The following is a 56,841-nucleotide window of genomic DNA, read 5'->3' as shown; positions in this document are numbered from 1 at the left end:
TAGCGCAGCCCTTCGGCCTCGAGCATCTTGCGGGCCGGCAGCGTGTCGCGGTGCGTGAGGCCGACCGCGCCCTGCGCATCCTTCGGCAGCAGGTCGACGTACACCGGGTAGCGCGGCATCAGTTCCGCGAGGAACGACTTGCGGCCGTGCGAGCTCAGGTAGTCGGCCGCGTTGAAATCGATCTGGTAGAAGTGCGAACCGACTGCGCGCCAGAACGGCGACGTGCCGTCTTCGTCGAAGTGGCCGCGCAGTTCCGCGCAGATGCGTTCCGGAAAGCGCTCGCGGAACTGCGCGATGAACATGAAGCGCGAGCGCGACAGCAGGCCGCCGACGCCGCCCGTGCGATAGCGCGGGCTCAGGAACAGCGAGCACACTTCCGCATAACCCGTCAGGTCGTGCGAGATGTTCAGCGCGGACATCCGCGTCCACACGCCGAGTTCCTGGCTCGCGTGCACGACCGTGCTCACGCGATAGTTGTAGAACGGCTGTTCGAGGCCGACCTGCGATTCGATCCCGCACACGCCCGCGATGTCGCCCGTCTTCGATTCTTCCATCACGAAGAAGTAGCCGGCTTCGCCGGGCGCGGCCTCGCCTGCCAGCGTGCGGCGCGTGCGCTCGATGCGCGCGGCGAGCGCGTCGCGGTCGGGCTTGAACGTGGTCAGGCCCGGCCCGGTTTCCTTCGCGAGCGACACGAGCGCGTCGACGTCGCCCGTTTGTACGACCCGAACGACGATCATGCTGCGTCTCCCTTCAAATCTTCATCGTCGCGGCGGTGCAGCGGCACGCAGCGCACGACATCGCCATCCTTCACATCGAGCGCCGCGCGCACGTCGCCGGCCAGCGGTGCATCGACCGTGTCGCCCGGCAGGTCGGCCAGCACACAGCGGAACGATTCGCCGCTGCCCGTCGACACCATGTACGCGACGTCGCCCTGCTGGTGCGCGGCCTCGCGCACGACGCGCTCCGCGGCGTGCTTCACGCATGCGGTGCGGTCGACCTGCGCGGTCAGCACCGGGCCCGCGTCGAAGATGTCGACGAAGCGGTCGGGTTCGAAGCCTTCCTCGAGATGGATGTCGTACGCGAGCAGTGCCGTCTCGTTCGGCTCGCCGAGCACGCGCTGCGCGGCTTCCGGCAGCAGCGGCACGTAGATCGGATAGGCCGGCATCACTTCCGCGATGAACGTGCGGCTGCGGCCGCCCGACGCGATGTCGACGTCGGTGAAGTCGCGGCCGAAGAACTTGCGGCCCACCGCTTCCCAGAACGGCGATGCGCCGTTGCCGTCGCTGACGCCGAGCAGCAGCGTGAACACTTCGGGCGTGAAGCGGCGGCGGTTCGCGGCGATGTACATCATCCGGGCGCGCGAGATCAGGTGCGCGGCCGCGTCGCCCCGCAGCGACGGATCGACGTAGAAGCCGGCGAGCCGGCTCTTGCCGGTCAGCTCGTGCGACATCGTGAGCGCGTGGATCTTGCGGTTCACGTGCAGTTCGCGCGACGCGTGGATCAGTGCGTCGTTGCGGAACGCGTAGAACGGTTCCGAGTAACCGGCCGCGGCGACGATGCTCGCCGTGCCGAGCAGCTTGCCCGTCGACGAATCCTCGAGCACGAAGAGGTAGAACTCCTCGCCGGCGAAGTCGACGTCCGCGCGAAACGAATCCTCGGAGAGCGCCACGCGCGCTTCGAGCGCCGCGCGGTCGTGCGGCAGCGAGTGCAGGACCGGCTGCGCGGTGCGCGCCATGTGCGCGAGCGCATCGAGATCCGTGAGTTTGCCGGGGCGAACAAATAGCATCGTCGTTCCTGTCTGCGATGGGTGCGCCGATCAGCGCGCGGTGGCTTCCTGTGCTGCGAGCACTTGTTCGACTGCCTTCTCGAAACGCTTGACGCCTTCGTCGAGCAGGTCGAACGGGATCACCAGCGACGGGACGAAGCGCAGCACGTTCGGGCCGGCGATCAGCATGATCAGCCCGTTCTCGGCGGCTGCGTTGACGAAGTCCTTCGCGCGGCCGTCGAACGCGGCGGTGAGTTCCGCGCCGACGAGCAGGCCCTTGCCGCGGATGTCCTTGAAGATGCCGAAGCGCGCGTTGATGCGTTCGAGTGCGCCCTTCAGGCGCACGCTGCGTTCGCGCACGCCTTCGAGCAGTGCCGGGTCGCTGATCAGTTCGACGACCTTGTCGGCGATCGCCGATGCGAGCGGGTTGCCGCCGTACGTCGTGCCGTGCACGCCGACCTTGAAGTGTGCGGCCAGTTCGTTCGTCGTCAGCATTGCGCCGATCGGGAAGCCGTTGCCGAGCGCCTTCGCGGTCGTCAGGATGTCCGGCGTGACGCCCGTGTCCATGTATGCGTAGAACTGGCCCGTGCGGCCGACGCCCGTTTGCACTTCGTCGAAAATCAGCAGTGCGTTGTTGGCGTCGCAGGCTTCGCGCAGCGCCTTCAGGAAGGCCGGATCGGCCGGGATCACGCCGCCCTCGCCCTGCACGGGCTCGACGATCACTGCGCAGGTTTGCGGGCCGATCGCTGCCTTCGCGGCTTCGATGTCGTTGTATGGCAGGTGCGTGATGCCGGCCGGCACGGGGCCGAAGCCTTCCGAGTATTTCGGCTGGCCGCCGACGCTGACCGTGAAGAACGTGCGGCCGTGGAACGACTGCACGAACGAGATGATTTCGGCTTTATCGGCGCCGTGGCGATCGAACGCGACGCGGCGTGCGAGCTTCAGTGCGGCTTCGTTCGCTTCCGCGCCCGAGTTCGCGAAGAATGCGCGGTCGGCGAAGGTCAGCGATTCGAGGCGCTTCGCGAGGCGCAGCACCGGCTCGTTCGTGTAGCCGTTGCCGATGTGCCAGAGCTTGCGGCTTTGTTCGTCCAGGACCTTCAGCAGTTCCGGGTGGCCGTGGCCGAGCGACGTCACGGCGATGCCGCATGCGAAATCGATGTACTCGCGGCCGGCCGTGTCCCACACGCGGGAGCCCTCTGCGCGATCCGGCACGAACGGGGCGGGGGAAAATACCGGCACCATCACTTCGTCGAATGTCTGGCGGGTCACGGTCGAGGTCGTCATGGTCGTTCCTTTCGGTTTCGTAAGAGGGTTCAACAGGATCAAGTTTAGGTAAGGGTGACGCAAGCGTCTTGCGGAATTGCGACGGGTTCTATCGGAAGCCCTTTCTTCTCGCTATTTTGCCTTCCCGGCGGGTGGGGAGGTTCACGGGGCTCGTTTTGGGGGTTCTCGGGTGGTTGGCTCGGGTTTGGCGTGAAGCACCTGCATTGTTATCGGTCTATTAGCGTCGCCCCTGCGCGGGGCGGCGGTTACTTTTCTTTGTCTTGCCAAAGAAAAGTAACCAAAAGAAAGGCGCTCGGATAACGCATGATCTCCCGGTGCCATGGTCATCAGAGTGGCCCTCGCCTAAGTGTCCGCGCCAGTCAGGAGAGCGGAGTGGTTCGAGCAATGGTTCTGACATCACTCACCACCCAACAGAGCGGTATACCGCCCGCCAGCTCCGCCCTCGCTTCGCTCGGCCGACAGGTACACACCCCTCGAGCAGCACAATCGAAATACCCAACACCCCAATCCCGATACACGCGATCCGCACCGCTCCCCGAAGAAAAAAGGGACGCATTCAACGAACACCGAAACTCGCGCCCGCATGGCGCAGTTGAGTAGCACTGATAGCAGGCAACCGGTTGGTCGCACGAATGACGTGAATAGTGAGAATGCCCGGCCAGGCGATGCGTTGCGGGTGGAAGAACATCGAGCGACAGTCTAGCGACGTGAAGCACCTTGCAGCCGCGCGAAGCGAGGATGGAGCTGGCGGGCGGTATACCGCTCCGTTGGGTGGTGTGATGCGTCGGAACCATTGCTCGAACCACTCCGGTTTCCTGACTGGCGCGGACACTTAGGCGGTGGCCACTCCGATGACCATGGCACCGGGAGGTCATGCGTTATCCGAGCGCCTTTCTTTTGGTTACTTTTCTTTGGCAAGACAAAGAAAAGTAACCGCCGCCCCGCGCAGGGGCGACGCTAATAGACCGATACGATCACAGGTGCTTCACGACAAACCGCAAGCAAACCACGAAACCGCGAATCAATCCTTCCCACCCCTCTCAACCAACGCGCCCCCGCGAGGCTCACTCCCAGTCTGCTTTTCGAGCCACGCTCGCCGATCTTCCCGGGGTGTCACCCCGAACCTTTCCCGATAAGCATTGGAAAAGTGCGCAGCGGAAGAAAACCCACAGGCGAGACTAACCTGCACGACAGACTTACTCGTGCGCTGCAACTGCGTCCTGGCCTTGAGCAACCGCAAATTGAGGTAATACTTCGAGGGCATCGCCCCAAGATACTGCCGAAACAACCGCTCCAACTGTCGGCGCGAAACGCCGACCAGTTCGGCGATCTCGTCGGTAGTCAGAGGATCCTCGACATTGGCTTCCATCAACAGCAACGCATCGTTCAACTGAGGATGCCGCTCGCCGGGCGCAGTCACAAAAGGAATCCGCTGGCGTTCCTCGCCACTCCGCAAAGTCCCCGCACCGAGCGCATCGGCGATCCTCTCGGCGAGATCGACACCATGTTCCCGGCCAATCATGGCCAGCATGAAGTCCACGGTAGCCTGCCCACCCGCGCACGTCGCGCGGTCCCGGTCGATCTCGAAGATCTGCTGCGTGACGATCGACCGCTCGAACTGCTCGGCGAACTGCTGATACGTCTCCCAGTTCACGCTCACGCGATAACCGGAAAGCTGCCCGGCCATCGCAAGCCACCACACGCCGTGGTGAATGCCGGTCACGACCGGCGTGCGCTGCCCGACCCGCGCGAGACTCGCGAGAAACAGCCGGTAATCGGCGAACTGCTGGAACCGCTCGGACACGACGATCAGCCAGTCGCACGCGATCGCATCGTTGAACGCCGCATCGGCATGCCACTGCGCACCGCCCGCGAGCGTCACGGGCCGCCCGTCCCACGAACACACCTGCCAGCGATACAGCAACCGCCCGTCGATCTCGTTCGCAAGATTCAGCGCATCGACGATCGGACCCACGCCCGACATCGACACGGGCGGCAATGCAACGATCACCACCTGCGTCGTGCGGGTGGCGCCTGCGGGACGAGACACCGGTACCACGTATGAAACCCGCCCTGTCGCGTTACTTGAGACTGCCCGACAGGAACTGCTTCAGCCGCTCGCTCTGCGGGCGCACCAGCACTTCCTTCGGATCGCCCTCTTCCTCGGTCCGCCCCTGATGCAGGAACATCACGTGGTTCGACACGTTGCGCGCGAAACCCATCTCGTGCGTGACGACGATCATCGTGCGGCCTTCCTCGGCGAGCTTCTGCATCACCTTCAGCACTTCACCGACGAGCTCCGGGTCGAGCGCCGACGTCGGCTCGTCGAACAGCATCACGTCCGGGTGCATCGCGAGCGCACGCGCGATCGCGACACGCTGCTGCTGGCCGCCCGACAGGTGCGACGGATACTGCTTCTCGACGCGCGGCGCGAGGCCGACCTTCTCCAGGTATTCGCGCGCACGCTCCTCGGCTTCCTTCTTCGAAATGCCGAGCACGTGCACGGGCGCTTCCATCACGTTCTCGAGCACGTTCATGTGCGCCCACAGATTGAAATGCTGGAACACCATCGCGAGCTTCGTGCGGATCCGCTGAAGCTGCTTGTGATCGGCGACTTCGAGCGCACCGGCGCGGTCGGCCTTCGTGCGGACGGTCTCGCCGTCGACGACGATCTGCCCCGCATTCGGCCGCTCGAGGAAATTGATGCAGCGCAGGAACGTGCTCTTGCCCGAGCCGCTCGCGCCGATGATGCTGATGACGTCACCGGCCTTCGCGTTCAACGACACGCCCTTGAGCACCTCGTTGTCGCCATAGCGCTTGTGAATGTCGAGCGCCGCAAGCTTGGTGGAAGCGCTCGTTTGAGTGATCTCGGCCAACTGGCTCTCCTCGGAGTGGAATCAATGACGGGCGGCCGCGAGATACGCGAGCCAGTGGCGCTCCGCACGGCGAAATGCCGCGACGAGTGCGAAAGATACCGCAAGATAGATCAGCGCGGCGATTCCGAACGACTGGAACGCCATGTAGGTCGCGGAATTCGCATCGCGCGCGACCTTCAGGATGTCGGGCACGGTCGCGGTGAACGCGACGGTCGTCGCGTGCAGCATCAGGATCACCTCGTTGCTGTACAGCGGCAGCGCACGACGCAGCGCCGACGGCAGGATCACGCGGCGGTACATCGTGAACGGCGTCATCCCGTATGCCCGCGCAGCCTCGACCTCGCCGTGCGGAATCGCGCGGATCGCACCCGCAAAGATCTCGGTCGTGTACGCGCAGGTGTTCAGCGCGAACGCGAGAATCGCGCAGTTGAAGCCGCTGCGGAAGAACGCGTCGAGCAGCGAATGCGAACGCACGAACTCGAGGCTGTACATGCCCGTGTACATCAGCAGCAACTGCACGTAGAGCGGCGTGCCGCGGAACACGTACGTGTAGAACCGCACGGGCATCGACACCCACTTCTTCTTCGACACGCGCGCGACCGCGAGCGGCACCGCGCATACGAAGCCGAGCGAAATCGACGCAACGAGCAGCCACAGCGTCACCGCAAGGCCGGAGAGGCGCTGGCCGTCCCAGTAAAGGAACGCCTTGCCGAATTCCTGAAGGATCTCGATCATAGTTCTGCGTGCCGCACGCCCATGGAATAACGCTTCTCGAGCTGGATCAGCACGAGGTTGGAAACGGTCGTGATCGCGAGGTAGATCAGCGCCGCGACGAGGATGAAGAAGAACATGTTGAACGTGCTCTTGCCGGCGTCCTGCGCTGCCTTCACGACGTCCGCGAGGCCGATGATCGACACCAGCGCGGTCGCCTTCACGAGCACCTGCCAGTTGTTTCCGATCCCGGGCAGCGCAAAGCGCATCATCTGAGGAAACATGATCCGCACGAACACGCGCGCACCGCTCATCCCGTACGCGGCACCGGCCTCGAGCTGGCCGCGCGGCACCGACAGGAACGCGCCGCGAAAGGTCTCGGTGAAGTACGCGCCGTAGATGAAGCCGAGCGTCAGCACGCCGGCCACGAACGGGTCGATGTCGATCTGGTTCCAGCCGACGAGGTCGGTGAACTGGTTCAGCCAGATCTGGATGCTGTAGAACAGCAGCAGCATCAGCACAAGATCGGGCACCGAGCGGATCAGCGTCGTATAACCGGTCGCGATCGCTCGCAGCACCCGGTTGTGCGACAGCTTCGCCACCGCGCCGATCAGCCCCAGCGCCACCGCAGTGGCGAGCGACAGCACCGACAGCTCGATGGTCTGCACGGTGCCGGCCCAGAGGACAGGACCAAAGCCGTAAAGGAACACGCGCGTCTCCAGAGTTGGAATGGATGCCGACGCGAATGCCTGTCCCGCGCCGGGCTGACGCGGATAGTCGCAAGCGAAATTGTTTGTCTCAAATCACCTTGCATGCGATTGCTGCATCGCAGCAACCCGCCCCGCCATTTGCGACCCCGGCCTACTCCGCTGTTTCAAAAGGAAAAAAGCCGCTTCCTGACAGTCGGATGACACGCAGGGAAGCGGACTTTTTGCAATTTTCCGGTCGCTTTTTCGATATAGCGCCGAACGCGGGCCGGCTTACCGCCCCTTCAGGATGTCGGAGCGCGACGTCGTATAGACAAGCCCGTCCGGGCCGAAATGAACGTTGAAGAACGCGTCGGTGTTGACGCCGTCCTCGAGCCAGCGCCAGCTCCAGACCGTCTCGGGCTTCAGCGGATACTGCGCGATGTCGCCCGGCTTGCCGAGCAGGCGCCGCACCTCGTCCTCGTTCATCCCGGGGCGCACCTTCGCGAAATTCTCGGCGGTCAGCACCTGCGTCGCGCCGGTGTAGCGGCCGTTCGCATCGAGATCGACGAACCACGTCTGGTTGCCCATCGGGCCGCGCGGATATTCGAAACGCTTCGAGCCGTCGGTGAACTCGCGCTCGGTCTCGGGCTTGCCCATCGTGCCGCGTACGTCGGCCTCGGTCGATTCGCCGACCTTCAGCCCCTTCAGCAGCAGCGGCGCGGGCTTGATCGCGTTGAAGAAGTCCCTGATACGTTGCACGTCGAGGTTACCTTGCTTGTCGTCGCAGCCAGTCAGCGCCAGCGCGGCGGCCAGCATCGTCACGGGAAGCAGCCGGAAACGGAAAATCATCGGAAGAATTGCGCGTCGAGAAAACACGCGGCAAGCATACCCGCGCGACGCCAAAAGCGCGAGACGGGCGCGCGGCCCGTCTCGTGTTCAATGCGTCGTTTCGGCTTGAGTTTCGGTTTCGGGCATGCGGCTCGCCGGATGCGGCGCGCGCGGCACGGCCGGCGGCGCGCCGATGCGGCGGCGCGTGCGCACGAGTTCGGCGAGCTGCCACGAACCGAGCGCCAGGCAGCCGAACAGCACCTCGCGGCCGCGCTTGACCAGCGCGAGCGACAGCGCCGTCTCGCGGTCGACGCCGAACATCTGCGCGAGCAGCACGACGGTCGCCTCCTGCACGCCGAGGCCGCCCGGCACCATGAACGCGGCATGCCGCACGGCCTGCGTCATCGCCTCGATCGCGATCGCGCCGCCGATCGACACCGGATGGCCGAGCAGCGCGAGCGCCCAGTAGATCTCGAGCGCGCCGAGCACGTAGCCGGCCAGTTGCCAGAAGAATGCGCTGAACAGCAGGCCCGTGCGCGACATCAGCCCGTCGATGTCGGCGTCGAGCCGGCGGCCGTCGACGCCCTGCAGCAGCCGGTGCGAATCGCCGAGCAGGCGGCCCGCGAAACGCTCGATCGCGTGGAAGATGCCGCCGCGCCGCATCAGCACGACGCCGAGCACGGGCAACGGCAGCGTCAGCAGCAGCGCGAGGCCGATCGTGCCGCCGCCCATGTTGTCCGTCGTCGACAGCAGCAGCACGAGGCCGAGCGCCGCGAACGCATACTGGACGACGATCGTCACCAGCACCTCGACGATCACCGACGCCGTCACGCGGCTCGCGTCGGGCACCTGCCAGCGCGCGAGCCGGATGCCGACCAGCTCGCCGCCGATCCCGACCACCGGCAGCAGCCGGTTCACGGCCTCGCGCACGGTCGCGATCCACCACAGGAACGGCAGCGAACTGCGCCGGTCGAGCAGCAGGTGCCATGCATACGCGTCGAGCAGCAGCGGCAGCGCGTGGAACGGCACGAGCCACAGCAGCGCGTAACCGGCGCGCGCGAGCATCTGCGACACGTCGCCGACGCCTTCGTGCAGCCCCAGCGCGAGCAGGATGCCGATGCCGATCGGCCAGCCGAGCCACTTGATCCACTTGGTCATGACGGCTGCGCTCCCGGTGTGCGCGGCGCGTGCGCGCCACGCCGGGCCGCACGCTGGCCGAACACGTCGGCAAAGCCGCCGGTCGCGACGCCCGCCGCGTTCAGCGCGGCGGCAACGCGCGGCGACAGCAGCGCATCCAGTTCGTCCACCGGACGGTAGCCGGCCATCGTCGGCGTGATCGGGCCGTCGCCGGCCTCGGCCGGATGGCAGTAGATCTCGCCGACGCCCGGCGGCAGCGTGGCGAGCGCATCGAGCAGCACAGCCTCGTCCATCGCGCCCGTATGCTCGATCCCGACCACGTAGTCGTTGTGCGCGAGCCCCGCGCGGTCGAGCCGTGCGCGCACGAGCGCGATCCACGGCTTGAGCAGCGCGGACGCGCTCGTCTCGTACGGCAGCCGCACCGCGCGCAGCCCGTAATCGCGGCCGATCTCGATGATCATCGACAGCACGGTCGGATGCAGGTGGAAATGCTTGTGCGCGTTCACGTGGTCGAGCGGCAGGCCGCTCGCCGCGAACGCGTCGAACTGTGCACGGATCTCGCGGCGCAATTGCGCACGCACGTGCGGCAGGAAGAAGAAACGACAGCCGTCCTTCGCCATCGCGTCGCCGAACCGCCCGTCGGGGCCGACGAGCGCGGGAATGTCATGCGCGGGCAGCGTGGCCGGCCCGTCCGCGAGGACGAGATGCAGGCCGACCGCGAGCGACGGCAGCCGCCGCGCGCGTTCGATCGCATCCTGCGCGGCGGGCGCGCCGACCATCAGGCTCGCGGCGTTCAGCACGCCGTCGCGGTGCGCGCGCTCGACCGCCGCGTTGACGCGCGGGTGCAGCCCGAAGTCGTCCGCGGTGAAGATCAGCGCCCGCGCCGCCGGCTGCGTCGCCACGAATCAGGCCTCGTGCGCGCGCAGGAAGCGGAAGAACTCGACGCCTTCGCGCAGGCGGCGCTTCATCATGTCCCAGCTCGTCAGCATCTCGCGGACAATCTCCCAGATCTTCGACGGACGGAAGTAGAACTGGCGATAGAACTGCTCGAGGTGGTGATAGATCTCGTCGCGCGACAGATGCGCGTAGCCGATCGCCGCGAGCTGCACGCCTTCCTTGCTCACCAGGTTGATGGTCTTGTTCTCTTCCATCCAGCCGTTTTCCACGGCCTGCTTGTAGAGCGTCGTGCCCGGATACGGCGCGGCGAGCGAGACCTGGATCGTGTGCGGATTGATTTCCTTCGCGTACTCGATCGTCTTCTTGATGGTTTCCTGCGTCTCGCCCGGCAGGCCGAGAATGAAGGTGCCGTGGATCTTGATGCCGAGCTTCTTGCAGTCCGCGCTGAAGCGGCGCGCGAAATCGGTGCGCACGCCCTTCTTGATGTTCACGAGGATCTGGTCGTCGCCGGATTCGAAACCGACCAGCAGCAGGCGCAGGCCGTTTTCCTTCATGACCTTGAGCGACTTGTACGGCACGTTGGCCTTCGCGTTGCACGACCACGTCATGCCGAGCTTGCCCAGACCGATGGCGATGGCTTCTGCGCGCGGCAGGTCGTCGGTGAAGGTGTCGTCGTCGAACATCAGTTCCTTCACTTCCGGCATGTTGTCGCGGATCCACTTCGCTTCCGCGAGCACGTTCTCGACCGAGCGCGTGCGGTAGCGATGGCCGCTGACCGTCTGCGGCCACAGGCAGAACGTGCAGCGCGACTTGCAGCCGCGGCCCGTGTAGATCGACACGTACGGGTAGTTCAGGTAGCCGATGAAGTAGTTGTCGATCTTCAGGTCGCGCTTGTAGATGGGCGCGACGAACGGCAGTTCGTCCATGTTCTCGAGGATCGGACGCGCTTCGTTGTGCTCGATTGAGCCGTCCTTCGCGCGCCAGCTCAAGCCCTTGATCTCGGCGAGCGGCTTGCCTTCGGCGATTTCCTTGCAGGTGTAGTCGAATTCCTCGCGGCACACGAAGTCGATGGCCTCGCTCGCCGTGAGCGAGTTGTGCGGATCGACCATCACCTTCGCGCCCACCATGCCGACCAGCATCGACGGCTTCATCTTCTTGAGATCCTGCGCGAACATCGCGTCGGTCGGGAACGACGGCGTGCTCGTGTGGATGATCACGAGATCGTAGTCGTTCGCGATCTTCAGCGTCTCCTCGACCGACAGGCCGTCGGCCGGCGCATCGACGACGCGGCTGCCCGGCACGAGCGCGGCCGGCTGCGCGAGCCACGTCGGATACCAGAAGGAACGGATTTCGCGCTTCGCCTGGTAGCGCGAGCCGGCTCCGCCGTCGAAGCCGTCATACGAAGGGGCCTGCAAGAACAGCGTTTTCATGAATGCTCCGGTAGCCTGCATAGTTCGTTTCGATTCAACGATTCAGTCAAAAAACCGCGGGCCGCCCTGCCGGCGCCCGCCTCTCTCTGTCATGTCGCGTCGCGCGGCTTCTGCGCGCAGCGCGTCTCGGCCCTCGGGCCGGGTTCGTCCGGGAGCGGCCCTAGCGGCCGTCTGCCCCTTCCACGGCCGCCGTCGCGCGTTCGCCGCCGACGACCGTCATTCTCGCGCCGCGCCACACGACATGCGTGCCGAACGCGGCCGCGAGCCACTCGAGCGCGAGCAGCGTGTCGCGCACCGCGACGAGGGGCAGGTCGCGCCAGAACGCGCGCCAGCCGTCCTCGCCGCGCGCATGCAGCACGAGCCGCCCGAATGCGCCGACGGCGGCCGCGGAACCTGCCAGCGTACCCGCAAACGTCCCGTCGAGACGCAGCGCGAGCGCCGCGCCGATCGCGAGCCACGGCACGGTAAAGGTGATGAACAGGAACGCGAAACCGGCCGGGTTCAGCGACCGGATCGTACGCAGCCAGCGCGTCTCGCGGTGCCACAGCGGCCCGAACGACGGCTCGATCACGTCGGTCGCGACCTCGACCTCCGACAGCACGGTGCGCCGCCCGAGGCGGCGCGGCAGCTCGGCAAGCCAGAAATCGTCGGCCAGCTCGTCCTTCAGCGCGAGAAAGCCGCCGATCCGGTCGAGCGTGTCGCGCGTCAGCGCGAGGGTCGCACCGAAGCCGAAGCGGCTCGAGCGGCCGAGGTGCGTGATCCGCACCGACGGCGCGAACCAGGCATCGACGAACTGCGCGCCGATTCGCGTCCAGAACCCGCCGACGCTGCGCGCATGATACAGGCACGTGACGACACCGACCGACGCATCGGCGAGCGGCGCCGTCACGCGCTCCAGGTGGTCGGGCTTCACCGCGATATCGCTGTCCGCGATCACGATGCGACCGTATTTCGCGCGCGCCGCGAGATTGATCAGGTTGCTGACCTTCAGGTTCTTGCCGTGCACGCGCGCGTCGATCACGAGCGTGATGTCGCACTCGGGATAGTCGGCGCGCAGCCGCTCGACGACGGCCACCGCCGGGTCGGCCGCCGACGCGACGCCGAACAGCACTTCATGGCGCGGGTGGCGCTGTTCGCAGAAGGTCGCGAGGTTTTCGTACAGGTGCGGCTCCGCGCCGCACAGCGGCTTGAGCACGCTGACCGGCTCGAAGCCGTCGCGCGCGGCCGTGCGCGGCGTGCGCGGCCGCGGCGCAAAGGCGGCGACCAGCGCATAGCCGGCCGCGGCCAGCGTGAACGCGATCAGGAGCCAGTCGAGCAGCGTGGCCGTTGGCGTCATGCGCGACGCCTCCCGGCGACCTGAACGCCACGGCGAACGCTTGCGCGTGATTGAGCGTGATGCGGTATTCGGACAACGACGAATGCGGGCACGACCCGACTCCTTGTTCCAGCAGCGTCTGTGTTTGGGGGAGGCACGACCCGTTTTCGGGTGTTGCCATGCCCGGCTTCGCGTGGCGCATCTCCGCGCGACGCCCGGACGGGATGCGGGAAGATTCGAATAGCTACCATCGGCACAACATGGGCAGGCGCCGGATTTTAGCAGTCCGCGGCACCCCGCGCTCGGCACTACGAGAAACGGACTGGTGCAATTCCGGCAAAGCTGCGCAGTCGGCGAACCATTTGGGCGCAACCGCGTTCACGTTAGCGTAAGGACTTTGCAGGCGTATTGCAGTCTAGAAAATCAAACGTTTCGTGCAAATTTGTAGGTCGATGCGGATTCACATCCAATCGCGGTAAAGATTGGTAATTAGTCAGCGATTGGATTGATTTTTGCAACAACCAACGAATTCGACCCTGCATCCCTGTCACGCGCATGGGTATCGGCGCGCCCCCAGCACGTTCCGGAACCCTTTGGCAAAATCCTTGGCATTTGTTGCGTCAGCGCATCACCGCGCGCCCCCTTTCGAAGGCCACCCGATGACTCCGTTTTCCGTACTCGATCTCGCCCCCATTCCGGCCGGCGCCGACGCCTCGCAGGCGTTCCGCAACACCGTCGATCTCGCGCAGCACGCGGAACGCTGGGGCTATCGACGCTACTGGCTCGCCGAGCATCACAACATGCCCGGCATCGCGAGCGCGGCGACCGCGGTCGTGATCGGCCATGTCGCGGGCGCCACGCAGACGATCCGCGTCGGGTCGGGCGGCATCATGCTGCCGAACCACGCGCCGCTCGTGATCGCGGAGCAGTTCGGCACGCTCGCGTCGCTGTATCCGGGGCGCATCGACCTCGGCCTCGGCCGCGCGCCCGGCACCGACCAGACCACGTCGCGCGCGCTGCGCCGCGACCTGATCGGCAGCGCCGACTCGTTTCCGGACGACGTCGCCGAGCTGCTGCGCTACTTCGCGGAGCCGGTGCCCGGCCAGCGCGTGCGCGCGGTGCCCGGCGCGGGGCTCGAGGTGCCCGTGTGGCTGCTCGGCTCGAGCCTGTTCAGCGCGCAGCTCGCCGCGATGCTCGGGCTGCCGTTCGCGTTCGCGTCGCACTTCGCGCCGGACTACCTGATGCGCGCGCTCGAGATCTACCGCGCGCAGTACCGGCCGTCGGCCGCGTGGCCGAAGCCGCACGCGATGGTCGGCGTCAACGTGTTCGCGGCCGATACCGACGACGAGGCGCGGCGCCTGTTCACGTCGCTGCAGCAGCAGTTCATCAACCTGCGGCGCGGCACGCCGGGCAAGCTGCCGCCGCCCGTCGACGCACTCGAGGCGAACGAGCTCGAACTCGCCAACGTCGCGCATTCGCTGTCGTTCGCGGCGGTCGGCTCGCGCGACACGGTGCGCGACAAGCTGCGCGACCGCATCGCGCAGACGGGGGCGGACGAATTGATCATCACCGCGCAGATCTACGATCACGCCGCGCGGCTGCGCTCGTTCGAACTGGCCGCGCAGATCCGCGACGAACTCGCGAACGAGTCGCGCTGACCGCGCGAGCATGCGCCGCCGGCGGCCGGCCCCGCATCACTGCGGGTGTACGGCCGCCAGCCCGTCGAGCAGCGCCTTGTGGAATGCGTCCGGGTCCTGGATCTGCGGTGCGTGCCCGAGCGCCGGGAATTCGACGAGCTGCGCGCCGGGGATCGCCGCCTGCGTGCGCTTCGCGAGTTCCGGATAGCGGCCGAGCTTCGCGTGCACGTCGGGCGGCGCCACGTCCTTGCCGATCGCGGTCGTGTCCTTGTCGCCGATCATGAGCAGCGTCGGCACGCGGATCGCGCCGAGTTCGTAGACCACCGGCTGCGTGAGGATCATGTCGTAGATCAGCGCGGAGTTCCATGCAACCGCATCGCGACCGGCGCCGCGGTACATCCCGGCGAGCATCTGCACCCAGCGCTCGTACGACGGCGACCATTTGCCCGCGTAGTACGTGCTCTGCTCGTAGCGGCGGATGCCGTCGGCCGTCGTCTTCTGCTCGCGCGCATACCAGTAGTCGACCGACAGCGGCGGCACGCCGAGCGCCTTCCAGTCCTCGAGGCCGATCGGGTTCACGAGCACGAGCTGGTCGGTCGCCTTCGGGTACATCAGCGCATAGCGGATCGCGAGCATCCCGCCCGTCGAGTGGCCGACGATCGTCGCCGACTTCACGCCGATCGACTCCAGCAGCGCGTGCGTGTTGCGCGCGAGCTGCTGGAAGCTGTACTGGTAGCGGTCGGGTTTCGACGACTTGCAGAAGCCGATCTGGTCCGGCGCGATCACGCGATAGCCGGCGCGGCTCAGCACGCCGAGCGTGTCTTCCCAGGTCCCCGCACAGAAGTTCTTCCCGTGCAGGAGCACGACGGTGCGACCGTTCGGGTGCACCGGCTGCACGTCCATGTACGTCATCTCGAGGGTTTCGCGCTGCGACACGAACGCGTAGCGGTGCTCGGGCTCCGGGTAGGGAAAGCCCTCCAGGCGCGGGCCGTACGCCGGCCCGTCGTTGCCGGCGGGCACCGGGGCGGCTTCGGCGGCGGAGGTCGCGCATGCGAAGGCAACGCCCGCGCCGAACAGGGCGGCGCGCGCGACGGACAACATCTTGCAAATCGGAAGCATGGCGGTCACGGTGATTGGAAACGCACGCGGCTGGCCGAACGGCGCCACGCCCCGCGATTCTACGCGGTCGGCTGACGACGGCGCGCAACACTCCGGGGCCGCGCGACTTCCGCGCGCGCGACGAACTCGGGTATCGTGTGACGTGACCCTGAAACGCGTGCAGGCGCTTCCCATGAAAAACGTCCTCAGCATTCAGTCGCACGTCATCTACGGCCATGCCGGCAACAGTGCGGCCGTGTTCCCGATGCAGCGCCTCGGCGTCAACGTCTGGCCGCTCAATACCGTCCAGTTGTCGAATCACATGCAGTACGGCCACTGGGCCGGCAGCGCGATCGATGCCGCGAAGATGGAGCAGCTCGTCGACGGGATCGCCGCGATCGGCGCGCTCAAGCGCTGCGACGCCGTGCTGTCCGGCTTCCTCGGCTCGCCGCCGCAGGCGCGTGCGGCAGTCGAGATCGTGCGCACGGTGAAAACGATGAATCCGGACGCGTGGTACTTCTGCGATCCGGCGATGGGCCAGACGGGCGGCATCCGGCCGGAGCCCGGCGTCGAGGAATTCATGGTCCAGGAGATGCCCGCGCTCGCGGACGGCATGTCGCCGAACCACACCGAGCTGCAGAAGCTCGTCGGGCGGCGCATCGAAACCGTCGCCGAAGCCGTCGACGCGTGCCGCGCGCTGATCCGCCGCGGCCCGCAGATCATCCTCGTCAAGCACCTGCACGACCGCAACAGCCCGGCCGACCGCTTCAACATGCTCGCGGTCACCGAAACCGAAGCGTGGATCGGCCAACGCCCGCTGTACGCATTTCCGCGCCATCCGGTCGGCGTCGGCGACCTGACCAGCGCGGTTTTCGTCGCGCGCCGGCTGCGCGGCGACTCCGTGCGCGCCGCGTTCGAGCACACGCTCGCGGCCGTGCACGCGGTCGTGAAGGCCACCTACGACGCACGCCGCTACGAACTCGAACTCGTCGCCGCGCAGGACGAAATCGCACGCCCGAGCGAATGGTTCGGCGCGTGGGTGACGGACGCCTGACGCGCCCGCACCGCCCCCGCTTCACCGGCGCCCATGCGCGCCGCCCTGCTTTCCTGCTTTCCTGCTTTCCCTGCTGCGCCATGACCGCCGGCGATACGCGTTCCGATGCCGGTCCGATTCACGTGCAAACGTTTCCGGACTTCACATGAATGACACCGATTCCTCGCTATGCTCGCGGCGGCACGAACTGGCGCAGCCGCATCCTGCGACCCGGGCGCGCCTTTTCCGTAGGTCCTGCCAATCGGCTCCCCTCTTTACCGCACGATAACGACCATGACCCGATCGAACCGTCGTGATTTCCTGCGCGTCGCCGCCGGCACTGCCGGCGCCGCCGCGCTGAACCTCTTTCCGCCCGTGATCCGCGATGCGCTTGCGATTCCCGCGAACCGCCGCACCGGCACGATCCGCGACATCGAACACATCGTGATCCTGATGCAGGAGAACCGCTCGTTCGACCATTACTTCGGCACGATGCGCGGTGTCCGCGGCTTCGGCGACCCGCGCGCGCTGCGTCTCGCGAACGGCAAGTCGGTGTTCCACCAGCCGGTCGGCCCGGCCGAACTGCTGCCGTTCCACCCGGGCGCGGACAAGCTCGGCCTGCAGTTCCTGCAGGACCTGCCGCACGGCTGGCAGGACATGCATGCCGCGTGGAACAAGGGCCGCTACGACCAGTGGGTGCCGAACAAGGGCACCACGACGATGGCGTACCTGAAGCGCGACGACATCCCGTTCCACTACCAGCTCGCCGACGCGTTCACGATCTGCGATGCGTACCACTGCGCGATCCCGAGCTCGACCGACCCGAACCGCTACTACATGTGGACGGGCTACGTCGGCAACGACGGCACGGGCGGCGGCCCGGTGCTCGGCAACGAGGAAAGGGGCTACGGCTGGACGACCTATCCGGAAGTGCTCGAACAGGCCGGCGTGTCGTGGAAGATCTACCAGGACGTCGGCACGGGGCTCGACGCGAACGGCTCGTGGGGCTGGACGCAAAACCCGTACATCGGCAACTACGGCGACAACGCGCTGCTCTACTTCAACCAGTACCGCACCGCGCTGCCCGGCACGCCGCTGTACGACAAGGCGCGCACCGGCACCAACATCAGCGCGGGCGGCACGCTGTTCGACGTGCTGCAGCAGGACGTGAAGAACGGCACGCTGCCCCAGGTGTCGTGGATCTGCGCGCCGGAAGCGTATTCCGAGCACCCGAACTGGCCCGCGAACTACGGCGCGTGGTACATCGAGCAGGTGCTGAAGGCGCTCGTGTCGAACCCCGACGTGTGGAGCAAGACCGCACTGTTCATCACGTACGACGAAAACGACGGCTTCTTCGACCACGTGCCGCCGCCGTTCGCGCCGCAGTCGCGCGACAACGGGCTGTCGACGGTCGCGACGACCAACGAGGCGTTCGCCGGCGACGCGTCGCACATGGCCGGCCCCTACGGGCTCGGGCCGCGCGTGCCGATGCTCGTCGTGTCGCCGTGGACCAAGGGCGGCTGGGTCTGCTCGCAGACCTTCGATCACACGTCGCTGCTGCAATTCATCGAGGCGCGGTTCGGTGCGCAGCATGCGGTCACGGCGGCGAACGTGTCGCCGTGGCGCCGCACGGTGTGCGGCAACCTGACGTCCGCGTTCGACTTCTCGACACCCGACGCAAGCTGGCCGCAGCTCCCGGACACGAGCGGCTACGCGCCGCCCGACCGCAACCGTCACCCCGACTACATCCCGGTGCCGCCGGTCGTCCAGCATCTGCCGAAGCAGGAGCACGGCCTGCGTCCGGCGCGCGCGCTGCCGTACGAACTGTTCGTGCACGGGCGGATCGACAACGCGAGCGGCCAGTTCCGGCTGACCTTCGCGAACACCGGCGCCGCGGGCGCGGCGTTCCAGGTCCAGGCGCGCAACCGCGTCGACGGCCCGTGGACCTACACGGTCGACGCAGGCAAGCGGCTCTCCGACACGTGGAGCCCTGCGCCGTCGCTCGGCCTGTACGACCTCGACGTGTACGGCCCGAACGGCTTCTACTGCCACTTCCGCAGCCCCGCCGCGTCGGCGGTCGGCCCCGCGAGCGTCAACCCCGAGGTGATCTACGGCTACGACGTCGCGAACGGCAACATCACGCTGCGCCTGATGAACCGCGGCCACCGGACGGTACGGCTCAAGGTGACGAACGCGTACGGCCACGGCCATGCGCGCGAGTTCGACCTCAAGCCGGGTACGCACGTCGACGACTACTGGGACCTGCGCGGCAGCCACGGCTGGTACGACCTGACCGTCAGCGACGGCAAGCCGCTCGGCTTCCTGCGCCGCTTCGCGGGCCACGTCGAGACGGGCCGCCCGAGCACCAGCGATCCGCTGATCCGCACGACCGCGTCGCACGACGACGTCGAAGCCGCATCGGACGCGCTGTCCGACTGACGGCATCCCACGCGCGGCGCGGCCCCGGCGGGCCGCGCCGCCGCTTCACCCCGCACCGCCCTCCCGCCTCCCCGCCCGTTCCGCTCGCGACGGGAAACTCCCGATACCGGCCGCCACCGCACGCGCGGAAGCTATGCGCAAATCCTCACCGAATGCGCGGCAAATTGCCAAGACCCGTGCATATCGGCGACCTATATATCGAGGCGATCGGGGCTCTTTGCGGAGCCTGACGGGAGAGTGTTCCGAGGATCACGATGCCGACCTCCCCGCCCGATTCCGAGAAGCGGTCGAACCGCCCGCCCGTCGCACGCGCCCGGCCCGTCCGAGCGTGTGCGGTACCCACTCGCAGGTATCGAACAAGAGGAACCACATGAAATTCCGTCATTCCCTGCTGTCGGTGTCGATTGCATCCGCGCTCGCCCTCCTCTCGCAACAGGCCGCCCGGGCCGCCGACGCAACCGACGTGAAGGTCGGCTTCGCCGCGCCGCTCACGGGCGTGAACGCCGGCTACGGCAAGGATCTGCAGAACGGCGTGCAGCTCGCGCTCGACGACGCCGTCGCACAGAAGGTGCAGATCGCCGGCAAACCCGCGCACTTCGATCTCGTCGTGCAGGACGACCAGGCCGACCCGCGCATCGGCGTGCAGGCCGCGCAGGCGCTCGTCGACCAGAACGTGTCGGTCGTGGTCGGCCACTTCAACTCGGGCACGACGATTCCGGCATCGGTCGTCTACGACAAGTCGGGCATTCCTGTGATCGATCCGGCCGCGACCAACCCGACGCTCACGTCGCGCGGGCTCGCGAACATGTTCATGGTGATCGCGACCGACGGCCAGAACGCCGGCAACGCGGGCAAGTACGCGGTCGACGTGACGAAGGCGAAGCGTATCGCGATCATCGACGACCGCACCGCGTTCGGCCAGGGCGAGGCCGACGAGTTCGAGAAGGCCGTGAAGGCTGCCGGCGGCACGATCATCGGCCGCGAGTTCACCAACAACCAGGCGGTCGACTTCCGCGCGCAGATCACGAGCCTGAAGGGCAAGAACCCCGACCTGATCTTCTTCGGCGGCCTCGATTCGCTCGCCGCGAACTTCATCAAGCAGATGCGCCAGCTCGGGCTGAACGCGCAGTTCGTCGGCGGCGGCGGCGTGAAGGACAACGAGTTCATCAAGATCGCGGGCCCGGCCGCTGAAGGCGCGATGGCGTGGGAATACGGCCGGCCGCTCGACGAGCTGCCGCAAGGGAAGGATTTCGAACAGCGCTTCAAGAAGCGCTTCGGTGTCGAAGTACTGTCGTACGCGCAGTTCGGCTACGACGCCGCCTGGGCCGCGATCAAGGCGATGCAGGCGGCCGGCTCGACCGACCCGAAGGTCTATCGCCCGGCGCTCAAGAAGATCGACTTCGAAGGGGTCACCGGCCGCATCTCGTTCGCGAACGACGGCTCGCTGAAGAGCGGGATGTCGACGCTGTACCAGGTGAAGAGCGGCACGTGGAAAACGATCGTGACGAAGGGAGGCTGATCGGCGGTGTCGGCGGCCGGCGGCGGAAACGCCGCCGGGCCCCGGAGATCGGTGAAGTTACATCGATCTCATATGACGACTGATGTTGATGCGATTCGATCGGGCCTGCGGCAACGCGGGCCGCACTGCCCGGCGCATCAACTGGCCTGCGTGTCGCGCTCGGCCTCGGCCGCCTCGTGCGCACGGCGCAGCCGCTCGCGGCTGTTGGTGAGGTGCGTGCGCATCGCGGCGCGGGCGGCCTCCGGGTCGTGGCGCGCGATCGCCTCGTAGATATCCTCGTGCTCGTGGTTCAGCCGGCCGACATAACGCTCGAGGTCGTCGCCGGCAAAGCGCGCCGAATTCACGCGCGTGCGCGGGATGATCGACGTGCCGAGCTGCGTCATGATGTCGACGAAATAGCGGTTGCCGGTGGACTGCGCGATCTGCAGGTGGAACTGGTAGTCGAGCTGCGCCGTGTCGCGGCCGCCGCCCGCCCCCGTCGCGATCGCGTCGAGCGCGCGCCGCAGCGCGGCGAGGTCGGTATCGTTCGCGCGCTGCGCGGCGAGGCTCGCGCACTCGCTCTCGAGGCTGATACGCAGTTCGAGCACCGCGAGCACGTCGCGCAGCGTCGTGATCGTGGCGGGATCGATGCCGAGCGTCTGGCGGCGCGACGGCTCCAGCACGAAGCTGCCGATGCCGTGGCGCGTCTCGACGAGGCCGCTCGCCTGCATCCGCGAGATCGCCTCGCGCACGACCGTACGGCTCACGCCCTGCGCCGCCATGACTTCGGTTTCGGTCGGCAGCTTGTCGCCGGGACGCAGCGTGCCGTTTTCGATCTGCGCGGTCAGCGCGTCGACGACATCTTGTGCGAGGCTGCGTGCGCGACGGCGCGGCGCTGCGGGAAACGTAGGCACGGACATGAGGCCGGTTCCTTTTTGAATGATCGTAATGTGGGCCGAGGGTTTACGCGGGGTTTGAGCGAAAGCCGATGATTCATTATACTGCGTCACAAGTCATCCGACGACTGATGATCGATACATGGATCTCCTGTCGACTCAAGCCGGCGTTCCGGCGCCTGCCTGGTCCCATGCGTTACGATCAGCCAGCGTTCGCGTTCTGCGCTCCGCTGGTCCGGTTGTCGCTCCCACCCCGTTCCGGGTTGCTGTCGACATGCAGGCCTTGCGCGCCGCGCACGTCGGTTGTCGAATGATCGCACCTCCCGCCGCGCGCGGCAAAGCTTTTGCCGCACGGCATTGCCCATCCTTTCGCCATCGCCGCCCATGAACGCCGTCACAGCCTCGCCTTCCCACGACACGCCGCGCATCGTCGACCTGCAAGCGATTCCGGTCGCCGGCCACGACAGCATGCTGCTCAACCTGAGCGGCGCGCACGGTCCGTTCTTCACCCGCAACCTCGTGATCCTGACGGACAGCGCGGGCCGGACCGGCGTCGGCGAGGTGCCGGGCGGCGAAAGCATCCGCCGCACGCTCGACGATGCGCGCGCGCTCGTCGTCGGCCAGCCGGTCGGCAACTACCACGCGGTGCTCAATGACGTGCGGCGCACCTTCGCCGACCGCGACGCGAGCGGCCGCGGGCTGCAGACCTTCGACCTGCGCACGACGATCCACGCGGTCACCGCGCTCGAAGCCGCGCTGCTCGACCTGCTTGGCCAGCATCTCGGCGTGCCGGTCGCCGCACTGCTCGGCGAGGGCCAGCAGCGCGAGCGCGTCGAAATGCTCGGCTACCTGTTCTACGTCGGCGACCGCACGAAGACCGCGCTGGCCTATCGCGACGGCAGCGGCGCGACCGACGACTGGACCCGCGTGCGCGACGAGCCGGCGCTGACGCCCGACGCGGTCGTGCGGCTCGCCGAGGCCGCGCATGCGCGCTACGGCTTCAACGACTTCAAGCTGAAAGGCGGCGTGTTCGAAGGCGCCAGCGAGATCGAGGCCGTGACGGCGCTCGCCGAGCGCTTCCCCGACGCGCGCGTGACGCTCGACCCGAACGGCGCGTGGTCGCTCGACGAGGCCGTGCGGCTGTGCCGCGACCAGCATCACGTGCTCGCGTATGCGGAAGATCCGTGCGGCGCGGAGAACGGTTACTCGGGCCGCGAGGTGATGACCGAATTCCGTCGCGCGACGGGGCTGCCGACGGCGACCAACATGATTGCGACCGACTGGCGGCAGATGGGCCACGCGGTGCAGCTTCAGGCCGTCGACATCCCGCTCGCCGATCCGCACTTCTGGACGATGCAGGGTTCGGTGCGCGTCGCGCAGATGTGCCGCGACTGGGGCCTCACGTGGGGTTCGCATTCGAACAACCACTTCGACGTGTCGCTCGCGATGTTCACGCATGTCGCGGCCGCCGCGCCGGGCCAGGTCACCGCGATCGACACGCACTGGATCTGGCAGGACGGCGAACGACTGACGCGCGAGCCGCTGAAGATCGAGAACGGGCTGGTGGAAGTGCCGAAGCGGCCGGGGCTCGGCATCGACATCGACATGGATGCGGTCGCGGTCGCGCACGAGTTGTACAAGCAGCACGGACTCGGCGCCCGCGACGACGCGGCGGCCATGCAGTACCTGATTCCGGGGTGGACGTTCAACAACAAGCGCCCCTGCCTGGTGCGCTGAGCACGGACGGACCGGGCGGCGGGCTCACCCGGTCGGGACGAAATCGGGAGGAATGGCGCAGTTCGTGACTGGCCCGGCTGATGTCGGGCTGGGGATGCCGTGCAGGCAGAACGAGATCCGGATGGTTGTGGCTATGCGGGACCTAGTCGGCCAAATCTAGCGGCCAGACCTAGTCTGGCCACACCTACCCGGCCAGACCTAGCCGGCCGCCCCAATCCCCCGCGCCATCCCAGATGCGGCGAACACGATGACGACCAGCAGCGCGGCCTGCCAATGGCCGATCCGCACATAGGTGCGCGCCCGGCCGATATCGGGCATCTGCTGCTGCCGCGCGGCGACACGCCAGCGGATCAGCCCGAGCATCGGCACGACCTCGAGCAGCAGGATCAGCACGAGCGCGGTCATCTTCAGATGAAAGAGCGGTTCGTGCAGGTAGTACGCGGTGCCTTTCTCGAACCCGCCGAACGCGCGCATCAGCCCCGTTACGATCAGCACGAGCGCCGACAGCCCCCACGCAGCATCAGCCTTGAATACGCCGGGCAGGTCGGCCGCCTGCGCCGACGCGATGAGCCGGCGCAACGCGCGGTTGCGTCCCGCGATCGCGGCGAACGCAACGGCGAACGCGCTCAGGTGAATGGCAGCCAGCAACCAACGGACGATCATCGCGCCTCCTTGTCACCCGCGCCCGGTGCGCGAGCCCTGTCAGACGATCTGCTTGAGCGCCGCGTCGAGCGCGAGCACCGCGACGCGGTCGCCCTCGGTCGCGAGCGGCGCGCGCATCACGATCTGCCGGTTATGGCCGACGGCCGCCGGCGAATCCCACAGCAGTTCCGCCTTCGGCCGCCGGAACAGGCTGCCGCTGCGCGGCGGCACGACAGCAGGCTGCACGTCCGGCGCGCCCTGCCCGCCCGCGGCGGGCGCCGCCCGACCGGGCCAGCGCACCGACAGCTCGCGCGCGTCGTACTGGCCGACCTTGCGGCTTTCCATCCAGACGATCGCGGTGCGCGTCAGCACGTCGAGCGAAATCGCATAACGGCCGACCGCGAAGCGGCGCGCCGCCACGTTGGTCCGCCACAGCGGCCGCGGCCGGCAGATCCAGACGATCGCCGCATAGAGCGCCGGTGCGGCGACGAGCCAGCCGTTGGTCGCCGTCACCGCATGCAGCGCGGGGCGCCAGCCGGCCGCCCATGCGAACGCGCCGATCGACCACACGGCAAACAGGAAACCGATCAGCGCAAAGACGCGCAGCGCCTGGCGCAGCCACTGCGGCAGCGGATGGAACGGCCGCTCGGCGCGCGCGACGGCGCCCGGCAGCGCGAGCAGCAGGAAGATCAGCACGAGGTAGATGAACGCCCACGGCGACGACACCATCGCCGACAGCGACGCGCGATAGCCCATCTGGGACATCGAGAACAGCCAGCGCGCGAGCAGCACGAGACCGATCGCGCGCAACGCGAAGATCACACCGGCGCCGGGGGCCGGCGCTGCGCGCGTGGTTTTCGTTCTCGCCAAGACTGCTCTCCTCTGGATGATCGTGCGGAGCCGGATTTCACGGCACGGCCATTATAGGGACATTACCGTCTGGACAGACGGCAGGATGGCGTGCCGGGCCGCTTCAGGGGCCGTTCGCGGCGTCGGGCGCGGCGAGAATACAACAGATCCGCGCCGCGGATGTGACAACGCCCCGCCGGGAACCCGGACGGGGCGTCGATGACGGCCGCGCACCGCAGCGCGGCGGCGGCCGGCGAATCAGCTTGCGTTGACTTCGCGGAGCACGGTGCGGCGCTTCTGGCGCAGCAGTTCCTCGTAGCCCTTCACGTAGTTCTGCGCCATCACCTTCGACGAGAAACGTGCTTCGAACGCGGCGCGGACCTTCTCGCGCGGCAGCGTATCGAGGCGCTTGAGCGCCGCGACGGCCGACAGTTCGTCTTCGACGACGAAGCCCGACACGCCGTTGTCGATCACTTCCGGCACCGAGCCGCGCTTGAACGCGATCACCGGCGTGCCGCAGGCCATCGCCTCGATCATCACCAGCCCGAAGGGCTCCGGCCAGTCGATCGGGAACAGCAGCGCGTGCGCGTTGCCGAGGAATTCGGTCTTTTCGGACTCGCTGATTTCGCCGATGTACTCGACGTGCGGCAGCGCGAACAGCGGCTTGATCTTTTCTTCGTAGTACGCGCGGTCAGCCTTGTCGAGCTTCGCGGCGATCTTGATCGGCAGGCCGGCCTGCTCGGCGATGCGGATCGCCGTGTCGACGCGCTTCTCCGGCGAGATGCGGCCGAGGAACGCGAGATAGCTCGGCTTCACGTTCGGGATCGGCGTCAGCAGGTTTTCCGGCAGGCCGTGGTAGACGGTCGACAGCCAGTTCGCCTGCTGCAGCGGGATGCGCTGGTTGTCGGAGATCGACACGACCGGCACGTCGCTGAATGCGTTGAAGATCGGCTGAAGTTCCGGCAGGTCGAGACGGCCGTGCATCGTCGTCAGATGCGGGACCGGCTGGCGCGAGAACAGCGAGAACGGGTAGTAGTCGATATGGCAGTGCAGGACATCGAACTCTTCCGCGCGGCGGCGCACTTGCTCGAGGAGCAGCATGTGCGGTGCCATCACGTCGCGGATCGTCGGGTCGAGGCGCAGCGCCTGCGGCCAGCACGCTTCGAGTTTCGCGGAGGTTTGCGAATCGCCGCTCGCGAAGAGCGTGACGTCATGCCCCATCTCGACAAGTGCTTCGGTGAGGTAGGACACCACTCGCTCGGTACCACCGTAAAGCTTCGGGGGCACCGCTTCGTGCAACGGAGCGATTTGGGCGATTCGCATGCGTAACTCCTAAAAAATCGGCTAAAAACCAGGTATGGGTCGGCAACCTGCCGGCGGTCCGGGCTGGATGCATTTCATCCGAACATCGGACGAATCAGCCTGCCGGGGGCGTCGAACCCGCGCTGCTCAAGGAGCGTCGGCGACGCGACAGGCATAGAACGTTTGAAACGAAGACCCGTTGACAGGGGTTCGTAAAAAACCTGGAATCGAACCCGGAGCCGATTATCTAGGGTTAATCCCGATACGGCGCACAACATTTCAAACACTTTACTTTGTTACAAAGGCGCAACACTTTGCAACCCGCGGACTTGGGTGTCCGTTCTAGAGTGGAAGGCCCTTTTGGCGATCCTTGTCACCCGTGACTGCCGGCAGCGTGATTCCGGCACATGAGGCAGGACGGGATGCCGAATTTTATCTCAAAATCGATCGCGAGCCCCCGGCCAAGGCAAGATTCGCGCAGCGCGACGCACGGCCTTGTTTACAATGCCGGATTATTCAGTCCGGGCGAACGCCGGCATGCGATCCCGCCGCCACGCTCAATCACCGAATCACCGCACGCATATTTTGGAATCTCTCACCCCTGCCCAGCGCAACGCCCACAACGCGAAGCTGTCGAGCTACGCGCACCGGCCGATCGCGTTCCTGTTCCGCTACATTCGCCTCCATCCCGTCGCACACCTCATCGTGCTCTGCAGCGTGCTGGCCGCCGTCGGCTGCGCGCTCGGCTCGCAATACGCGATCAAGCACCTGATCGACGTGCTGGCGACCGGGCGCCATCACCCGGGCCCGCTGTGGAGCGCGTTCGCGCTGCTCGTCGGGCTGATCGCGGCCGACAACCTGCTGTGGCGCGTCGGCGGCTGGGTCGCCGCGCACACGTTCGTCGCGGTCACCGGCGACCTGCGGCGCGACCTGTTCCAGTACCTGATCGGCCATTCGCCGACCTACTACTCGGAAAAGCAGCCGGGCACGCTCGCGAGCCGCATCACGGCCACGTCGAACGCGGTCTACACGTCGGAGAACACGATGGCGTGGAACGTGCTGCCGCCGTGCATCGCGGTGATGGGCGCGATCCTGATGATCATCGTCGTCAATCCGCTGATGGCCGCCGGCCTGCTCGGCTGCTCGGCCGTGCTGTCCGTCATCCTGTTCAAGCTCGCCGGGCGCGGCTCGGCCCGCCACCATGCGTTCGCGGCAAAGGCCGCGGCGGTCGACGGCGAGCTCGTCGACGTGATCGGCAACATGGGCCTCGTGCGTGCGTTCGGGATGACGCTGCGCGAACAGAAGCGTTTCGGCGCGACGGTCGAGGCCGAGATGGACGCGCGCCAGCAAAGCCTGCTCTATCTCGAGAAGCTGCGCCTGCTGCACGCGGTGATCACCGCGATGCTGTCCGCCGGCCTGCTCGGCTGGGCCCTGTGGCTGTGGGACCAGGGCCGCGCGACGTCGGGCGACATCGTGCTCGTCAGCTCGCTGGGCTTCACGATCCTGCACGGCACGCGCGACCTCGCGGTTGCGCTCGTCGACGTCACGCAGCACGTCGCGCGCCTGTCCGAAGCCGTGAAGACGCTGCTCGAGCCGCACGGGATGCAGGACCGCTCCGACGCGCAGCCGCTGTCGGCCAAGGGCGGCCGGGTCGCCTTCGAACGCGTGACGTTCGCGTATCCGCACCGCCGCGCGATTCTCGACCACTTCGATCTCCATATCGAACCGGGCCAGCGCGTCGGCCTGATCGGCAAGTCGGGCGCCGGCAAGTCGACCGTGCTCGCGCTGCTGCAGCGCTTCTACGACACGCAGGACGGCGTCGTGAAGGTCGACGGCCAGGACGTGAAGACGATCACGCAGGACAGCCTGCGCCACGCGATCGCGCTCGTGCCGCAGGACATCTCGCTGCTGCACCGGACGATCTACGACAACATCGCGTACGGCCGGCCCGACGCGACCCGCGACCAAGTGCTCGCCGCCGCGCGCGACGCGCGCTGCGCGGAGTTCATCGAGGCGATGCCGGAAGGCTATGACACGATCGTCGGCGACCGCGGCGTCAAGCTGTCGGGCGGCCAGCGCCAGCGCATCGCGATCGCGCGCGCGATCCTGAAGGACGCGCCGATCCTGCTGCTCGACGAAGCGACGTCGGCGCTCGACAGCGCGTCCGAGGAAGCGATCCAGAGCGCGCTCGACCGCCTGATGGTCGGCCGCACGGTCATCGCGATCGCCCACCGCCTGTCGACGCTGCGCAACTTCGACCGGATCATCGTGATGAGCAACGGCAAGGTGATCGACGACGGCAGCCCCGAGGTACTGCGCAATCGCCCCGGCCTGTATCGCGACCTGCTCGCGAAGCAGCACGGCCGCCATCACGCGGCACCCGACGGCAGCACGCCGACCGGCGAACGCGTGGCCTGACGCGTCCGCGCACAGCCGATAAAAAAGCCGCCGTGCTTCACGCACGGCGGCTTTTTTCATTGCATCGGGAACGGCCGGACGGCATGGCGCCGAATGCGCCACGCGATGCGCGGGACCTACCGGCTAGCCATGCTGCAGATCGCGCAGGAAGTTGTCGCGCCACACCGACACGTTGTTCTCGCGAAGCTGCGCGATCATGTCCGTGTAACGCGCGCGCCGCTCGGCGAGCGGCATCGTCAGCGCCTGCGACAGCGCATCGGCCATCCCGTCGATATCGATCGGATTGACGATCAGCGCACCGGTCAGCTCGCGCGCGGCGCCCGCGAAGCGCGACAGTACGAGCACGCCCGGATCGTCCGGATTCTGAGCAGACACGTACTCCTTCGCGACGAGGTTCATCCCGTCGCGCAGCGGCGTCACGAACCCGACGCGGGCGAGCCGGTACAGCGCGGCGAGCACCTGGCGGTCGTACTGGCGGTGAATGTAGAGGATCGGCGCCCAGTCGAGTTCGGCGTAGCGTCCGTTGATGCGCCCCGACTCCGCTTCGAGCTGCAGGCGGATGTCCTGGTACGCACGCAGGTCCGCGCGCGTCGACGGTGCGATCTGCAGGAACGACACGCGGTTGCGGATCGACGCCTGGTGCTCGAGCAGTTTCTCGAACGCGCGGAACCGCTCGACGAGCCCCTTCGAATAATCGAGCCGGTCGACGCTCATGATCAGTTGCCGCCCGCGCAGCGACGTCGCGAGCGTGCGTACGGCCTTGCCGTGCTCGCCCGCCTGCGCGAGCGACGCGATCTCGTCCGGATACACGCCGATCGGATAGGCGGCCGCGCGCAACGTCTGGCCGAACGCGCGCACCCGCATCGTGTGGCCGTCGCGCTCGACCTCGCCGCCCGCCTCGAATTCGACGTAATCGCAGAACGCGCGCAGGTCGGGCTCGGTCTGGAAACCGAGCAGGTCGAACGCGCACAGCGACTCGACGAGCTCGCGGTGCGGCGGCACGTTGACGAGCACCTGCGCAGCCGGAAACGGGATGTGCAGGAAGAAGCCGATGCGATTCTTCACGCCGGCCTCGCGCAGCGCACGCGCGAACGGGATCAGGTGATAGTCGTGCACCCAGATCACGTCGTCGTCCTGCAGCAGCGGCACGAGTTGCTGCGCAAGCCAGACGTTGACGCGGCGGTAGCCGTCGAATTCGTGGCGGTCGTACTGGATCAGGTCCGCGCGGTAATGGAACGCGGGCCACAGCGTCGCATTCGAGAAACCGCGGTAGTACTGGTCGTAATCGCGGCGCGACAGGCCGACGGTCGCGAACGTGACGGGCCCGCGCTCCTCGATGCGGATCTGCGGCGCGCCGGATGCGACGACCTCGCCGCTCCAGCCGAACCACATGCCGCCCGTCTCCTTCAGCGCGTCGTAAACGCCGATCGCGAGGCCGCCCGCCGCCGGTTCGCCTTCCGAAATCGGTGCGACGCGGTTTGAAACGATGATGAGCCGGCTCATGCGTGCGGTTGCCCCGCGCCGAGCCAGCACGCGATCTGCTCATGCAGCGCGTCGACCGAGTCGAGCCGCATGCGGGCGGACGTCTCGCCCGCGCCGACCTTGATCGACAGGCCGCCGCGCGCGTTGACCACCGCGAAGCCCTTCTCGTCGGTCAGGTCGTCGCCCGCGAACAGCGGCACGCGGCCCGCGAACGGTGGCTCGTCGAGGAACGCGGCCAGCGCACGCCCCTTGTCGACGCCCTTCGGCTTGATCTCGAACACCATCTTGCCGGGCTGCAGCACATACGCATCGGCATAGTCGGCGACGAGCCGCTCGGTCGCTTCGCGCGCCGCCGCTTCGCGCTCGGGCGCGTTGCGGTAGTGCAGCGCGACGGCTGCGCCCTTGATTTCGAGCAGCATGCCCGGATGACGGTCGACGACGGCCGCGAGTTCGCGCTCGATGCGCAGCAGACGTTCGTCGTTGAAGCCGATGCGCTGCGTGTCGCCGTTCGCATCGCGGCGCTCCGCGCCGTGCAGGCCGGCGATCGGCAGGCCGGGCATCTTCAGGAACGTGTCGAGGTTGTCGATACCGCGCCCGGACACGATCGCGACCGCGCCATGCGAGCGGCGGCGCAGCTCGTCGAGCAGCGTCAGCAGCGACGGCGGAACGTGAATGCTGTCGGGCGTCGGCGCCAGCTCGACGAGCGTGCCGTCGAAGTCGAAGAAGAACGCGGTATCGGTCAGGGACAGGGAAGCCGGAACGGATTGCATCGATTCGATAGTCTGAGGGTCGGCCGGCAAACGCAGGGCCGCCGCTGCGCGAATGGAATTGTGCGCATCTTACCGCGCCTGCGCACCGAGATGGGCGAAACCGGTGCACTGCAAGCAGCGCGCCGCCGGCCGCGTCAACTGCGACATATTGCCCCGCTCGCCCGCGCCGTACCGGTTTCGAAAGGACGCGGGCGCGCGAATTGCGCTACAGTCGCAACCGCCTGCCGCGCGACGCATGGCGCCGCGCCGGCCACCTTTCCGTCCGATCGAGCCCCAGGATGTCGCCTGCCTGTCACGCGCCGCACCGGCGCTTCTCCCGCTTCATCCGCACGGCCGCGGCCCTCGCCGCCGCCGTGGCGCTCGCCGCGTGCACGCACGACGAGCCGCGCTGGAACCTGACCAACGTCACCGGCCACCTGCCCGACCTGTCGTTCACGCTGACGGGCGGCGACGGCCATCCCGTCGAAGCCGATGCGTTCCACGGCCGCGTCGCGCTCGTCTATTTCGGCTACACACACTGTCCCGACGTCTGCCCCGAAACGCTGGCGCGGCTGATGGAAGTGCTCGCGAAGCTCGGCCCGCAGGCGAACGACGTGCGCATCCTGTTCGTCTCGGTCGATCCCGCGCGCGACACGCCGCAGGCGATGCAGTCGTATGTCGCCGCGTTCGACGCCGCGCATGCGCGCGGCCTGACGGGCACCGACCGTCAGATCGAATCGCTCGCGAAGCGCTATCGCGTTGCGTACCAGATGGAAAAACGCGATCCGTCCGGCGGCTACGAAGTCACGCACAGCTCGGCCGTCTACATCTTCGACCCGAGCGGCCGCGCACGCCTGCTCGCGACCGACCGCGATTCGCCCGACGCCATCGCCGCCGACGTGCGCCGGATCATCGACACCGCCTCCACTACCTGAATGCATTCCGACATGAAGACGAAGACGACCCTCAAGACGTTCGCCCTCCTCGCCGCGCTGTGCGCCGGCGCCCACGCGTATGCCGCCGGCACGATCACCGCGCAGAACGCATGGGTGCGCTGGCTGCCGAACAAGCTGCCGGCCGGCGGCTACGTGACGCTCGTGAACACGGGCGACAAGCCGGTCGATCTCGTCGACGTCGACAGCCCCGACTACGGGATGACGATGCTGCACCAGACCGTCTCGAACGGCTCGACGCAGAAGATGGAAATGGTCGACAAGCTGACGATCCCGGCGCGCGGCAAGGTCGACATCGCGCCGGGCGGCTACCACTTCATGCTCGAGGAGCCGAAGCACGCGATCAAGCCCGGCGACACCGTGCACCTGCGCCTGAAATTCTCCGACGGCGAAACGGTCGACGCACCGTTCGCGGTGAAGTCGCCGGCCCAGTCGAAGTGATGCGCGCGCGATGAACCTCCTGTACTGGCTCGATCCGTGGGAACCGTCGCCGACCGTCGTCATCGCGGTGCTGACGGCCGCCGTGCTGTTCGCGCGCGGCGTAAAGAAGGCGAAGGTGACGCCGCTGCGGCAGTTCTCGTTCTGGTTCGGGCTGACGGCGCTCTACGTCGCGCTGCATACGCGGCTCGACTATTTCTTCGAGCACGAGTTCTTCCTGCACCGCGCGCAGCATCTCGTGCTGCACCACCTCGGGCCGTTCTTCATCGCGCTGTCCTATCCGGGCGCGGCGATTCGCGCGGGCATCCCGTTCAGTTGGCGGCAACGCTTCGTGCGTCCGGCGCTCGCATGGGCGCCCGTGCGTGCGACGCTTGACGTGGTGTTCCATCCGGTCGTCGCGGTCGTGCTGTTCGTCGGGCTGATCTATTTCTGGCTGCTGTCACCGATCCACTTCATCGCGATGCTCGACTGGCGTCTCTATCGCGTGATGAACTGGAGCATGGTGATCGACGGGCTGCTGTTCTGGTGGCTCGTCGTCGACCCGCGCCCGGCGCCGCCCGCGCGGCTGTCGCCGGGCCGCCGGATCCTGATCGTCGTCGCGGCGATCCCGCCGCAGATCGCGCTCGGCGCGATGATCTTCTTCACGCCGCAGGAGCTGTATCCGATCTACTCGATCTGCGGCCGCGCGTTCACGTGGCTGAGCCCGCTGCGCGACCAGCAGATCGGCGGCCTGCTGCTGTGGATTCCCGGCTCGATGATGAGCGTGATCGGCGCGCTGATCGCGCTGCGGCACTGGCTGCGGCTGTCCGCGCGGGGGCGCCTGATCGGCGAACGGGCCGCGCCGCGCACGGATCAGCCGTCGGTGGCACGTACCGCGCACTGACCGCCGCGCGGCGCGTGGCGCATCACGCGCGCGCGCTGCTCATCCACACGTGCGGGATGCCGTCGTCGTCGTGCACGTCCGAACTCGGCGTAAAGCCGAATGCCCCGTAAAAACGCTGCAAGTGGGCCTGCGCATGCAGGCTCACGGGCGTATCCGGCCACTGCGCGCGGATATGCTCGAGCGCGCGCGACAGCAGCCCGTTGCCGAGGCCCGCGCCGCGAAATGCAGCGGTCGTCAGCACGCGGCCGATCCGCACGTCCGTGTTCTGCGCATCAGGCAGCAGCACGCGCAGATAGCCGGCCAGGCGGCCGGCCGGATCGTACGCGGCCAGGTGCCATGCGGCCTGGTCCGCGTCGTCGATGTCGCGATACACGCAGTTCTGCTCGACGACGAACACCGCGCTGCGCGCTTCGAGGATCGAATAGATTTCGCGCGCGGTCAGCGCGTCGAAGGATTTCCAGCGCCAGTCGAGATCGACGGCGCTCGGGGATGCGGCGGGGGCGGAAGCGTTCATGTGCGGTCCTGATTCGGGCGCGCCGGCCGGCGCGCGGCAACCGCTGATTATGCCTCGAAGCACGCGCGACGCGCGACCGTCTGCCCGCGCGTAAAAAAAGCCCCGCATTGCGCGGGGCCTGTCCGTCATGCCGGCATCTGGCCGAAGCGGCCGTTGTTGAAGTCCTCGATCGCGGTACGGATCTCCGCTTGCGAGTTCATCACGAACGGCCCGTAACCGACGACGGGCTCGTCGATCGGCTCGCCGCTCAGGATCAGCAGCTTCGCGTCGCCGTTCGCTTCGATCTCGACGTCGCGGCCTTCACGGCCCAGTTGCACGAACTGCGCTTCGCGGGCGACCGTCTCGCCGTTCACCTGCACCGTGCCGCTCAGCACGACCACCGCGAGCGTGCGCCCTTCGGCGACCGGGAACCGCGCATGGCCGCCTGCCACGAGCCGCACGTCCCACACGTCGATCGGCGTGTGCGTGCGGGCCGGGCCGCGCCGCCCGTCGAGTTCACCCGCGATGATCCGCGCACGCCCCGCGCCGTCCGGCAGTTCGACCACGGGGATGTCCGCGTTCAGCAGCGTCTGGTAGCCGGGCGCGCCCATCTTGTCCGCCGCGGGCAGGTTCACCCACAGCTGCACCATCTCGAGCGGGCCGCCCCGCTTCGTGAACGCTTCCGAGTGGAATTCCTCGTGCAGGATCCCGCTCGCGGCCGTCATCCACTGCACGTCGCCCGGGCCGATCACGCCGCCCGCGCCGGTCGAGTCGCGGTGCGCGACTTCGCCGTCATAGACGATCGTCACCGTTTCGAACCCGCGGTGCGGATGCTGGCCGACGCCGCGCGGCGCCGTAGCCGGCTCGAACGTCGCGGGGCCCGCGTAATCGAGCAGCAGGAACGGGCTCAGGTGCGTGCCGTGAGACTGGTAGCTGAACATCGAACGCACCGGGAAACCGTCGCCGACCCAATGGCCGCGCGGCGCACTGTACACACCCTGGATCTTCTTCATTGCCCTCTCCAAATTGCGGCGAAACACGTGTTTCGCATCCTGGATACGAATATAGAGGTGGAACGATCGATCCGGTAGACTGCCAAAATCGCACTCAGCGTTCCATTTCATGAACGATAAAGAGCGGGATCTGAACGATCTCTACTACTTCGTGCAGGTCGTCGAGCACGGCGGCTTCGCGCCGGCCGGGCGTGCGCTGGACATGCCGAAATCGAAGCTGAGCCGCCGCGTCGCGCTGCTCGAGGAACGGCTCGGGATGCGGCTGATCCAGCGCTCGACGCGCCGCTTCACGGTCACCGACGTCGGCCAGACCTATTACGCGCATTGCCGTGCGATGCTCGTCGAGGCCGATGCCGCCGACGAGGCGATCGCGCTGCTGCACGAGGAGCCGCGCGGCATCGTGCGCGTCAGTTGCCCGATCGTGCTGCTCGATTCGCTGGTCGGCGCGATGATCGCCGCGTTCATGGCCGCGTGCCCGCGCGTCGAGATCCACCTGGAAGCGACCAACCGGCGCGTCGACGTGGTCGGCGAAGGGATCGATGTCGCGATCCGCGTACGGCCGCCGCCGCTCGAGGACAGCGATCTCGCGCTGCGCGTGCTGGCCGAGCGCGGCCAGTGCCTCGTCGCGAGCCCCGCGCTGCTGCGCGAGCGTGGCGTGCCGACCGTTCCCGCCGATCTCGCGCGCCTGCCGAGCCTCGATCACGGCGTGCCGCAGTCCGCGCACGTGTGGCGGCTGCGCGGGCCCGACGGCGCTCAGGCCGAAATCCATCACCAGCCGCGCTTCGTGACGGGCGGCATGCTCGCGCTGCGCGCGGCGGCCGTCGCGGGCGTCGGTGTCGTGCAGTTGCCGACGATGATGGTGCGCGACGAGGTCGCGCGCGGCGAATTGACAATGGTATTGCCGGACTGGGCGCCCCGCCGCGAGATCGTCCATGCGGTGTTCGCGTCGCGGCGCGGGCTGCTGCCCGCGGTGCGGGCGCTGCTCGATTTTCTGGCGGAGCGGTTCGCGGAACTCGAGCCCGATTGAACCCGACCGAGCACGCCGCGTCGCACGCAACCGCGCGCTGCAGACCGCGCGCGCGTGCCGTAGACTGCGGTACGCGCATCGCGCATTTTGCGTATCGCGCATGTTCACAACCCCTATCGTTTCCCGCCATGTTCACGCTGTCCAACGACCCCACCGCCTCCAAGGCCGATCAATACGCGACGCTCGTCGAGCAGGCGCGCGCGCTCGTCGAGTCCGAACGCGACCTGACCGCGAACGCGGCGAATTTCTCCGCGCTGGTCTACCACTCGCTTGACCGCCTCAACTGGGCCGGCTTCTATTTCTTCGACGGGACCGAACTCGTGGTCGGGCCGTTCCAGGGCAAGCCCGCATGCGCGCGGATCGCGCTCGGCAAGGGCGTGTGCGGCACGGCCGCGCAGACGCGCGAGACGCAGGTCGTGCGCGACGTGCATGACTTCCCCGGCCATATCGCATGCGATGCGGCATCGGAATCGGAAATCGTCGTGCCGCTGGTGGCCGCCGACGGCACGCTGATCGGTGTGTGGGACGTCGACAGCCCGGTCGCCGCGCGCTTCGACGACGAAGACCGCAAAGGGATGGAAGCGCTGTGCCGCGTGTTCGTCGAACACGCGTGGCAGAAGGCGCGCGGTTAATGCGCGATTAAGCATCCCGCAGCCGGTCGCCGCAATCGCGCGTGAATCGCGCCGCGCGACCTCGAACGAAACGGGCCCCGCGACGGGGCCCGATCAATTGCACCGCTGCGCCGCCGTGTGCGGCGCACTGCCGACGTCAGGCCGCGTGCGAACCGGAAAGCGCCGCAGATGCCTGCGGCTTCGCTTCGTCGGTCAGCACCTCGAAGCCCGTTTCCGTCACCACGACCATGTGCTCCCATTGCGCGGACAACGAATGGTCCTTCGTGACGACCGTCCAGCCGTCCGCCAGCACGTGCGTGTCGCGCTTGCCCGCGTTGAGCATCGGCTCGATCGTGAAGATCATCCCCGGCCGCAGCGGCACGCCGGTGCCCGGGCGGCCGTAGTGAAGCACCTGCGGCTCATCGTGATAGACGTCGCCGATGCCGTGCCCGCAGTACTCGCGGACCACGCTGAACCCTTCGCGATGCGCGACCTGCTGGATCGCATAACCGACATCGCCCAGCGTCGCGCCCGGACGCACCGCGCGGATGCCCGCGTGCATCGCCTCGTAGGTCGCCGCGACGAGGCGCCGCGCGAGTTCGCCCGGTTCGCCGACGAAATACATGCGGCTCGTATCGCCGTACCAGCCGTCCTTGATCACCGCGATGTCGAGATTCACGATGTCGCCGTCGCGCATCGGCCGCGACGACGGAATGCCGTGACAGACCACGTGGTTGACCGACGCGCACAGGGTTTTCGGATAACCGTGGTAGCCGATGTTCGCCGGTATCGCGCCGAGCACGTCGACGATGTATTCGCGGCAGCGCGCGTCCAGTTCGTCGGTGGAGACGCCCGGCTTCACATGCTCGGTGATCATCGTCAGCACCTGCGACGCGAGCTTCGCGGCTTCGCGCGACTTGGCGATTTCTGCAGCGCCGCGGATCGGGATTTCACGCTTCGCCATTACGCCACCTGCTCGATGCCGTGCGCGACCGGTTCCACCGGCGCCACATCGCCGCCCCGAGCTTCGGCTTCGATCAACATCCGGCAGATCTCGCCATAGGACAGCGCCGGATTGAGTTCCGCCAGCATGCCGACACGCAGCCAGTGTTCGGCCTGCGCGTTGATCGAACGGCTCAGCGCCGTGCTCGTCGAGCGCAGCCGTTCGTGCATGTGCTCGGAAATCTTGATGATGCCCATATATCCCCAATTAAACGAAACGTAGTCGATTCGTATATTACTCGGTGCGCGACTACCGGGCAAGCCGTTCGGATGCCGTCGCGCCATCGGCCGGCCGCTACAGTTCCGTTGACACCGAATTCCAGTTTGCTGGAGAATTAATCCATCATGCAAGAATCAGTGACGACCGCAGCCGACGAAACCGGCATCAACGAGCGCATCGCCCGGCGCGTGCGCGACCTGCGCACGACTCGAGGCTACACGCTCGATGCGCTGGCCGCGCGTTCCGGCGTCAGCCGTTCGATGATCTCGCTCATTGAACGCGCGTCGGCCAGCCCGACGGCCGTCGTGCTCGACAAGCTCGCGGCAGGTCTCGGCGTGTCGCTGGCCGGGCTGTTCGGCGGCGAGCAGGACGACACGCCCGCGCAGCCGCTGGCACGGCGCACGCAGCAAGCTGAATGGCGCGATCCGGCGTCCGGCTATGTGCGGCGCAACCTGTCCCCGCCCGGCTGGCCGTCGCCGATCCAGCTCGTCGAGGTCGATTTTCCGCCCGGCGCGCGCGTTGCGTACGACAGCGGCGGGCGCGAAAGCGCGCTGCATCAGCAGGTATGGATCATCAGCGGCCGCGTCGACGTCACGTTAGGCGGCGAGCTTCACGAACTTCATGAAGGCGACTGCCTGGCCATGCGGCTCGACCGGCCGCTGATCTTCAGCAATCCGTCGTCGCATCCCGCACGTTATGTCGTCGTGATCTGCGATGTGTCCGCCTGCGGCGGCATTCGGGGCGCGTGATGTACGCCCCGCCCCGTCATGCGAAGCGCGCGCCGTGTGCGCGCTTCGCTCAAAACCAACAGGAGCCCGTATGAATTCCTCGAACCAGCGCGATGACGACGTGCGCCTGATCGATTGCAGCGAGGCCGAGCATGCAGCGGCCATCCTCGAAATCCTGAACGACGCGATCGTGAATTCGACCGCGCTATACGACTACCAGCCGCGCCCGCCGGAAGCGATGGTCACGTGGTTCGCAACGAAGCGTGCGGGCGGCTTTCCGGTCATCGGCGCGGTGGACGCGTCAGGCACGCTGCTCGGCTTCGCGAGCTGGGGCACGTTCCGTGCGTTTCCAGCGTTCAAGTACACGGTGGAACACAGCGTCTACGTGCATCCCGACCAGCGCGGCCGCGGGCTCGGCGAACTGCTGCTGCGCGAAGTGGTCCGGCGTGCGCGCGAAGCGCAGGTGCATGTGCTGGTCGGCTGCATCGATGCAACCAATGCCGGAAGCATCGCACTGCATACGAAACTGGGATTCGTGCACTCGGGCACGATCACGGAGGCGGGATTCAAGTTCGGCCGCTGGCTCGATGCGGCGTTTTATCAGTTGAAGCTCGAGACGCCGGCACAGCCGGTGGATGGCTGATCGCCTGTACGCCGTTGCATCCGCAACGGTCGCGAAGCCATGCAGAAAAAGAAAAGCCCCGCCGAAGCGGGGCTTTTTCTCTTCTTACCTGGAGGCGCGAGCCGGAGTCGAACCGGCCTAAACGGCTTTGCAGGCCGCTGCATAACCGCTTTGCTATCGCGCCAAAAGCGGACTGTCCGGATGCCATGAAGGCAAGCGACAGATTTTTTATTCGAGGACCGTAAGTCCGTCAAATAAAAAGGGAAGCTTGGCTTCCCCATTACTTGGAGCGGGAGACGAGTCTCGAACTCGCGACCTCAACCTTGGCAAGGTTGCGCTCTACCAACTGAGCTACTCCCGCATTGTCCTGCACCTGCAGCGCTTTGCCGACCAACACGCTGCCAGAAAAACCTGGAGCGGGAGACGAGTCTCGAACTCGCGACCTCAACCTTGGCAAGGTTGCGCTCTACCAACTGAGCTACTCCCGCATGTGTCCTGCATCTGCAGCGCTTTACCAACCAACACGCTGCCAGAAAAATCTGGAGCGGGAGACGAGTCTCGAACTCGCGACCTCAACCTTGGCAAGGTTGCGCTCTACCAACTGAGCTACTCCCGCGTATTGCTGCGCTACTGCTTCTCCGTCGCACTTACTTCGCCGTGCAGCGGAGAAGCGAGATTATGTCGAAGGCACATTCGTGTGTCAAGGGCTTTTCCAGCCCTTTTTCCAAAAACCTGCGCCGCCGGATGCGTGGCGCAAGTCACGCACCGCCGCGCTCGCGAATCTGCGGCCACGCGAGCTTCATGTAGTACAGCATCGACCAGATCGTCAGCACCGCCGCGAGATACATCAGCCACTCGCCCCACACGCGCGTGTCGATCGTCACGACGCCAAGCGGCAGCGGCCCGTAGAACAGCAGCATCGGGATCGCGACCATCTGGCACGCGGTCTTGAACTTGCCGAGCTGGTTCACCGCGACGCTCTTCGACGCGCCGATCTGCGCCATCCACTCGCGCAGCGCCGAGATCGCGATCTCGCGGCCGACGATCACGAGCGCGATCGCCGCGTCGACGCGCGAAATCTGCACCAGGATCAGCAGCGCGGCCGTCACCATCAGCTTGTCCGCCACCGGATCGAGAAACGCGCCGAACGACGACGTCTGGTTCCACTTGCGTGCGAGAAACCCGTCGAACCAGTCGGTCAGCGCGGCGAGGATGAAGATCGCCGCCGCCGCGAGATTGCGGTGCGCGCCGCCCATCACCGTGTCCGGCAAATAGAACACGCCGACGACGAGCGGAATCAGCACGATCCGCACCCACGTCAGGAAAATCGGGAAATTGAACGGCATGGCATCCGGGACAGTAAAGGATTCGCAATTGTGCCGTGTCGACCGGCCTGCCACAAGAACGCGAAAACGCGGGCAAGGCAGCCGGCCGCACGGGCGCGTCAGTGAAGCTGTTTGTAGATCTGCTCTGCAAGCGCGTGCGAGATGCCCTCGACGCTCGCGAGTTCTTCGACGCTCGCGGCAACGACGCCGCGCAACCCGCCGAAGCGCGCGAGCAGCCGCTGCCGGCGCTTCGCGCCGACGCCCTCGAGCTCCTCGAGCCGCGACGTCTGGCGCGCTTTCGCCCGCTTCGCGCGCATGCCGGTGATCGCGAAGCGGTGTGCCTCGTCGCGGATCTGCGCGACGAGCATCAGCGCGGCGCTCTCCTTGCCGAGTTCGAGCGGCGTGCGGCCGTCCGCGAACACGAGCGTCTCGAGGCCGACCTTGCGCCCCTCGCCTTTCGCGACGCCGACCAGCATCGACGTATCGAGCCCGAGCTCGGTGAACACCTGGCGAGCGATTTCGACCTGCCCCTTGCCGCCGTCGATCAACACGAGGTTCGGCAGCAGGCTCGACGCCTCGGCCTGGCGCGTCGACTCGCCGTCGATGCCCGCCGCATCGTCGGCGGCGGCCGCCTGCGCGGCCTGCTCGACCATCTTCTCGTAGCGGCGCGTGAGCACCTGCCGCATCGCCGCGTAATCGTCGCCCGGCGTGATGCCGGTGATGTTGTAGCGACGGTACTCGCCCGACTGCATCTTGTGATGGTGATAAACGACGCACGACGCCTGCGTCGCCTCGCCCATCGTATGGCTGATGTCGAAGCATTCGATCCGCAGCGTCGCGAGATCGTCGCATTCGTAGCCGAGCGTCTCCGCGAGCGCGCGCGTGCGCGCCTGCTGCGAGCCCTGCTCGGACAGCAGCCGCGCGAGCGCGATCTGCGCGTTCTGCTCGGCCATCGACAGCCACGCGCGCCGCTGCCCCTGCGGCTGCCGCACCAGCGACACCTTGTGGCCGGCCTGCTCGGACAGCAGCTCGAGCAGGTCGCGGCTTGCGGGCGCATGACTCACGACGAGCACCGGCGGCACGCGGTTGCCGAGATAGTGCTGCGAGATGAACGCATCGAGCACCTCGGCCTCGACCGACGCCACCGCGTCGCCGCGCGCGCTGCCGCCTTCTTCCGCGGGCTGGTCGGACAGCACACCGTCAGTTGCGTCGGTCGCGTCGGCAATTTCCGTCACCTCGGCGTCGTCGCCGAGACCGCCCTCGGCGAGCGTCAGCGCGCTTTCGACGTGCGTCGGGAAATACGCCTTGTCGCCGAGATGTCGGCCGCCGCGCACCATCGCGAGGTTCACGCACACGCGCCCGCCCTGCGCGACGACGGCCAGGATGTCGACGTCGCTGTCGCCGCCGACCTCGATCGCCTGCTGGTGCAGCACCGTCGCGAGCGAGCTCATCTGGTTGCGCACGGCCGCCGCCTGCTCGAATTTCAGCTCGGCCGCGAACGCGTGCATCTTCTGCTCGAGCTCCTTCATCACTTCGGATTGCCGGCCGAGCAGGAAACGCGCGGCGTTCGACACGTCGATCGCGTAGTCGTCCGCGGAGATCGCGCCGACGCACGGCGCCGTGCAGCGCCCGATCTGGTGCAGCAGGCACGGCCGCGTGCGGTTGTTGAAGACCGAATCCTCGCAGGTCCGCAACTGGAACACGCGCTGCAGGATCTGGATGCTCTCGCGCACGGCCCACGCGCTCGGGAACGGCCCGAAATACTGGTTCTGCTTGTCGACCGAGCCGCGGTAGTAGGCCATCCGCGGAAAACGGTGCGCGGTGAGCTTCAGGTACGGATACGACTTGTCGTCGCGAAACAGGATGTTGTAGCGCGGCGCAAGCGCCTTGATCAGGTTGTTCTCGAGCAGCAGCGCCTCGGCTTCCGAGCGCGTGACGGTCGTCTCGATGCGTGCGATGCGCGTGACCATCATCGCGATGCGCGGCGACAGCTGCGTCTTGGTGAAGTAGCTCGACACGCGCTTCTTCAGGTCGCGCGCCTTGCCGACGTAGAGGACGGCGCCCGCGGTGTCGTAATAGCGATAGACACCCGGCATGTGCGGCAACTGCGCAAGGATCTTCTTCGGTTCGAACGGAGTATCGGAGGCTTCTGGGGATGTCATGCGTGATCCGGGCGCCTTGTAACGCGGAACGGGTCTATTAGAATCGCCAGTTTAGAGCATTCACCGGCCCGCTTCGATGCCACGCACCACTGCTGCCCCCCAATCCGCTGCGCCGCTCGCGCCGGGCGAACCGATCGCCTGCGACCTCTTCTGCACGGTGATCGACAATTTCGGCGACATCGGCGTGTGCTGGCGCGTCGCGCGCCAGCTCGCACACGAGCACGGCTGGCAGGTTCGCCTGTTCGTCGACGACCTGCGCACGTTCGCGCGCCTGCTGCCGGGGGTCGATCCCGACGCGGGACGGCAGACGGTCGACGGCATCGTGATCGAGCACTGGCATGCGGAAGCCGGCGACGCACTGGAGATCGCCGATGTCGTGATCGAGGCGTTCGCGTGCGAGCTGCCCGGAGTGTATCTCGCCGCGATGGCGCGCCGCGCGCGGCGCCCGGTGTGGATCAACCTCGAATACCTGAGCGCCGAGGACTGGGTCGCCGATTTCCATTTGCGGCCATCGCCGCATCCGCGCTACCCGCTGCTGAAGACGTTCTTCTTCCCGGGCTTGTCGGCCGGCACGGGCGGCGTCCTGAAAGAGCACGACCTCGATGCGCGCCGCGCCGCGTTCGAAACCGACGCGGCCGCGCGCGCCGCGTGGTGGCAGCGCGCGACCGGCGGCGCGCCGCCGATGCCCGGCACGACGGTCGTCAGCCTGTTCGCGTACGAGAATCCGGCGGTCGACGCGCTGCTTGCGCAATGGCGCGACGGCCCGTCGCCGGTCGTCGCGCTCGTGCCGGCCGGCCGCGTGTCGCCTGCCGTCGCGCGCTTTTTCGGGGTCGAGTCGTTCGGCGCGGGCGCGCATGCGAGCAGCGGCAACCTGGTCGCTCACGGGCTCGCGTTCGTTCCGCAGGCCGACTACGACCCGCTGCTGTGGGTGGCCGACATCAACTTCGTGCGCGGCGAGGATTCCTTCGTCCGTGCGCAGTGGGCACGCAAGCCGTTCGTGTGGCACATCTACCCGCAGGCCGACGATGTACACCTGCCGAAGCTCGACGCCGCGCTCGCGCACCTGTCGGCCGGCCTCGCCGACGCGCCGCGCGCGGCGCTCGAGCGCTTCTGGCATGCTTGGAACGGCGTCGGCACGCCCGACTGGGCCGATTTCCTGCAACACCGTGCCGCACTCGACGCCAACGCGGCCCGCTGGGCCGACACGCTCGCGACCGTCGGCGATCTCGCCGGAAAGCTGGCCGAATACGCAAAATCTCAGCTAAAATAAGCGGTTATCCGACGGCTGACCAGGCAAGCGCTCGCTTTTGGCGTCCACCGGAACGCGCCGCTTGCGCCGTCAGCCGTTGCGCAACGCTCAGGCACCTATTTATTTGATTTGATCAGGACAGTTTTTATGAAGACCGCACAGGAACTCCGCGTAGGCAACGTCGTGCAGATCGGCAGCGATGCTTGGGTCATCGCCAAGGCGGAATACAACAAGTCGGGCCGTAATTCCGCCGTCGTCAAGATGAAGATGAAGAACCTGCTGACCAACGCAGGCCAGGAATCGGTCTACAAGGCAGACGACAAGTTCGACGTCGTCGTGCTCGACCGCAAGGAAGTGACGTATTCGTACTTCGCCGATCCGATGTACGTGTTCATGGACGCCGACTACAACCAGTACGAAGTCGAAGCCGAAATGATGGGCGAAGCGCTGAACTACCTCGAAGACGGCATGGCGTGCGAAGTCGTGTTCTACAACGAGAAGGCGATCTCGGTCGACCTGCCGACGGTCCTCGTTCGCGAGATCACCTACACGGAACCGGCCGTCAAGGGCGACACGTCGTCGGGCAAGGTGCTGAAGAACGCCAAGCTCGCAACGGGCTTCGAACTGCAAGTGCCGCTCTTCTGCAACACCGGCGACAAGATCGAAATCGATACGCGTACGAACGAATACCGCAGCCGCGCGTAATCGCCAGCGATTCCCGCGTCGAACAAAGCGCCCTTCGGGGCGCTTTTTGTTTGCCTGCCGCCAACAGCGACCGCAAACCAGTGCCATATCAAGCACAAAATCCACCGGTAAAGATATTCAATTTGTATCATCGGTAACTGTTTTATAGCGCCGGAGAAATAATGCGCGTTACGCGTTCGGCGGGGCATAAAATCAGTTTTTAATCTGACATGCGGCTGCGGCCCCGAGGGCCGACAGCCCGCCTCTCTTGACTCGACTCGCGTCCACCATGCCACACGCCCTGATTGTCGAAGACGATCCCAACAGTCTCTCCGGCCTCACCGCGCTGCTCGCCGCAGACGGCTTCTCGGTCGACACGGCCACGTCGCTCGCCGAAGCGCGCACGGCGCTCGGCCGCTCGATTCCCGATGTCGTCCTCGTCGACCTGAACCTGCCGGACGGCAGCGGGTTCGACCTGCTCCAGCACCTGCCGCAGCAACAGCCGAACGGCTCGCTGCCCGTCATCGTGCTGACGGGCAACGCGACGGTCGAAAGCGCAATCGAGGGCCTGCGTCACGGTATTTGGGACTACCTGCTGAAGCCGATCAACATTCCGCGCCTGCGCAGCCTGCTCGCGCGGATCCCGCGCCCGTACGAACTGATCGACGAAGTGCAGTCGCTGCGCGCATCGCTGCGCCATCTCGGCCGCTTCGGCGCGCTGGTCGGCCGCAGCGACGCAATGCAGCACGTGTACGACATGATCGAGCACAACGCGCGCACCGAAACGGCCGTGCTGTTCGCGGGCGAAGCCGGCACCGGCAAGAAGCTGGCCGCGCGCACGCTGCACGAACTGAGCCGGCGCCGCAAAGGGCCGTTCGTGTCGTTCGACTGCAGGACGATTGCGCATGCCGGCCGGCACGGCGCATCGCTCGACAGCGTGCTGTTCGGCCATGAGCGCGGCGCGTTCGACGGCGCCGAGCGCCGCGAATCGGGCCTGTTCGAACAGGCGGGCGGCGGCACGCTGTTCCTCGACGAGATCACCGCGCTACCGCTCGTGCTGCAGGAAGCGCTGCTGCATGCGCTCGATTCGCAGAACTTCATGCGGATCGGCGGCACGAGCGCGATCACGAGCGATTTCCGGCTGATCGCGACCACGCGCCGCCCGGCGCGCGAAGCGGTCGCGAACGGCACGCTGCGCGAGGATCTGTGGCTGCGCCTCGATGCGGCCTCGATCACGATGCCGCCGCTGCGCGAGCGCGACGGCGACGCACTCGCGATCGCGGACGCGCTGATCGACGAACTGAACCGCGAAGCGCGCGCAACCGGCCGCAGCACGACCGACAAGCGCGCGGCGCCGGGCTTCGTGCGCGAATGCGTGTCCTACGAATGGCCCGGCAACGTGCGCGAGCTGCAGGAACGCGTGCGCTTCGCGTACGACGCGTCGGGCGATTTCATCGAGACGCTGCGCGCGGGCGAGACCAGCTTCGCCGCCGGCGCCGCGCTGAACGGCAGCAGCGTGCAGATCAAGGTCGGCACGCCGCTGGCCGACGTCGAGGATCTGCTGATCCGCGCGACGCTCGACGCGGTCGGCGGCACGCGCCACCGCGCGGCGACGCTGCTCGGCATCAGCCCGAAGACGCTGTACAACAAGCTGCAGCGGATGAAGGTGAACTGAGCGGGCGGCGATGCGCGCGGGCGCTGGCAGGATTTGACCGTTAGTTGCGTTGCAAGGTCGCCGCGCCGGCATGCCCGATTTCCGCCGTAGTCCTGTTCACGCCTGCCGCACCGCATGTAAAAAGCCGCGCAACAGCGCGGCTTTTTGTTTCAGCGACCTGAATGGCGCGGTTCCGCGCCCCCCCTTCCCCGCTTACGCCAGTGCGCTGCTCAACAGCGCCTGCGCCTGCAGATACTCGGGCTGCACGATCAGCTTGTCCCACTTGAGCGCCTTGCCGCGCGCGCGCATCCGCTTGAGGCGCCGCGCCGACTCGGCCGATGCCTGCGCCTTCAGCCCGTTCAGCACGACTTCGGCCGCGTCCGGCTGATTGCAGACCAGCACCATGTCGCACCCGGCGGCGAGCGCGGCTTCGGCCGCCTGCGTGAGCGTGCCGCCTTCGCGGGCGGCCTCCATCGACAGGTCATCGCTGAAGATCGCGCCCGTGAAGCCGAGCCGGCCGCGCAGGATGTCCTGCAGCCACACACGCGAAAAACCGGCCGGCCGCTTGTCGACCTGCGTGTAGATCACGTGCGCGGGAATCACCGCGGACAGCGACAAGCCGAGCCAGTCGTACGGCGCGACGTCCTGCTTGAGGATCGCGTCGAGCGTGCGATCGTCGGTCGGCAGCGCGACGTGCGAATCGGCCTCCGCGAAGCCGTGCCCCGGAAAATGCTTGCCGCAGTTCGCCATGCCGGCAAGCGACAGCCCGTGGTTCAGGCTCTTCGCGAGCAGCGTGACGACGCGCGGGTCGCGATGGAATGCGCGATCGCCGATCACTTTCGAGTGCCCGTAGTCGAGATCGAGCACGGGCGTGAAGCTCATGTCGATCCCGCACGCGCGCAACTCGGCGGCCAGGATGTATCCGACGGCGGTCGCGACCTTCGTCGCGAGCAGCACGTCGCGATCCCACAGCTCGCCGAGGCGGCGCATCGCGGGCAGCACCGTGAAGCCGTCGGTGCGGAACCGCTGCACGCGCCCGCCTTCGTGATCGACGGCGATCAGGATGTCTTCGCGCACCGCGCGGATCGAGTCGGTCAGCGAGGTCAGCTGCGCGCGATTCAGGAAGTGCCGCGCGAACAGGATCACGCCGCCGGTGTTCGGATGCGCGAGGCGCCGCGCATCGTCGCGCGACAGGGCCGTGCCGACGACGTCGAGCATGACCGGGCCGGGAGTCGTTTTCATCGAATCGGGAATTCCGTCAGGAGGAGGTTCGGGAAACAGGTGCGGGTGCAGGTGCGGCGTCCGTCTCGGCGATCACGAACGACACCGCATAGTCGCGTTCGTCGCTGACCGTCACGCGCGCCGTGATGCCGCGCGCGGCGAGCCAGTCGGCCAGCTCGCCCGACGCGACCACGTACGGCTCGCCGCTTGGGTGGTTGAGGGTCTGCAATGCACGCCACGTCATCGGCCAGTGCATGCCGAGCCCGATCGCCTTCGAGAACGCTTCCTTCGCGGAAAAACGCGTCGCGAGGAACGCGATGCCGCGCGCCTCGGAACGTGCGCGACGCGCATGGAACACGCGCAGTTCATCGGGGCCCAGCACCTTGTCGGCAAACCGGCCGCCCGTGCGTTCGAGCACGGCCGCGATGCGGCTCACCTGGGCAATGTCGGTACCGATGCCGTAGATCGCCATGTCAGTACGCGCCGGAGTGCCCCGGCAGGGCCGGGCGGCAAACGGCGCGCGCAGCGCGATGCAATTTCATCGTCAGCGCGCGCCGCCATGCAGCGCGGCGACGCGTGCGGCGACCATGATCGCCTTCATCTCGCGCACCGCGTTGTCCCAGCCCGCGAAGATCGCGTGCGCGACGATCGCATGGCCGATGTTCAGCTCGACGATGCCGTCGATCGCGGCGATCTGCTGCACGTTCGTGTAGTGCAGACCGTGCCCCGCGTTGACCTTCAGGCCGAGCTGCGCGCCAGCCTGCACGCCCGCGACGATGCGCTCGTATTCGCGCTGCTGCGCGGCTTCGTCGTGCGCCTCGGCGTAGCGGCCCGTATGCAGCTCGATCACCGGCGCGCCCGCTTCGTGCGCGGCGCGGATCTGCGTTTCGTCCGGGTCGATGAACAGCGACACGCGCACGCCCACGTCGGCAAGCTGCTTGCACGCCGCGCGCACGGCTTCGAAGTGGCCGGCGACATCGAGGCCGCCTTCGGTCGTCAGCTCCTCGCGCTTCTCGGGCACGAGGCACGCGTCGTGCGGACGCACTTCGCACGCGATGTCGAGCATCTCGGCCGTCACCGCGCACTCGAGGTTCATGCGCGTCTTCAGCAGCGGGCGCAGCTTGCGCACGTCCGCATCGACGATGTGGCGGCGATCCTCGCGCAGGTGCAGCGTGATCGCGTCGGCGCCTGCCTCTTCGGCGGCGAGCGCTGCGCGGATCGGATCGGGATAGGTCGTGCCGCGCACATTGCGCAACGTCGCGACATGGTCGATGTTCACGCCGAGGTCGATGGCGGTGGGCGTTGTCAGGAAGAAGCTCATAGGTTTTGCAGGTCGATCAGGATCTGGCGCGTGGCAAGCGGCGTACCGCCGAGATAGGTGTTCAGCAGGAAGCGCATCAGCGTCTTGCTTTGCGCAACCGTCTGGGCTCGATGGTAATCGTCCTGCTCCATGTCGAGCAACGTCTGTCCGGTGATGACCGGCCAGTGCGACGGTACATCGTCGTCCGCATTGCGCACGCCGCGCTCGGGATCGAACACGTACCGGCCGTCGGGTTCGACCGCACGACGCGCGACCGTGCGGTTCAGCGCCATCGCATAGCCGGTCTCGCGCAGCAGCACGCGCTCGAACGAGCGCAGCACCTGCACCGCGGGTTCGCCGTGCGCGAGGCGCGTGAGGGTCAGCACGTAATGATTGAACAGCGGCGGCTGGGGATCCTCGCGCGCGCAGAATTTCACGAGCAGTTCGTTTGCGTAGAAGCCGCACAGGAGCCCGTCGCCGACGAGCGGCAGCATCCCGCCGACCCACTCGGCGCCCGTCAGCGTGCGCACCTCGGATTTGCCCGACCAAGACAGCAGCAGCGGCTGGAATGTCTGCAGCACGCCGCGCAGCGCGGAGTGCGGGCGCTTCGCCCCCTTCGCGACGAGCGCGAGCCGGCCATGATCGCGCGTCAGCACGTCGACGATCAGGCTCGTTTCCCGGTACGGATAGCTGTGCAGCACGAACGCCGGCTGCTCGGCGACGCGGAAATCGGACGTGCGAGACGTCGCGCGCCGCGCCTTGCGCGGCGGTTCGGGCGGCGCCGGCAGCGGCGCATCGTTCGCGCCGGCCGTCACCGCATCTTCAGTCGACGTCAGCGCGTCATTCGTACCCATAGGCGCGCAGCCCCGCCTCGTTGTCGGCCCAGCCGCTCTTCACCTTCACGAAGGTCTCGAGGTACACGGGGCCGTCGAACAGCTTCTCCATGTCCATCCGCGCCTCGGTGCTGATCTGCTTGAGCTTCTCGCCCTTCTTGCCGATCACCATCGCCTTGTGCGTATCGCGCTCGACGAGGATCGTCGCGAAGATGCGCTTCAGGCGCCCCTCCTCCTCGAACTTGTCGATCATGACGGTGCTCGTATACGGCAGTTCGTCGCCGGTCCAGCGGAACACCTTCTCGCGCAGGATCTCGGCCGCGAGGAAGCGCGAGCTGCGATCGGTGAGTTCGTCCTCGCCGTAGATCGGCTCGCCTTCCGGCAGGTACGGCTTGATCGTCTCCAGCAAGCGCTTGATGTCTTCCGGCCGCTGCGCCGACAGCGGCACGAGTTCGGTGAATTCGCGCAGCCCGCTCATCTGCTGCATGAACGGGAACAGCGTCGCCTTGTCGGCCACGCGGTCGATCTTGTTCGCGATCAGCAGCGTCGGCATGCCGGGCGGAATCAGGTCGAGCACCTTCTGGTCGTCGGGCCCGAAGCGGCCCGCTTCGATCACGAACAGGATCACGTCGACCGACGTCAGCGTCGACGTGACCGCGCGGTTCAGCGAACGGTTCAGCGCGGTGCTGTGACGGGTCTGGAAGCCCGGCGTATCGACGAACACGAACTGCGCGTCGTCGAACGTGTTGATGCCGGTGATGCGATGGCGGGTCGTCTGCGCCTTGCGCGACGTGATGCTGATCTTCTGGCCGACGAGTGCGTTCATCAACGTCGACTTGCCGACGTTCGGGCGGCCCACGATCGCGATCATGCCGCAACGGAAACCGGTAGGAGCGGGAGTGTTCATATCGTTTGGGAGACAGGTTCGGAAACGGCCGCGCGGCGCGCGGCACGATCGATGGGCAATTCAGTGGTCGGCATCGGCCACGCGCGCCTGCGTGGCAGCGAGGCTCGCACCGCCCGGCGGCGTATCGGAATCGGGCGCCGCAGCATCGCGTGCGCGCACGGTCGCGCGCGACGCGGGGTCGGAACCGGCGGAAGGCTTGTCGGCGGACGACGATGCCGGATCGGCTGCCTGACCGGCCGGCTTGTCGGCTGCGCGCGGCGCGGCTTCCGCGGGCTTTTCCGCAACTTTGTCGGTGCGCTCGGCCGGCTTTTCGGCAACCTTGTCGGTCGCCGGCTTCGCCGCCCGCTCGCCCTTGTCGGCAGCCGTCTCGACATGCGCCGCGCGAATCGCGGCCATCGGCGCCGCAGCCGGCTCCGCGCCGGCGCCGGTCGCAGCGGTTGCCGCGGGCACCGCACCGGCCGCCTTGGCCTCGCGCGCCGCCGCACGTTCCTTCCGCTCCGGCGAGCGCAGGTCGAGCGCTTCCTGCACACCCTTCACGCCCGGCACGATTTCGGGTTCGACATGCTTCGACCCGCGCGCGTTTTTCGAACGCTTCGGCTTCGCGGCCAGCATCGGCGCGGCCGCCATCACCTCGTCGAGCGCCTTCTTCGCCGCTGCCTGCTCGGCCGCGCGCCGGCTCGCACCGGAGCCCGACACCTTCACGTCCAGCTTCGGCACCGTGCATTCGACTTCGAATTGCTGATTGTGCGCCGCACCATGCGTCGCGACGACCGTGTAGGTCGGCAGCGCGATCTTGTGCCCCTGCAGGTACTCCTGCAGCAGCGTCTTCGCATCCTTGCCGAGGGTGCGCGGATCGATGTGGTCGAGAATCGGGATGTAGAGGCGCTTGATGACCCCTTGGGCGGCTTCGAAGCCGCCATCGAGGAACACGGCCCCGATGATGGCTTCGAACGCGTCCGCGAGGATCGACGGGCGGCGGAAACCGCCGCTGCGCAACTCGCCCTCGCCCAGCCGCAGTCCGTCCGAAATATTAAGGGCCTGAGCAATCTCGTACAGCGACTGCTGTTTGACGAGGTTGGCGCGTACGCGCGACAGGTCACCTTCGTCCAGCTTGCTGAAACGCTGAAACAAAAGGGCGGCCACCGCGCAATTCAGAACGGAGTCGCCGAGAAACTCGAGCCGTTCGTTGTGCGTGGCACTGTGACTGCGATGGGTCAAAGCCTGGCGCAACAATTCCGCATTGCGAAATTCGTAGCGCAGCCGGCTTTCCAACTGGGATAGGGGCATGTGCAGGAGTATAACGCGGGCGCCGGTCGGGCCGAAACGGCACGGCCGGACACGAAAAGGCGTGACGAGGCGGTGTTACCGCCGGTTCTTAAAGTAGTTCGGCAATACGCGACGCGGCCCGTGCGTCGCGTATTGCGTGTACGTCGAATGCGATCAGTTGAAGGAACCGATGCGCTTCAGGTCGCTGAAGTTCATCCAGATGAAGAACGCGCGGCCGACGATGTTCTGGTCCGGCACGAAACCCCAGTAGCGGCTGTCCGCGCTGTTGTCGCGGTTGTCGCCCATCATGAAGTAGTGACCGGGCGGCACCTTGCAGATCACGCCGCGGCTGTTGTACGTACAGTTGTCGCGATACGGATAGTCGTATGCGCCCATCACGAACGGCGGCACCGCAGGATTGTTGAGGATCGCGTTCTTCCTGTTGCCGATCGTCTCCTCGAACTGCTTCGCGTAATTCTGGCGCTCGTCGTCGAAGAAATCGGGCAGCGGCGTTTCGGGCACCGGCTGGCCGTTGATCGTGAGCTGCTTGTCCTGGTACGCGACCGTGTCGCCCGGCAGGCCGATCACGCGCTTGATGTAGTCGACCGACTCGTCCTTCGGATAACGGAACACGACGACGTCGCCGCGCGACAGCGGGCTGCCCTGCGTGATCTTCGTGTTCGTGACCGGCAGGCGCAGCCCGTACTCGAACTTGTTGACGAGGATGAAATCGCCGACGAGCAGCGTCGGCACCATCGAACCCGACGGAATCTTGAACGGCTCGATGATGAACGAACGCACGACGAACACCGCCAGGATCACCGGGAAGAAACTCGCGGTGTACTCGAGCCACCACGGCTGGCGCAGCTTCTCGTCGCGCAGCTTCGAACGCGTCTGCACGGCGTTTTCGTCCGCGAAGCGCTTGTCGATGCGCGACTGCTGGCGATCGAACTCCTCGATCGCCGAGTCGGCCGCCAAGCGTCGCCGCGGCAGGAACACCATCTTGTCCAGCACCCACGCTACGCCCGTCACGACGACGAGCACAAAAAGAATCAGCGCAAAATTCATAAAAGGAACAGTCCTGTTATTTGTCTTCGACGCGCAAGATCGCAAGGAACGCTTCCTGCGGGATCTCGACCGAACCCACCTGCTTCATGCGTTTCTTGCCGGCCTTCTGCTTTTCGAGCAGCTTTTTCTTACGCGAGATGTCGCCGCCATAGCACTTCGCCAGCACGTTCTTGCGCAGCGCCTTGATGTTCTCGCGGGCGATGATGTGCGCACCGATCGTGGCCTGGATCGCCACGTCGTACATCTGGCGCGGAATGATCTCGCGCATCTTCGCCGCCACTTCGCGGCCGCGATACTGCGATTGCGACCGGTGGACGATCACCGACAGCGCGTCGACCTTGTCGCCGTTGATCAGCATGTCGACCTTCACGACGTCCGCCGACCGGTATTCCTTGAACTCGTAGTCCATCGACGCGTAGCCGCGCGACACCGACTTCAGGCGGTCGAAGAAATCGAGCACGATCTCGGCCATCGGGATTTCGTAGGTCAGCTGAACCTGGCGGCCGTGATACTGCATGTTGATCTGCGAGCCGCGCTTCTGCGTGCACAGCGTGATCACCGAGCCGACGTAGTCCTGCGGCATGTAGAGATTCACCGTGACGATCGGCTCGCGGATCTCCTCGATCTTCTGCGGCTCCGGCATCTTCGCGGGATTCTCGACCATCACGATCGAGCCGTCGCTCATCAGGACCTCGTAGACCACGGTCGGCGCCGTGGTAATGAGGTCCATGTCGAATTCGCGCTCCAGCCGCTCCTGCACGATCTCCATATGCAGGAGACCCAGGAAGCCGCACCGGAACCCGAAGCCGAGCGCCTGCGACACTTCCGGCTCGTACTGCAGCGACGCGTCGTTGAGCTTCAGCTTCTCGAGCGATTCGCGCAGCGCGTCGTACTGGTTCGCTTCCACCGGATAGAGTCCGGCGAACACCTGCGGCTTCACTTCCTTGAAGCCCGGCAGCGCTTGTGTCGCCGGCTTGGCCACGTGCGTGACGGTATCGCCGACCTTCGCGGCCGTCAGCTCCTTGATGCCGGCGATGATGAAGCCCACCTGCCCCGCCGACAGCGAATCGAGATTGCGCGACTTCGGCGTGAACACACCGATGTGCTCGACCGGATACTGCGCGCCGGTCGCCATCATCTTGATCTTGTCCTTCGGGCGCAGCGTGCCGTTGACGATGCGCACCAGCATCACGACGCCGACGTAGTTGTCGAACCACGAATCGATGATGAGCGCCTGCAGCGGCGCATCGGGATCGCCCTTCGGCGGTGGCACCTTCGCGATCAGCGCTTCGAGCACGTCCTCGACGCCGAGGCCCGTCTTCGCGCTGCAGCGCGTCGCGTCGGTCGCATCGATGCCGATCACATCCTCGATCTCCTCGATCGCGTTCTCGGGGTTCGCGGCCGGCAGGTCGATCTTGTTCAGCACCGGCACGACCTCGACGCCGAGTTCGATCGCCGTGTAGCAGTTCGCGACCGTCTGCGCCTCGACGCCCTGGCTCGCGTCGACGACCAGCAGCGCGCCTTCGCACGCGGACAGCGAACGGCTGACCTCGTACGAGAAGTCGACGTGCCCCGGCGTGTCGATCAGGTTCAGGTTGTAGACCTTGCCGTCGCGCGCGCGATAGGACAGTGCAGCCGTCTGCGCCTTGATCGTGATGCCGCGCTCGCGCTCGATATCCATCGAATCGAGCACCTGCGCTTCCATTTCACGGTCGGCGAGGCCGCCGCATACCTGGATGATGCGATCCGCGAGCGTCGACTTGCCATGGTCGATGTGCGCGATGATCGAGAAATTACGAATATGATCCATTCAGTGCCGATCAAGCGAAAAAGGCGCGCTCGACGACTGCGGAGCACGCCTTGTGTAAGTCGGTGAAAAAACAGCTTATTTTAGCCGAAAAGGCCTTCAGCCGGGCGGTATTTCGGACGCCCGGCCGCGCGGTGCCCGGCCGGCGACCGGCCAGGCTCAGCGCCGGGCCGCGAGCGCGTCGCGCACCCTCGCGTCGTCGAACCGGTGGCGGCACACTTCCGCGCCGTCCAGCAGCAGCACCGGCACGTCCTCGTCGTAGCGGGCGACGAGCGCCGAATCGGTGTCGATGTCGACATAGTCGACCGCGACGCCGAATTCGGCCGCCACCGGCGCCAGTGCGTCGCGCATGTCGTCGCACAGGTGGCACCAGCCGCGGCCGTAGAGCGTGAACATCGGCGCGTTACTTCTGGCGCGGCCGCACGGGCACGAACTGCGTGTTGTCGCCGCGCCGCACGAGCACCGCGACCGCCTTCTGCGGATCGAGCTGTGCGGTCACTTCGGCGAACTGCTTCGCGCTCGTGATGTCGGTATCGCCGACGCGCAGCACGATGTCGCCGCGCTGCAGGCCCGCACGGGAGGCCGGGCCGTCGACACCGTCGACCTGCACGCCGTTCTTCAGCTTCAGCGTCTTCAGCTGATCCGCCGTCAGGTCGCTGACCGTCAGACCTAGCGAATTGGTCTGGCGCGGCTTCTGCGGCGCGTTCTTGCGCTGTTCGGCCTTGGCCGTCGACTCGGCCGGCGTCTCCGCGATCGTGATCGGAAGATCGCGTGCCTGACCCTTGCGCCACACGCTGACGGTCGCCTTCGTGCCGGGCTTCGTGTCGCCGACCATGCGCGGCAGATCCGACGCCGTATCGACCGGACGGCCGTTGAACTTCAGGATAATGTCGCCCGGCTGGATGCCCGCCTTGTCGGCCGGGCCGCCCGGCTCGACGCTGCTGACCAGCGCGCCTTCCGCCTTCGGCAACCCGATCGAGTCGGCCACGTCCTTCGTCACCTCGCCGATCGCCACCGCGATCCGGCCGCGCGTGACCTTGCCCGTCGCCTTCAGCTGGTCGGCCACGCGCATCGCCTCGTCGATCGGAATCGCGAACGAGATGCCCATGAAGCCGCCGGTACGGCTGTAGATCTGCGAGTTGATGCCGATCACCTCGCCCTGCATGTTGATCAGCGGGCCGCCCGAGTTGCCGGGGTTCACGGCGACGTCGGTCTGGATGAACGGCAGATAGTCGCCCGTGTTGCGGCTCTTCGAGCTGACGATGCCGGCCGTCACCGTGTTGTCGAGGCCGAACGGCGAACCGATCGCGACGACCCACTCGCCGACGCGCACCTTGTTCGAGTCGCCGATCGCGACGACAGGCAGGTTCGACGCCTGGATCTTGACGACCGCGACGTCCGTGCGATCGTCGACGCCGATCAGCTTCGCCTTGAACTCGCGCTTGTCGGTCAGCGTCACGTAGATGGTGTCCGCGTCGTCGACGACGTGCGCATTGGTCATCACGTAACCGTCGGCCGACACGATGAAGCCCGAGCCGACGCCGCGGTTCTGCTCGGTGTCGGGCGGATTGTCCGGCGCCGGCGCATTCTTCGGATTGCCGTTGCCGCTACCGTTGCCGGGCGCTTGCGGCAGCGGAATGCCGAAGAAGCGCCGGAAGAATTCCGACATGTCGCCGTTGTCGAAGCCCGGCGGGAGCATCCCGCGCGGGCCGCTGCTCGTCGGCACGTTGGCGGTGGTCCGGATGTTCACGACGGCCGGCCCGACTTTTTCGACCAGATCGGCGAAATCGGGCAGGCTGGCAGCGGGAGCCGTCACCGCGACCGCGGTATGCGGTACGAGCGGCAGGCAGGCAGACAGCGCCGCCGCCGCGAGCCATTTGCGCAGCGTGAGTTTCATCATGTCGGAAGCCGTAGCGTTACTTGGAAGCCTTGTATTCTATGGCAGACGCGAACTGCTGCAACGTAGCCGGCGGCACTTCGCCGAGCACGGTGATCCAGTAGTCGCCGCGACGCTTCACGAGAACGTGCGTCGCACCGGTGCTGCCCGCGCCTTCCTTGCGCGTGTTCTTCTCGGCCGGCTCGATGAAAACGGAGATCGTCGCGAGACCGTCGGTGAAGACAGCCTGATCGACCGGGATCGGCGGATCGCCCGCATCGCGCGCAGCCATCGGCCGGCGCACTTCGCGGATCTTCTGGAAGCCGGCGACGCTCGGCGCGAGCTGCCAACCCTGCGCTTCCATGTCGACCGTCGCGACCGGCGGGCGCACGACCGTCCAGCCGCTCAGGTTGCGCATGCCGGCCGCGATCGCGGCCTTGTCGCCGCTCCCACCGCCCGCCTGCAATTGCGAGAACGCAATCTGTTCGAGCACGTGATCGTTCGCATCGAGCGTCTGCGAGCGCAGCAGCAGCCCGGTGCGCGCGTCGGCCCAGAGCTTGTACGTGAAACGGTAGGCATCCTTCGGCACGAGCTCGACGACCTGCGCGTCAATCCCGGCCACGCGGTCCTTGCCGAGCAACTTCGCGTCGTAGACGGACATCACGTGTTCGCCGCTCGCGCCGAGCAGCGCGGGGAACGAGTCGCGCGTCTGACGGCGCTCGACCACGCACAGCTTGCGCTCGGGCACGAACGTGTACAGCTCGTCGTTATGCCGCAGCAGCTTGCG

At 66.8% G+C, this 56,841-nt stretch carries 52 protein-coding genes and 4 tRNA genes (2 of these 56 cut by a window edge); 16 read left to right on the top strand and 40 right to left on the bottom strand.

Annotated elements, in window-relative coordinates:
* The 12 genes from astA to hpnI form a co-directional block, all read right to left on the bottom strand.
* Window positions 1-737: the 5' portion of an arginine N-succinyltransferase gene (astA, locus tag ABD05_RS11520; RefSeq protein ID WP_047900229.1), read on the bottom strand. Its footprint begins 295 nt before the window's first position; the window shows 737 of its 1,032 coding nt (coding positions 1-737); the start codon lies at window positions 735-737; its stop codon lies beyond the left edge, outside the window.
* On the bottom strand, window positions 734-1,786 hold the full coding sequence (aruF, locus tag ABD05_RS11515; RefSeq protein ID WP_047900228.1) for an arginine/ornithine succinyltransferase subunit alpha: 1,053 nt from the start codon (window positions 1,784-1,786) through the stop codon (window positions 734-736). Before aruF ends, astA begins: the two co-directional genes overlap by 4 nt.
* Window positions 1,787-1,816: 30 nt before the next feature.
* On the bottom strand, window positions 1,817-3,049 hold the full coding sequence (locus ABD05_RS11510) for an aspartate aminotransferase family protein (RefSeq protein WP_047900227.1): 1,233 nt from the start codon (window positions 3,047-3,049) through the stop codon (window positions 1,817-1,819).
* Window positions 3,050-4,070: 1,021 nt separating this feature from the next.
* Window positions 4,071-5,108: a GlxA family transcriptional regulator gene (locus ABD05_RS11505; RefSeq protein WP_047900226.1), complete on the bottom strand. Its 1,038-nt coding sequence runs from the start codon at window positions 5,106-5,108 to the stop codon at window positions 4,071-4,073.
* A 22-nt stretch (window positions 5,109-5,130) separates the two neighbouring features.
* On the bottom strand, window positions 5,131-5,925 hold the full coding sequence (locus tag ABD05_RS11500) for an ABC transporter ATP-binding protein (RefSeq protein WP_047900225.1): 795 nt from the start codon (window positions 5,923-5,925) through the stop codon (window positions 5,131-5,133).
* Between the two features lie 21 nt (window positions 5,926-5,946).
* On the bottom strand, window positions 5,947-6,660 hold the full coding sequence (locus ABD05_RS11495) for an ABC transporter permease (protein ID WP_047900224.1): 714 nt from the start codon (window positions 6,658-6,660) through the stop codon (window positions 5,947-5,949).
* Window positions 6,657-7,346 carry an ABC transporter permease gene (locus ABD05_RS11490; protein WP_047900223.1) on the bottom strand — a complete coding sequence of 230 codons (690 nt, stop codon included), beginning with the start codon at window positions 7,344-7,346 and terminating at the stop codon, window positions 6,657-6,659. The genes ABD05_RS11495 and ABD05_RS11490 overlap by 4 nt, the downstream gene beginning before the upstream one ends.
* 270 nt (window positions 7,347-7,616) lie before the next feature.
* Window positions 7,617-8,174: a lipoprotein gene (locus tag ABD05_RS11485; RefSeq protein ID WP_047900222.1), complete on the bottom strand. Its 558-nt coding sequence runs from the start codon at window positions 8,172-8,174 to the stop codon at window positions 7,617-7,619.
* 87 nt (window positions 8,175-8,261) lie between these two features.
* Window positions 8,262-9,311 (bottom strand): HpnL family protein, encoded by a 1,050-nt coding sequence (locus tag ABD05_RS11480; protein WP_047900221.1) that lies wholly within the window; start codon window positions 9,309-9,311, stop codon window positions 8,262-8,264.
* Window positions 9,308-10,192, bottom strand: a complete 885-nt coding sequence (gene hpnK, locus ABD05_RS11475; protein ID WP_047900220.1) for a hopanoid biosynthesis-associated protein HpnK — start codon at window positions 10,190-10,192, stop codon at window positions 9,308-9,310. The genes ABD05_RS11480 and hpnK overlap by 4 nt, the downstream gene beginning before the upstream one ends.
* A 3-nt stretch (window positions 10,193-10,195) precedes the next feature.
* The gene (gene hpnJ, locus ABD05_RS11470; protein ID WP_409994810.1) at window positions 10,196-11,638 is read right to left on the bottom strand and encodes a hopanoid biosynthesis associated radical SAM protein HpnJ; all 1,443 of its coding nucleotides are present in this window, start codon (window positions 11,636-11,638) and stop codon (window positions 10,196-10,198) included.
* A 139-nt stretch (window positions 11,639-11,777) separates the two neighbouring features.
* Complete coding sequence (gene hpnI, locus ABD05_RS11465) at window positions 11,778-12,953, bottom strand: bacteriohopanetetrol glucosamine biosynthesis glycosyltransferase HpnI (protein WP_047900218.1); 1,176 nt, start codon at window positions 12,951-12,953, stop codon at window positions 11,778-11,780.
* A gap of 638 nt (window positions 12,954-13,591) precedes the next feature.
* On the opposite strand from hpnI, the gene ABD05_RS11460 reads away from it, so the two are divergent.
* Window positions 13,592-14,590 carry an LLM class flavin-dependent oxidoreductase gene (locus ABD05_RS11460; RefSeq protein WP_047900217.1) on the top strand — a complete coding sequence of 333 codons (999 nt, stop codon included), beginning with the start codon at window positions 13,592-13,594 and terminating at the stop codon, window positions 14,588-14,590.
* 36 nt (window positions 14,591-14,626) lie between these two features.
* Here ABD05_RS11460 and ABD05_RS11455 read toward each other — a convergent pair whose 3' ends face one another.
* On the bottom strand, window positions 14,627-15,688 hold the full coding sequence (locus ABD05_RS11455) for an alpha/beta fold hydrolase (RefSeq protein WP_047901165.1): 1,062 nt from the start codon (window positions 15,686-15,688) through the stop codon (window positions 14,627-14,629).
* A gap of 172 nt (window positions 15,689-15,860) precedes the next feature.
* On the opposite strand from ABD05_RS11455, the gene pdxY reads away from it, so the two are divergent.
* The 3 genes from pdxY to ABD05_RS11440 all read left to right on the top strand — a co-directional run bounded on the left by pdxY (window position 15,861) and on the right by ABD05_RS11440 (window position 20,658).
* Window positions 15,861-16,721, top strand: a complete 861-nt coding sequence (gene pdxY, locus ABD05_RS11450) for a pyridoxal kinase PdxY (protein ID WP_047900216.1) — start codon at window positions 15,861-15,863, stop codon at window positions 16,719-16,721.
* Window positions 16,722-16,994: 273 nt separating this feature from the next.
* Window positions 16,995-19,139 carry a phosphocholine-specific phospholipase C gene (locus ABD05_RS11445; protein ID WP_047900215.1) on the top strand — a complete coding sequence of 715 codons (2,145 nt, stop codon included), beginning with the start codon at window positions 16,995-16,997 and terminating at the stop codon, window positions 19,137-19,139.
* Window positions 19,140-19,509: 370 nt separating this feature from the next.
* Window positions 19,510-20,658, top strand: a complete 1,149-nt coding sequence (locus ABD05_RS11440) for a branched-chain amino acid ABC transporter substrate-binding protein (protein ID WP_047900214.1) — start codon at window positions 19,510-19,512, stop codon at window positions 20,656-20,658.
* Between the two features lie 137 nt (window positions 20,659-20,795).
* Here ABD05_RS11440 and ABD05_RS11435 read toward each other — a convergent pair whose 3' ends face one another.
* Entirely contained in the window at window positions 20,796-21,557 is a 762-nt protein-coding gene (locus tag ABD05_RS11435; protein ID WP_047900213.1) for a FadR/GntR family transcriptional regulator, read from the bottom strand.
* Between the two features lie 360 nt (window positions 21,558-21,917).
* Between ABD05_RS11435 and gudD the strand changes: the two genes are divergently transcribed.
* The gene (gene gudD, locus ABD05_RS11430) at window positions 21,918-23,270 is read left to right on the top strand and encodes a glucarate dehydratase (RefSeq protein ID WP_047900212.1); all 1,353 of its coding nucleotides are present in this window, start codon (window positions 21,918-21,920) and stop codon (window positions 23,268-23,270) included.
* A 198-nt stretch (window positions 23,271-23,468) separates the two neighbouring features.
* Here the strand turns inward: gudD and ABD05_RS11425 are convergent, their stop codons facing one another.
* The 3 genes from ABD05_RS11425 to ABD05_RS11415 form a co-directional block, all read right to left on the bottom strand.
* A complete protein-coding gene (locus ABD05_RS11425) occupies window positions 23,469-23,933 on the bottom strand; it encodes a DUF2214 family protein (RefSeq protein ID WP_047900211.1) in 465 nt (154 codons plus the stop codon).
* Window positions 23,934-23,972: 39 nt separating this feature from the next.
* Entirely contained in the window at window positions 23,973-24,782 is an 810-nt protein-coding gene (locus ABD05_RS11420) for a hypothetical protein (RefSeq protein ID WP_047900210.1), read from the bottom strand.
* 237 nt (window positions 24,783-25,019) lie between these two features.
* A complete protein-coding gene (locus ABD05_RS11415; RefSeq protein WP_047900209.1) occupies window positions 25,020-26,084 on the bottom strand; it encodes a glycosyltransferase family 4 protein in 1,065 nt (354 codons plus the stop codon).
* Between the two features lie 564 nt (window positions 26,085-26,648).
* On the opposite strand from ABD05_RS11415, the gene ABD05_RS11410 reads away from it, so the two are divergent.
* Window positions 26,649-28,481: an ABC transporter ATP-binding protein gene (locus ABD05_RS11410; protein ID WP_047900208.1), complete on the top strand. Its 1,833-nt coding sequence runs from the start codon at window positions 26,649-26,651 to the stop codon at window positions 28,479-28,481.
* Window positions 28,482-28,604: 123 nt separating this feature from the next.
* Here ABD05_RS11410 and otsA read toward each other — a convergent pair whose 3' ends face one another.
* The gene (gene otsA / locus ABD05_RS11405) at window positions 28,605-29,984 is read right to left on the bottom strand and encodes an alpha,alpha-trehalose-phosphate synthase (UDP-forming) (protein ID WP_047900207.1); all 1,380 of its coding nucleotides are present in this window, start codon (window positions 29,982-29,984) and stop codon (window positions 28,605-28,607) included.
* On the bottom strand, window positions 29,981-30,733 hold the full coding sequence (gene otsB / locus ABD05_RS11400) for a trehalose-phosphatase (RefSeq protein WP_047900206.1): 753 nt from the start codon (window positions 30,731-30,733) through the stop codon (window positions 29,981-29,983). Before otsB ends, otsA begins: the two co-directional genes overlap by 4 nt.
* 278 nt (window positions 30,734-31,011) lie before the next feature.
* On the opposite strand from otsB, the gene ABD05_RS11395 reads away from it, so the two are divergent.
* Genes ABD05_RS11395 through ABD05_RS11385 form a run of 3 tightly spaced genes read left to right on the top strand, consistent with a single transcriptional unit; the run spans window position 31,012 to window position 32,986 of the window.
* Window positions 31,012-31,647 (top strand): SCO family protein, encoded by a 636-nt coding sequence (locus ABD05_RS11395; protein WP_047900205.1) that lies wholly within the window; start codon window positions 31,012-31,014, stop codon window positions 31,645-31,647.
* A gap of 12 nt (window positions 31,648-31,659) precedes the next feature.
* Window positions 31,660-32,106, top strand: coding sequence for a copper chaperone PCu(A)C (locus ABD05_RS11390; protein ID WP_047901164.1), 447 nt, complete (start codon window positions 31,660-31,662; stop codon window positions 32,104-32,106).
* Window positions 32,107-32,116: 10 nt separating this feature from the next.
* Window positions 32,117-32,986: a cytochrome c oxidase assembly protein gene (locus tag ABD05_RS11385; RefSeq protein WP_047900204.1), complete on the top strand. Its 870-nt coding sequence runs from the start codon at window positions 32,117-32,119 to the stop codon at window positions 32,984-32,986.
* A gap of 22 nt (window positions 32,987-33,008) precedes the next feature.
* On the opposite strand, the gene ABD05_RS11380 is transcribed toward ABD05_RS11385, so the two are convergent.
* A complete protein-coding gene (locus ABD05_RS11380; RefSeq protein WP_047900203.1) occupies window positions 33,009-33,500 on the bottom strand; it encodes a GNAT family N-acetyltransferase in 492 nt (163 codons plus the stop codon).
* A gap of 125 nt (window positions 33,501-33,625) precedes the next feature.
* Window positions 33,626-34,492 carry a pirin family protein gene (locus ABD05_RS11375; RefSeq protein ID WP_047900202.1) on the bottom strand — a complete coding sequence of 289 codons (867 nt, stop codon included), beginning with the start codon at window positions 34,490-34,492 and terminating at the stop codon, window positions 33,626-33,628.
* A 109-nt stretch (window positions 34,493-34,601) separates the two neighbouring features.
* Between ABD05_RS11375 and ABD05_RS11370 the strand changes: the two genes are divergently transcribed.
* Window positions 34,602-35,519, top strand: coding sequence for a LysR family transcriptional regulator (locus ABD05_RS11370; protein ID WP_047900201.1), 918 nt, complete (start codon window positions 34,602-34,604; stop codon window positions 35,517-35,519).
* Window positions 35,520-35,647: 128 nt separating this feature from the next.
* Window positions 35,648-36,151, top strand: coding sequence for a GAF domain-containing protein (locus tag ABD05_RS11365; RefSeq protein WP_047900200.1), 504 nt, complete (start codon window positions 35,648-35,650; stop codon window positions 36,149-36,151).
* Between the two features lie 136 nt (window positions 36,152-36,287).
* Here ABD05_RS11365 and map read toward each other — a convergent pair whose 3' ends face one another.
* The gene (gene map, locus ABD05_RS11360; RefSeq protein ID WP_047900199.1) at window positions 36,288-37,094 is read right to left on the bottom strand and encodes a type I methionyl aminopeptidase; all 807 of its coding nucleotides are present in this window, start codon (window positions 37,092-37,094) and stop codon (window positions 36,288-36,290) included.
* Entirely contained in the window at window positions 37,094-37,330 is a 237-nt protein-coding gene (locus ABD05_RS11355) for a ParD-like family protein (protein ID WP_047900198.1), read from the bottom strand. Before ABD05_RS11355 ends, map begins: the two co-directional genes overlap by 1 nt.
* A 147-nt stretch (window positions 37,331-37,477) precedes the next feature.
* Here ABD05_RS11355 and ABD05_RS11350 point away from each other — a divergent pair, with 147 nt between their 5' ends.
* Window positions 37,478-38,101: a helix-turn-helix domain-containing protein gene (locus tag ABD05_RS11350; RefSeq protein ID WP_047900197.1), complete on the top strand. Its 624-nt coding sequence runs from the start codon at window positions 37,478-37,480 to the stop codon at window positions 38,099-38,101.
* 70 nt (window positions 38,102-38,171) lie between these two features.
* The gene (locus tag ABD05_RS11345) at window positions 38,172-38,723 is read left to right on the top strand and encodes a GNAT family N-acetyltransferase (RefSeq protein ID WP_047900196.1); all 552 of its coding nucleotides are present in this window, start codon (window positions 38,172-38,174) and stop codon (window positions 38,721-38,723) included.
* Window positions 38,724-38,812: 89 nt separating this feature from the next.
* Here the strand turns inward: ABD05_RS11345 and ABD05_RS11340 are convergent.
* The 6 genes from ABD05_RS11340 to uvrC form a co-directional block, all read right to left on the bottom strand.
* Window positions 38,813-38,886, bottom strand: a tRNA-Cys gene (locus ABD05_RS11340).
* Window positions 38,887-38,987: 101 nt separating this feature from the next.
* Window positions 38,988-39,063: transfer RNA gene (locus ABD05_RS11335), tRNA-Gly, on the bottom strand.
* A gap of 51 nt (window positions 39,064-39,114) precedes the next feature.
* Window positions 39,115-39,190 (bottom strand) — tRNA-Gly (locus ABD05_RS11330).
* Between the two features lie 52 nt (window positions 39,191-39,242).
* Window positions 39,243-39,318: transfer RNA gene (locus tag ABD05_RS11325), tRNA-Gly, on the bottom strand.
* Window positions 39,319-39,460: 142 nt separating this feature from the next.
* The gene (gene pgsA, locus ABD05_RS11320; protein WP_011544951.1) at window positions 39,461-40,048 is read right to left on the bottom strand and encodes a CDP-diacylglycerol--glycerol-3-phosphate 3-phosphatidyltransferase; all 588 of its coding nucleotides are present in this window, start codon (window positions 40,046-40,048) and stop codon (window positions 39,461-39,463) included.
* A 98-nt stretch (window positions 40,049-40,146) separates the two neighbouring features.
* The gene (gene uvrC / locus ABD05_RS11315) at window positions 40,147-42,189 is read right to left on the bottom strand and encodes an excinuclease ABC subunit UvrC (RefSeq protein WP_047900195.1); all 2,043 of its coding nucleotides are present in this window, start codon (window positions 42,187-42,189) and stop codon (window positions 40,147-40,149) included.
* A 76-nt stretch (window positions 42,190-42,265) separates the two neighbouring features.
* Here uvrC and earP point away from each other — a divergent pair, with 76 nt between their 5' ends.
* The 3 genes from earP (at window position 42,266) to ABD05_RS11300 (ending at window position 45,797) form a co-directional block, all read left to right on the top strand.
* On the top strand, window positions 42,266-43,459 hold the full coding sequence (earP, locus tag ABD05_RS11310; RefSeq protein WP_047900194.1) for an elongation factor P maturation arginine rhamnosyltransferase EarP: 1,194 nt from the start codon (window positions 42,266-42,268) through the stop codon (window positions 43,457-43,459).
* 126 nt (window positions 43,460-43,585) lie between these two features.
* On the top strand, window positions 43,586-44,143 hold the full coding sequence (gene efp, locus ABD05_RS11305) for an elongation factor P (RefSeq protein WP_047900193.1): 558 nt from the start codon (window positions 43,586-43,588) through the stop codon (window positions 44,141-44,143).
* Between the two features lie 268 nt (window positions 44,144-44,411).
* Window positions 44,412-45,797: a sigma-54-dependent transcriptional regulator gene (locus ABD05_RS11300; RefSeq protein ID WP_047900192.1), complete on the top strand. Its 1,386-nt coding sequence runs from the start codon at window positions 44,412-44,414 to the stop codon at window positions 45,795-45,797.
* 192 nt (window positions 45,798-45,989) lie between these two features.
* On the opposite strand, the gene nagZ is transcribed toward ABD05_RS11300, so the two are convergent.
* The 11 genes from nagZ to ABD05_RS11245 all read right to left on the bottom strand — a co-directional run.
* Window positions 45,990-47,018, bottom strand: coding sequence for a beta-N-acetylhexosaminidase (gene nagZ, locus ABD05_RS11295; RefSeq protein WP_047900191.1), 1,029 nt, complete (start codon window positions 47,016-47,018; stop codon window positions 45,990-45,992).
* A gap of 16 nt (window positions 47,019-47,034) precedes the next feature.
* Window positions 47,035-47,469 (bottom strand): holo-ACP synthase, encoded by a 435-nt coding sequence (gene acpS / locus ABD05_RS11290; RefSeq protein ID WP_047900190.1) that lies wholly within the window; start codon window positions 47,467-47,469, stop codon window positions 47,035-47,037.
* 72 nt (window positions 47,470-47,541) lie between these two features.
* Window positions 47,542-48,318, bottom strand: a complete 777-nt coding sequence (gene pdxJ, locus ABD05_RS11285; protein WP_047900189.1) for a pyridoxine 5'-phosphate synthase — start codon at window positions 48,316-48,318, stop codon at window positions 47,542-47,544.
* Entirely contained in the window at window positions 48,315-49,151 is an 837-nt protein-coding gene (gene recO, locus ABD05_RS11280) for a DNA repair protein RecO (protein WP_047900188.1), read from the bottom strand. Before recO ends, pdxJ begins: the two co-directional genes overlap by 4 nt.
* Window positions 49,138-50,037, bottom strand: a complete 900-nt coding sequence (era, locus tag ABD05_RS11275; RefSeq protein WP_047900187.1) for a GTPase Era — start codon at window positions 50,035-50,037, stop codon at window positions 49,138-49,140. Before era ends, recO begins: the two co-directional genes overlap by 14 nt.
* A 60-nt stretch (window positions 50,038-50,097) precedes the next feature.
* Window positions 50,098-51,324 carry a ribonuclease III gene (gene rnc / locus ABD05_RS11270; protein ID WP_047900186.1) on the bottom strand — a complete coding sequence of 409 codons (1,227 nt, stop codon included), beginning with the start codon at window positions 51,322-51,324 and terminating at the stop codon, window positions 50,098-50,100.
* Between the two features lie 153 nt (window positions 51,325-51,477).
* Window positions 51,478-52,371, bottom strand: a complete 894-nt coding sequence (gene lepB, locus ABD05_RS11265; RefSeq protein WP_047900185.1) for a signal peptidase I — start codon at window positions 52,369-52,371, stop codon at window positions 51,478-51,480.
* A 16-nt stretch (window positions 52,372-52,387) separates the two neighbouring features.
* The gene (gene lepA, locus ABD05_RS11260; protein ID WP_047900184.1) at window positions 52,388-54,181 is read right to left on the bottom strand and encodes a translation elongation factor 4; all 1,794 of its coding nucleotides are present in this window, start codon (window positions 54,179-54,181) and stop codon (window positions 52,388-52,390) included.
* Between the two features lie 156 nt (window positions 54,182-54,337).
* Window positions 54,338-54,574: a glutaredoxin family protein gene (locus tag ABD05_RS11255; RefSeq protein WP_047900183.1), complete on the bottom strand. Its 237-nt coding sequence runs from the start codon at window positions 54,572-54,574 to the stop codon at window positions 54,338-54,340.
* A 7-nt stretch (window positions 54,575-54,581) separates the two neighbouring features.
* A complete protein-coding gene (locus ABD05_RS11250; RefSeq protein WP_047900182.1) occupies window positions 54,582-56,078 on the bottom strand; it encodes a DegQ family serine endoprotease in 1,497 nt (498 codons plus the stop codon).
* Between the two features lie 16 nt (window positions 56,079-56,094).
* Window positions 56,095-56,841: the 3' portion of a MucB/RseB C-terminal domain-containing protein gene (locus ABD05_RS11245; protein WP_047900181.1), read on the bottom strand. It continues 306 nt past the right edge of the window; only the last 747 of its 1,053 coding nucleotides appear in the window; the start codon falls outside the window, past its right edge; its stop codon occupies window positions 56,095-56,097.

Source organism: Burkholderia pyrrocinia (assembly GCF_001028665.1).
GTDB classification, from domain to species: Bacteria; Pseudomonadota; Gammaproteobacteria; order Burkholderiales; family Burkholderiaceae; genus Burkholderia; species Burkholderia pyrrocinia.
This window is presented reverse-complemented; position numbering and strand designations above follow the sequence as displayed.

Coding starts and splice junctions, on each gene's coding strand:
- uvrC (WP_047900195.1), bottom strand. CDS start 42,189: ATGACATCCCCAGAAGCCTCCGATACTCCGTTCGAACCGAAGAAGATC.
- ABD05_RS11440 (WP_047900214.1), top strand. CDS start 19,510: ATGAAATTCCGTCATTCCCTGCTGTCGGTGTCGATTGCATCCGCGCTC.
- ABD05_RS11355 (WP_047900198.1), bottom strand. CDS start 37,330: ATGGGCATCATCAAGATTTCCGAGCACATGCACGAACGGCTGCGCTCG.
- ABD05_RS11365 (WP_047900200.1), top strand. CDS start 35,648: ATGTTCACGCTGTCCAACGACCCCACCGCCTCCAAGGCCGATCAATAC.
- aruF (WP_047900228.1), bottom strand. CDS start 1,786: ATGCTATTTGTTCGCCCCGGCAAACTCACGGATCTCGATGCGCTCGCG.
- map (WP_047900199.1), bottom strand. CDS start 37,094: ATGGCGAAGCGTGAAATCCCGATCCGCGGCGCTGCAGAAATCGCCAAG.
- acpS (WP_047900190.1), bottom strand. CDS start 47,469: ATGGCGATCTACGGCATCGGTACCGACATTGCCCAGGTGAGCCGCATC.
- pdxY (WP_047900216.1), top strand. CDS start 15,861: ATGAAAAACGTCCTCAGCATTCAGTCGCACGTCATCTACGGCCATGCC.
- ABD05_RS11350 (WP_047900197.1), top strand. CDS start 37,478: ATGCAAGAATCAGTGACGACCGCAGCCGACGAAACCGGCATCAACGAG.
- era (WP_047900187.1), bottom strand. CDS start 50,037: ATGAACACTCCCGCTCCTACCGGTTTCCGTTGCGGCATGATCGCGATC.
- ABD05_RS11385 (WP_047900204.1), top strand. CDS start 32,117: ATGAACCTCCTGTACTGGCTCGATCCGTGGGAACCGTCGCCGACCGTC.
- ABD05_RS11255 (WP_047900183.1), bottom strand. CDS start 54,574: ATGTTCACGCTCTACGGCCGCGGCTGGTGCCACCTGTGCGACGACATG.
- ABD05_RS11395 (WP_047900205.1), top strand. CDS start 31,012: ATGTCGCCTGCCTGTCACGCGCCGCACCGGCGCTTCTCCCGCTTCATC.
- earP (WP_047900194.1), top strand. CDS start 42,266: ATGCCACGCACCACTGCTGCCCCCCAATCCGCTGCGCCGCTCGCGCCG.
- lepB (WP_047900185.1), bottom strand. CDS start 52,371: ATGAATTTTGCGCTGATTCTTTTTGTGCTCGTCGTCGTGACGGGCGTA.
- otsA (WP_047900207.1), bottom strand. CDS start 29,984: ATGAGCCGGCTCATCATCGTTTCAAACCGCGTCGCACCGATTTCGGAA.
- ABD05_RS11480 (WP_047900221.1), bottom strand. CDS start 9,311: ATGACCAAGTGGATCAAGTGGCTCGGCTGGCCGATCGGCATCGGCATC.
- gudD (WP_047900212.1), top strand. CDS start 21,918: ATGAACGCCGTCACAGCCTCGCCTTCCCACGACACGCCGCGCATCGTC.
- ABD05_RS11460 (WP_047900217.1), top strand. CDS start 13,592: ATGACTCCGTTTTCCGTACTCGATCTCGCCCCCATTCCGGCCGGCGCC.
- ABD05_RS11390 (WP_047901164.1), top strand. CDS start 31,660: ATGAAGACGAAGACGACCCTCAAGACGTTCGCCCTCCTCGCCGCGCTG.
- ABD05_RS11370 (WP_047900201.1), top strand. CDS start 34,602: ATGAACGATAAAGAGCGGGATCTGAACGATCTCTACTACTTCGTGCAG.
- ABD05_RS11510 (WP_047900227.1), bottom strand. CDS start 3,049: ATGACGACCTCGACCGTGACCCGCCAGACATTCGACGAAGTGATGGTG.
- recO (WP_047900188.1), bottom strand. CDS start 49,151: ATGGGTACGAATGACGCGCTGACGTCGACTGAAGATGCGGTGACGGCC.
- ABD05_RS11300 (WP_047900192.1), top strand. CDS start 44,412: ATGCCACACGCCCTGATTGTCGAAGACGATCCCAACAGTCTCTCCGGC.
- pgsA (WP_011544951.1), bottom strand. CDS start 40,048: ATGCCGTTCAATTTCCCGATTTTCCTGACGTGGGTGCGGATCGTGCTG.
- ABD05_RS11445 (WP_047900215.1), top strand. CDS start 16,995: ATGACCCGATCGAACCGTCGTGATTTCCTGCGCGTCGCCGCCGGCACT.
- hpnI (WP_047900218.1), bottom strand. CDS start 12,953: ATGACGCCAACGGCCACGCTGCTCGACTGGCTCCTGATCGCGTTCACG.
- ABD05_RS11380 (WP_047900203.1), bottom strand. CDS start 33,500: ATGAACGCTTCCGCCCCCGCCGCATCCCCGAGCGCCGTCGATCTCGAC.
- rnc (WP_047900186.1), bottom strand. CDS start 51,324: ATGCCCCTATCCCAGTTGGAAAGCCGGCTGCGCTACGAATTTCGCAAT.
- ABD05_RS11435 (WP_047900213.1), bottom strand. CDS start 21,557: ATGTCCGTGCCTACGTTTCCCGCAGCGCCGCGCCGTCGCGCACGCAGC.
- nagZ (WP_047900191.1), bottom strand. CDS start 47,018: ATGAAAACGACTCCCGGCCCGGTCATGCTCGACGTCGTCGGCACGGCC.
- ABD05_RS11495 (WP_047900224.1), bottom strand. CDS start 6,660: ATGATCGAGATCCTTCAGGAATTCGGCAAGGCGTTCCTTTACTGGGAC.
- ABD05_RS11485 (WP_047900222.1), bottom strand. CDS start 8,174: ATGATTTTCCGTTTCCGGCTGCTTCCCGTGACGATGCTGGCCGCCGCG.
- lepA (WP_047900184.1), bottom strand. CDS start 54,181: ATGGATCATATTCGTAATTTCTCGATCATCGCGCACATCGACCATGGC.
- ABD05_RS11345 (WP_047900196.1), top strand. CDS start 38,172: ATGAATTCCTCGAACCAGCGCGATGACGACGTGCGCCTGATCGATTGC.
- ABD05_RS11250 (WP_047900182.1), bottom strand. CDS start 56,078: ATGATGAAACTCACGCTGCGCAAATGGCTCGCGGCGGCGGCGCTGTCT.
- ABD05_RS11455 (WP_047901165.1), bottom strand. CDS start 15,688: ATGCTTCCGATTTGCAAGATGTTGTCCGTCGCGCGCGCCGCCCTGTTC.
- ABD05_RS11415 (WP_047900209.1), bottom strand. CDS start 26,084: ATGCGAATCGCCCAAATCGCTCCGTTGCACGAAGCGGTGCCCCCGAAG.
- ABD05_RS11375 (WP_047900202.1), bottom strand. CDS start 34,492: ATGAAGAAGATCCAGGGTGTGTACAGTGCGCCGCGCGGCCATTGGGTC.
- otsB (WP_047900206.1), bottom strand. CDS start 30,733: ATGCAATCCGTTCCGGCTTCCCTGTCCCTGACCGATACCGCGTTCTTC.
- efp (WP_047900193.1), top strand. CDS start 43,586: ATGAAGACCGCACAGGAACTCCGCGTAGGCAACGTCGTGCAGATCGGC.
- pdxJ (WP_047900189.1), bottom strand. CDS start 48,318: ATGAGCTTCTTCCTGACAACGCCCACCGCCATCGACCTCGGCGTGAAC.
- ABD05_RS11425 (WP_047900211.1), bottom strand. CDS start 23,933: ATGATCGTCCGTTGGTTGCTGGCTGCCATTCACCTGAGCGCGTTCGCC.
- hpnJ (WP_409994810.1), bottom strand. CDS start 11,638: ATGCAGGCTACCGGAGCATTCATGAAAACGCTGTTCTTGCAGGCCCCT.